This is a genomic window from Loktanella gaetbuli (genome assembly GCF_020531945.1).
Classification (GTDB): Bacteria; Pseudomonadota; Alphaproteobacteria; order Rhodobacterales; family Rhodobacteraceae; genus Loktanella; species Loktanella gaetbuli.
On the sequence record NZ_JAJATZ010000006.1, the window covers coordinates 114226 to 170344 of the forward strand.

Here is a 56119-nt window from a genome sequence, read left to right on the forward strand (position 1 = left end):
GCATAGACGTTGTCGAACCGAACAAGCGTCGTCCACAGCCGCCAGTCGGCCTCGGTTATGCGCTCGCCCATCAGGTAGCGCTGCTGCGACAGCCGATCTTCGAGCCAGTCGAGGCTGTCGAACAGGGGGGTAATCGCATCGTCATAGGCAGATTGCGTCGTGGCAAAGCCGGATTTGTAAACACCGTTGTTGACCGTGTCGTAGATGCGGTCGTTCACGGGGGCGATGGCGTCGCGCAGATCGGCTGGCCAGTAGTCGTCGGTATTGCCGGTGATCCCGTCAAAGGCGCTGTTGAACATTCGGATGATTTCCGACGATTCGTTGCTGACGATCATCCCTTGCGCCTTGTCCCAGAGGACGGGCACGGTCACGCGGCCGGTCATGTCGGGGGTGTCGCGCAAATAGACCTCGCGCATGTAATCGAGGCCGAACAATGCGTCCCCGGTTGCCCCCGGGTAGCTGTCATCCAGGGTCCAGCCGTCACCCAGCATGTGCGGGTGCACCACCGACACGTCGATATGCGCACTGAGCGATTTCAGCTGCCGGAACACCAATGTGCGATGCGCCCAAGGGCAGGCATAGGACACGTAGAGATGATAGCGTCCGCTTTCCGCCTTGAACCCGCCCTTGCCGGTCGGACCGGCGCTGCCATCGGCGGTTACCCAGTTGCGGAACGTGGATTCCTTACGCTCGAACTTGCCGCCCGTCTCTGACGTGTCGTACCATTTGTCTTGCCATTCTCCATCGACCAGCAGGCCCATGATGTCTCTCCCTTTTATGCTGGTACTACACCTAGGGCAGTCTGCCTGACTGCCAAACCCTGCCTCACGCGCAGGACCTGTGCATGGATTGCGGCAGTGGCTCATCCGGTCAGCCTGTCGCAGAGTGACGCAAGATGTCGGACGACGCATTGCAGCGCTGCGCGTGGCACCCTATACGCATTCCCGACGAAGCCCCAAACGGGGCCAGAGCGGTTGGTGGCCAAGCGGTCGACCCTGACGGGGACTGTGACGCTGCATCGTCATGCAAAAGCTCTGGTCCATGACACACGCCCGGAGACCGCCATGCGCCTTTTGACCGTCACACTGATCCTCACCGGCACGACGGCTGCCGCACATCCCGGACACATCGTGGATGCGGCGGGGCATAATCACTGGGTCGCGGGGATTGCGCTGGGCGCTGCCGGTCTGGCCGCCCTTCTGGGCGCGCTCAAGGGACGCAAGACCCGTGAAAAGAAGGCCACGCCAAAGTCCGAGGAACAGCCCGCATGAAAACTGGTGTGATGATCTGCGGGCATGGCTCGCGCAGTCAGTCGGCGGTGGATGAATTCGCGACACTGGCGCAAAAGCTGCCGGCCTATCTGCCTGACGACTGGCTGTGTGATTATGGCTATCTGGAATTTGCGAACCCCGTGATCCGTGACGGTCTGGACCGTCTGCGCGCGGCCGGGTGTGATCGCATTCTGGCCGTGCCGGGCATGCTGTTCGCCGCGATGCATGCGAAAAACGATATCCCGACGGTGCTGAACACCTATGCCGCCCAGCACGGTGTGACGGTGAACTACGGCCGCGAATTGGGCGTCGACCCCAAGATGATCGCCGCCGCGGCAGGGCGCGTCCAGGAGGCTGTGGATCGCGCCAATGCCAAACACGGTGCGCTGTCGCTGCATGATACCTGCCTCGTGGTGATCGGTCGCGGCGCATCCGACCCCGATGCCAACGGCAACGTGGCGAAAATCGCGCGTATGCTGGCCGAGGGCATGGGTTTCGGCTGGCACGAGGTCGGTTATTCCGGCGTGACCTTCCCGCTGGTGGAGCCCTGCCTGCAACACGTGGTGCGGCTACCCTACAAACGGGTCATCGTATTCCCGTATTTCCTGTTCTCGGGCATCCTGATCGATCGGATCTATGGCTTTACCGACCGCGTCGCTGCGGAACACCCCGACGTGCAATTCGTCAAGGCGGGTTATCTGGGTGATCATCCCAAGGTCCTCGAAACCTTTGCGGAACGCATCAGGGAACAGGCGGGTGCAAATCCGCCGCCCAATTGCGGCGTCTGCGGCTACCGCAACCAGGTGCTGGCCATGGCCAAGGGTGAAACCCGCCGTATCAGTGCGGCCGACCGCACCCATCCGGCCTTTGGCGACGTGCCGCCTGCGCTGTGCGTGCTGTGCAAGTACCGCACACAGGTGCTTGGCTTCGAGAGCGAGGTCGGTGCCGTGCAGGAAAGCCACCACCACCACGTCGAGGGACAAGGCGCATCCGCACCGGGATCGAACGTCGCCGATTGCAGCCTGTGCGACACGTTCTGCACTGGCCTGTGCAGGCTGGAGGCACAGCATGACCACAGCCACGATCACGACCACAAGCACGGACACGGGCATCATCACCATCACGACCACGATCACGCCCATCCGGTCTATCCGCATGCCCATCATCCCCACGGCCCCGAAAGCGCGCGCAAGACCCGTAAATCCTGATCCGCGCTTCATCTTGCCGAAAATACTCCCCCCGGAGGGTCCGCCCTCTCGTTCCCGCAAAGGCGTCTGCCCGTGAGACCCTACGAAAAAGACCCCAAGGCGATCTACGCGCAAAGCTTTGCCACCGTGCGTGCCGAGGCACGTCTGGATCGATTCCCGCCCGGCATGCTACCGGTGATGACGCGGCTGATCCATGCCTGCGGCATGGTCGAGATCGCGGATAGGCTGGCGTTTTCAGCCGATGCGGCAGAGGCGGGTGCTGCGGCGCTGGCGGCAGGTGCACCGATCCTGTGCGATTGCGAAATGGTCGGCGCGGGTATTATTCGCCGTTATCTGCCAGCCCGAAACCGGGTTATCGTGACATTGAACGACGATCGCGTGCCTGCGCTGGCACAAGAAATCGGCAATACACGCTCGGCGGCGGCCGTTGATTTGTGGGATGCGGATCTGGCGGGCGCTGTGGTCGCCATCGGCAATGCGCCCACGGCGCTGTTTCACCTGCTGGAACGGATCGACGCAGGTGGGCCGAAACCGGCTGTGATCCTCGGGTTTCCAGTCGGGTTCGTCGGTGCCGCGGAATCAAAGGCAGAGCTGGTCGCAAATCCACGGGGTTGCGCGTATATCGCGCTGCGCGGGCGACGGGGCGGATCTGCGATGGCATCAGCTGCGGTGAATGCCTTGGCCGCTGGTTTGCCGGAGGACGCAACATGAGCGACGCCAAATTTTCTGCGAAAATTTGGACCGGATTTTCGCAGAAAATCCGGGGCCCCCGATGAATACGCCTTGGCTGCATATCGTGGGGATCGGCGAGGACGGTCTCGATGGGCTGGTGCCTGCGACCCGTGCCGTCGTCGAGGCCGCAGAGGTGATCCTGGGCGGAGAGCGTCACCACGCGTTATCTGACGGGATTACCGCGGAACGACTGGGCTGGCCGTCCCCGTTCGATGCGATGATCGACACGATCCGGGGGCTGCGCGGACGGCGGGCGGTCGTGCTGGTGACCGGTGATCCGCTATGGTTTTCGGTGGGGGCGCGGATCGGGCGCGCGATCGACCCATCCGAGATCGTGTATCATCCGCAGCTGTCGGCCTTTCAGTTGGCTGCCGCCCGCATGGGATGGAGCCTCGCTGATGTCGAGACGCTGACCGTGCACGGGCGGCCCGTGAGCCAGATGGTGGCGTTCATCCAGCCTGACGTAAGGCTGCTGATCCTGACAACGGGCGCTGAGACGCCTGGGCAGATTGCGGAATTTCTGACGGCGCGTGGTTTCGGGCAGTCGCGGATGACCGTGCTGGCGGCCATGGGGGGCAAGGACGAGGCGCGGTTCGATGGTCTCGCCGCGCGTTGGGATCACGTGGTCCCGGCGTTCAACACGCTGGCCGTGGAATGCATCGCGGCCCCTGATGCGGCCCTCTTGCCGCGTGTGCCGGGGCTGGATGATGCACTGTTCCAATCCGACGGCACGATGACGAAACAAGAGGTACGTGCCGCGACGCTGGCCAAGTTGATGCCGATGCGCGGTGCGCTGCTGTGGGATATCGGCTGCGGGTCGGGATCGGTCGCGATCGAATGGATGCGCGCGGCCCGCTACGCCCGCGCCATCGGGATCGAGCCGCGCGACGACCGGCGTGCGATGGCCGGGGCGAACGCGCTTGCCCTGGGTGCGCCCCGGTTGGAATTGATCGAAGGCACTGCACCTGCTGCATTGGACGGATTGGCGCCACCCGATGCGATTTTCATCGGTGGTGGTTTGTCCGAGGACGTCTTTGCCGCTGCCTGGGACGCGTTGCGGCCGCTGGGCCGATTGGTCGCAAATGCGGTGACGCTGGAATCAGAAGCGGTTTTGATGGCGCTGCACGCGCGGCACGGTGGTGATCTGGTGCGGTTGTCGGTTTGCCGGGCAGAGCCCGTGGGCCGGCTGACCGGCTGGCGACCCGCGATGCCTGTCACGCAGTGGAGTCTGGTAAAGCGATGATCAGGCTGTGGTGTGGGGTCGGGTGCCTCCGGCGGGAGTATTTTCGGCAAGATGATATGGGGGGCGTCGCGTGAGCGGTGTCCTTTATGGTGTGGGATTGGGGCCTGGGGCACCGGATCTGATCACGCTGCGTGCAGCGCGGTTGATCGAGGGCGCGCGGGTTGTGGCCTATCCGACACTGGCGGGCGGTCAGAGTTTTGCGCGGTCGATTGCGGCGGACCTGATTGCACCGGCGGCGGTCGAGATCGTCATGGACGTGCCGATGAGTGTGGAGCGTGCCCCCGCGCAGGCGGCCTATGATGCGGGGGCCGCACGCATCGCGGCGGCGCTGGAGGCCGGTGATGACGTGGTGTGTCTGTGTGAGGGTGATCCGTTTTTCTACGGGTCCTTCATGTATTTGTTCGCGCGGTTGTCGGACCGGTTTCGGTGTGAGGTGGTGCCGGGTGTGACATCCATCGCGGCCTGTGCTGCGCGCGCGGGCCGGCCGCTGGTGGCGCGCAACGAGCGTCTGACGGTGTTGCCCGGCCCGCTGCCCGAGGACGAATTGCGCGACAGGATTGCGGGTGCGGAAAGTGTCGCGATCATGAAAGTCGGGCGGCATCTGGCCAAGATCCGCAACGTGATTGCCGGATTGGGGCTGTTGGACGCAGCGGTCTATGTGGAACGCGCTTCACTGCCCCAAGAGGTGGTTTGCCCGCTGTCAGAGGCACCGGAAACGGCCCCGTATTTTTCGATGATTTTGCTGACCAAAGGGGCCGATCCGTGGCTATAGAACCTGTTGTTTTGGCGCTGTCGCGCTCTGGTGAGGCGGTGGCGCACAGGGTGGCTGCCGTCCTGGGCGCGAAGTTGCATGGGCGTGTGGACCGTGTTGATGTGGCTGATGCATTTTTCGACAATGCGCTGGATCATGCACGCGACCTGTTCGCCGCCGGCGTGCCGGTGGTCGGCGTCTGTGCCAGCGGAATCCTGATCCGCGCGGTGGCACCTTTGCTGGCGGACAAGACCGCAGAGCCGCCGGTGGTGTCGGTCAGTGATGATGGCGCGGTGGTCGTGCCGCTGCTGGGTGGTCATCGCGGGGCGAACCGGCTGGCTGCGCGGATTGCGGATGCTTTGGGGGCCGTGTCGGCGGTCACGACGGCGGGCGATGTGGCATTGGGTGTGGCACTGGATGCGCCGCCTGCGGGGTGGCGTCTGGTCAATCCAGGTGATGCCAAGGACGCGATGGCGGCGTTGCTGTCGGGTGGTGGGGCGCGGATCAAGGGGCCGGATGCGGCAACGGCGACCTGGCTTGCCGATTTGCCAGTGGGTGACGGCGTGACGATCACCTGCGGGACAGCCCCGGCGAAAGACCTTGGCGGTCATCATCTGCATTTTGTCCCCCAGCGGTTTGCGCTGGGCGTGGGCTGCGCGCGCGATTGTGCAGTGTCGGAACTGGGTGATCTGGTCCGCGGTATCCTGGCGGACGCCGATATCGCGCCAGAGGCGGTGGCCTGTGTCAACACCATCGGGTTGAAGGCGGACGAGCCTGCGATCCTCGCGCTGGCGCGGGATCTGGGCGTGCCGCTGCGGTTGTTCGGTGCTGATGAACTGGAGGCGCAGACCCCGCGCCTGGCCAATCCGTCTGACGTGGTCTTTGCCGAGGTCGGCACGCATGGGGTCAGCGAGGCTGCGGCGCTGGCACAGGTCGGCGAGGCAGGTGCGCTGGTCGTGGAAAAGCGCAAGACGGCGATGGCAACCTGTGCGGTGGCGCAGGCGGATGTGCCGCTGGTTGCGTTGCAGGGGGCCGCGCGGGGGCGTTTGTCGATCGTGGGGATCGGGCCGGGACAGGCGACTTGGCGCACGCCAGAGGTCTCGCGCCTGGTGGCCGAGGCCGAGGAACTGGTCGGCTACGGTCTGTATATCGACTTGCTGGGGCCGCTGGCTGTCGGCAAGGCGCGGTCGGATTTCCCGCTGGGCGGTGAAGAGGACCGTTGCCGCTATGCGCTGGAACAGGCGGCCAAGGGCAAGAACGTGGCACTTGTCTGTTCGGGCGATGCGGGCATCTATGCGATGGGCGCGCTGGTGTTCGAGCTGCTGGACCGCGGGCCGGACCAGATGGGCGTGTCAGATGCGGCGCGGCGGGTCGAAGTGATATCCTCGCCCGGTGTGTCGGCATTGCAGGGGGCCGCAGCGCGTGCGGGTGCGCCATTGGGGCATGATTTCTGCGCGATTTCCTTGTCGGATTTGTTGACGCCGCGTGACGATATCCTGCAGCGGCTGCGTGCGGCGGCGGAGGGCGATTTCGTGATCGCGTTCTACAATCCGGTGTCGCGGACGCGGCGGACCCTGCTGGCCGAGGCGCGGGACATCCTGTTGCAGCACCGTCCGGCGGATACCCCGGTAATGCTGGCGACCTCATTGGGCCGGCCCGAGGAGCATGTGCGCTATCGGCGGCTGGACGCGCTGGAGGTCGACGAGGTGGACATGCTGACGGTCGTGCTGGTCGGGTCAAGCAATTCGCGGCTGGCGCAACTGGGTGAGGGGCCGCGGATGTACACGCCGCGCGGCTATGCCCGCAAGATCGACGGCGACCTGGCGTGACCGGATTTTCGCAGAAAATCCGGGCCTCCGGCGGGAGTATTTTGGGCAAGATGATGCGGGGACGTGCGGCATGACGGTTTATTTCATCGGGGCAGGGCCGGGAGATCCTGAATTGCTGACGCTGAAGGCGGCGCGGTTGATCGGGGCATGTCCGGTGTGTCTGTACGCGGGTTCGCTGGTGCCTGAAGAGGTCGTGGCGATTGCACCCGATGATGCGCGGGTGCTGGACACGGCACCAATGACGCTGGACGAGACCCATGCGGAAATCGTCGCGGCCCATGCGCGCGGCGCGGATGTGGCGCGGGTGCATTCGGGGGATCCGTCGCTATACGGTGCCATCGCGGAACAGATCCGCCGGCTGAAGGCGGATGGGATCGACTATGCCATCGTGCCGGGCGTGCCGGCCTATGCGGCCGCAGCAGCGGCGATGGGGACGGAACTGACCGTGCCGGAGGTCGGCCAATCCATTGTCCTGACCCGCATGAGCATGAAATCGACCGGCATGCCCGCAGGCGAGACCCTGGAAAATTTTGCACGGACCGGGACCACGCTTGCGATCCACCTCGGCATCAGGGCGTTGCGCGACATCGAGCGGGTACTGACCCCGCATTACGGTGCCGATTGTCCGGTGGCGGTTGTTTACCGCGCGTCATGGCCCGATCAACTGATTCTGCGCGGCACGCTGTCGGATATCCACGCACAGGTCCGCGCGGCCAAGATCACCCGCACGGCGCTGATCATGGTCGGCCCTGTGTTGGGCGCGCAACACGGATTTCCGGATTCGGCGCTTTATGATGCGGCCAAGCCCCATGTCCTGCGGCCCAGAGCGCGCAAGACGGTGTAATCGTGCCGCAGGTGCAGTGCCGCATTGCGGCGGTTTTTGTCACTTGAAATTTACCGGCAGCGCATAATCTTGTTTTGCAAGCAAGGGAGTGCGCCATGAACGACATCCTACAAGACGCGATCCGCAAAGGTTTGCAGGAGGCTCGCCGCGTGTCACTGGATCGCGGGGAACGGCTGTGTGTCCACGACGGTGATGATGTCTATCGCATCCTGCGGTTCTGGCAGGATGGCATGGCACTGGATGCCGGTGCCTGTGATAAGCTGCGCGGCCGGGTCGATATCTACGATGGTGCCCGGCATCTGTATCAGGCGCTGATCCTTGGCGCGGATGTGACCGACGGCGAATGCCATTTCCGGTTCAAATGGCTGCATCCGGTCCGCCAGACCGCGCCGCTGGATTTCGAAAGCGATGTGCGCGCCCCTGCGGGTCTGCTGACCCGCGCCTGATCTGCCGCCCTATTGTAGGTCGGCAAAGGCCTTTTGCAGGCGGCTGACCGCATCCTCGATCTGTGCGCGGGGTGCCCCGATGTTGAAGCGCAGGAACTGACCGCCGCCCTTGCCGAAGGTGGGGCCGTGATTTGCGGCGATCTGTGCGTCGTTCTGAACGCGGTCCGTAAAATCGGCGGCGGACATGCCTGTCCCCGAAAAATCGACCCAGGCGAGGTAGGTGGATTCCAGCTGCATGCTGTGCACACCGGGAATCGTGTTGACGCCTGCATCGAAGATCCGGCGATTTTCGTCGAGATAGAGGCGGAGCGCATCGACCCATGCCGCCCCTTCGGGCGAATAGGCAGCGGTGGTCATGAACAGTCCGAAACTGTTGGGCGACATGCCAAGCGCTGCCATGCGCGCGGCAAACCGCGCGCGCAGGTCGGGATCGGCAATGATGACGTTCCCGCCGTGACTGCCCGCGATGTTGAACGTCTTGGTCGCAGAGGTCATCATCACCAGCCGGTCCGCGATCCCGTCGATCTGCGTCATCGGAATATGGGTTTGACCCGGAAACGTCAGGTCGTGGTGGATTTCGTCCGACAGCAGGATCAGCTCGTGCCGTTTGGCGAATGCGGCGACCGCCTGCAGTTCGGCGCGGGTCCAGACGCGGCCGCCGGGGTTATGCGGCGAGCAAAGGATCAGCATCCGTTCGGACCCGTCCATCTGGGCATCCCAGGTGTCGAAATCCATCTCGTAGCGGCCGTCGATATTGGCCAGTTCGCATTCCACGACACGGCGCCCGGATGCGTTAATCACGCGGGCGAAGGCATGGTAGACGGGCGTCATCAGCACCACGCCGTCGCCCGGTTTCGTAAATGCGTCAAGGCACATGGCCGTGCCGTTCACCAGGCCATGGGTAGTGAAGATATGGGCGGGATCGACGGTCCAGCCATGGCGTTCGGCCATCCACCAGCAGATTGCGGCGCGGTAGTCGGATTCATCCCCGAAATAGCCAAATACACCATGATCGGCCATGTCGGTGACGGCCTTGCGAATACAGTCGGGGGCCTGAAATTCCATGTCGGCAACCCACATCGCGATCCCGTCCTCGCGCGAGACGCCGTAGATGTCCTCCATCGCGTCCCACTTGGCGCAGTGGGTGTTGCGGCGGTTGATCGGTGTGTCGAAATCCATGGGACTGCCTCTTGCTGTGGTGTTGACAGGTTCGGTGCAGGGCGCGCCGGGTGCAAGACGAAAATGGTGCAGGTCAACGGATGGGCGGGTGGGCGGCGATATTGCAAATCGCGCAGGCCCGCCCTAATTGGGGCGCATGACAATACGCCCCATTCTGATCCATCCCGACCCGCGCCTGAAAAAAGTGGCCGACGCCGTAGCCGAGGTCGACGATACCTTGCGCACATTGGCCGCAGACATGCTGGAAACCATGTATGATGCGCCCGGCATCGGCCTTGCGGCGCCGCAGGTCGGCGTGATGCAGCGCGTCATCACCATGGATTGCGTCAAGGAAGAGGGCGAGGATCCACGCCCCATGGTCCTGATCAATCCGCGCGTGACATGGGCGAGCGAGGAGACGAGCAGCTATGAGGAAGGCTGTCTGTCGATCCCCGAGCAATACGCCGATGTCGAACGCCCGGCAGAGGTCGAGGTCACATGGATGGACCTTGAGGGCGCCACGCAGTCCGAACGGTTCGGTGGCCTGTGGGCCACCTGTGTGCAGCACGAGATCGACCATCTGGATGGCAAGCTGTTCATCGACTACCTGGGGTCGATGAAACGCCAGATGATTACGCGCAAGATGCAGAAGCTGAAACGCGAACGGGCGCGGGCATGATGCCGATCTTGCAGGCCCCGCATCCGGGTCTGCGGGCGGTTTGCACGCCGGTTGCCGATTTCGATGACGGCCTGCGGGCCCTGACCGATGCGATGTTTGCCGCGATGTACGATGCGCCGGGGCGCGGGCTTGCGGCACCTCAGGTCGGTGTGCTGTCGCGGGTATTCGTGATGGACTCTACCTGGAAAGATGCAGAGCCGCGTCCGATGGTGTTCGTGAACCCGCAGATCGTGGATCGGTCCTCTGACAAGGCCGCGATCAGCGAGAGTTGTCTGTCGATCCCCGATCAGCCGGTTTCCGTGCCGCGCCCGGCCTGGGTGACGCTGCGCTGGCAAGGGCTGGACGGTGTGGAACAGACCGACACATTCGAGGGAGTGGAGGCAGTCATCGTGCAGCACGAACGCGATCATCTGGACGGCATCTTGATCACCGACTACGCGGTGCAGGCGTGACCCGGTCGGTCGTGCGCTGGCCGCACAAGGCGCTGCGGACACCCGCTGCCGATGTGTCCGACATCACCGACGACATTCGCAGCATCTGGGACGACATGATCGCCGTGATGGAGGCGATGCCCGGCGTCGGACTAGCCGCCGTGCAGCTGGGTATCCCGCTGCGGCTGGCGGTCGTGGACGCCAGCACCGCGCGCGGGCAGGCCGTGCGCATGGCCAACCCCGAGATCCTGCACGCCAGTGTGGAACTGCGGGACCACGAGGAGGCTTCGCCCTGCCTGCCGGGTGTGAGTGCCGTGGTCAAACGTCCGCGTGCGGTGACGGTGCGGTTCCTGAACGCGGATGGCGCGGTGGAAGAGCGCGATTTCGTCAGTCTCTGGGCCACGAGCGTGCAGCACCAGATCGATCACCTGGCGGGGCGCATGTATTTTGACCGGCTGGGTCGGGTCAAACGGGACATGCTGCTGAAACGTGTGGCCAAGCTGGGACGCTAGCGGTGGGGGCGCTGCCCCCGGCTGCGCCTCCCCCGGAGTATTTTTGGCAAGATGATGCGGATTAGCCGCGGTGACAGCCGTCGGCCAGGGATTTGACGAAGGCGAGCACGTCGGCGACGCTTTCTCCGGCACCGATTTTTTCAACGATGGCAGAGCCTACGACAGCGCCGTCCGCGATGCTGGCGATGGATTCCGCAGCCTCGGGCGTCTTGATGCCAAAGCCCACGATCACGGGCAGGTCAGTGTGCGATTTGATGCGTGCGACCTCGGGGGCGACATCGGCGGACTGGGCCTCGGCGGTGCCGGTGATGCCGGTGACCGACACGTAGTAGACAAAACCGGATGTGTTGGTCAGCACCTTTGGCAGGCGCTTGTCGTCTGTGGTGGGGGTGGCGAGCCGGATGAAATTCAGCCCGGCCTTTTGTGCAGGAATGCAGAGTTCGTCGTCTTCTTCCGGTGGCAGATCGACGATGATGAGGCCGTCGATCCCCGCCTCACGGGCCTGAGCGAGAAATGTATCCACGCCGCGCGAGTAGATCGGGTTGTAGTAGCCCATCATCACGATCGGGGTGGTGTCGTCGGTCTGCCGCAGGGTGCGGGCGATTTCTAGTGTCTTGTCCAGTGTCATGTGCTGGGCCAAAGCGCGCTGACCGGCCAGCTGGATCGTGGTGCCGTCAGCCATCGGGTCGGTGAATGGCAGCCCCAGTTCGATGATGTCGACGCCGGCACCGGGCAGACCCTGCACGATTTCGAGAGAGGTTTCGAAGGTCGGATCACCGGCCATCACATAGGCGACAAAGGCCTTGCGGTTCTGAGCGCGGAGCTGGGCGAATTTGGCGTCGATCCGGGACATGTGGCAGGCTCCTGTAGCGGGGTCGCGGATTACTGCCAGTGCAGGGCGCGGTTTGCAATGGGGCAGGGGGTGAAATGACGCGGGAGGGGCCTATGTGTGACCCATGAATTATTTGCTCGCCTTGTTGCTCCCGCCCCTCTCGATCCTGCTGGCCGGTCGGCCATTCATCGGGATCATCGTGTTTTTCATCTGGATCCCGGCACTGCTGTTTTCGGGCGGCCTGACCCACCCGATGTTCATCATCCTTGCCTGGTTGCTGATCTACGAGGGACGCAATCGCGCGGCCTGACCTCTTGAGTCTGCCACCGGGGACGACTAGACGCGCGGGTGCACTGTCACAGGAGATGCGTCATGGGCTTCAAGATGGGAATTGTCGGTCTGCCGAACGTCGGTAAATCGACCCTGTTCAATGCGCTGACGCGCACGGCGGCGGCGCAGGCCGCGAATTTTCCGTTCTGCACGATCGAACCGAATGTCGGTGATGTGGCAGTGCCTGACGCGCGGCTGGACACGCTGGCCCGGATCGCAGGGTCCAAGCAGATCATCCCGACGCGCATGACCTTTGTCGATATCGCGGGTCTGGTGAAGGGCGCGTCCAAGGGAGAGGGGCTGGGCAACCAGTTTCTGGCAAACATCCGTGAATGCGATGCCATTGCGCATGTGCTGCGGTGCTTTGAGGATGACGACATCACCCATGTCGAGGGACGTGTCGATCCCGTCGAAGATGCGGCCGTGATCGAGACCGAGCTGATGCTGGCCGATCTGGAGAGCATCGAAAAGCGTCTGGCCGGCCTTGTGCGCAAGGTGCGCGGTGGCGACAAGGAGGCGGTTCAGCAGGAGCGCCTGCTGAAGGCCGCGCAGGCAGTGCTGGAAGACGGACGGCCCGCACGGGTGGTCGCGGTTGATGCCGATGATGCCAAGGCGTGGCGGATGCTGCAGTTGCTGACGACGAAGCCTGTTCTGTATGTCTGCAATGTCGAAGAAGAGAGTGCCGGTGCCGGCAACAGCCAGTCCGCGCGTGTGGCCGAGATGGCGGCGGCGCAGGGCAACAGTCACGTCGTGATTTCGGCCCGGATCGAGGAAGAGATCAGCCAGCTGGAGGCCGAGGAAGCCGAGATGTTCCTGTCCGAGATGGGGTTGGACGAAGCGGGTCTGGACCGGTTGATCCGGGCGGGATATGCGCTGCTGCACCTTCAGACCTATTTCACGGTTGGCCCCAAGGAGGCGCGCGCCTGGACGATTCCGGAAGGCACCTCTGCGCCCAAGGCCGCTGGCGTCATCCATGGCGATTTCGAGCGCGGCTTCATTCGGGCCGAGACCATTGCCTATGACGATTTCGTGGCCCTTGGGGGCGAACAGCCCGCCAAGGAGGCAGGCAAGATGCGTGCCGAAGGCAAGTCATATGTCGTCAAGGACGGCGACGTGCTGCATTTTCTGTTCAACACCTGATGTCGGCGAGGTCAGGATTTTCGCGAAAATCCTGACGGGGCCGATTTTTCGCGAAAAATCGGGTGGGGGCGCTGCCCCCATGCCCCCGGGATATTTTCAACCAGAAGAAGACAGTGCGGCGAGGTGGTTTGTGGCCGCGCGCAGGTCTTGTGTAAACGCCGTTTCAGCGGCCGCGCTTTCGTGGTCGGGCAGGCGGAGCAGGTAGGATGGATGGACGGTCACAAAGATCGGTGTGCCGTCCGGGGCCGCCTCGATCTGGCCACGTCTTTTCAGCAGGCCGTTCCCGTCGCCTGTCAGGCTGGCAAGTGCGGTCGCACCCAGCGCGAGGATGAGTTTCGGTTTGACCAAGGCCCGTTCGGTATCGAGCCAGAATTTGCAATGCTGTACCTCTGACCTGTTCGGGTTCTGGTGGATGCGGCGTTTGGTGCCGTGTTTGAATTTGAAGTGTTTGACTGCGTTGGTCACGAAGGCCGCGTCGCGGTCGAGACCTGCCTGAGCTGCGAGGCGGTCGAACAATTGGCCTGCCGGGCCGACAAAGGGCTGGCCCAGGCTGTCCTCGGCGTCGCCGGGCTGTTCGCCGACGATCATCAATGCGGCATCGCGCGGTCCGGTTCCGGGGACAACCTGGGTTGCGGGGCCATGCAGTGGGCAGCGGGTGCATGTCTGCAAGCCAGCGTCGAGCAGGTTCCAGGACGCAGGCTGCGGTGTTTCGTTCAGCTGTTCGCGGATACGGGCGACGCGGGCGGGGGCCAGTGTCGGTGCCGCCTCGGCCATTTCGCGGACGCGGGCCTCGGCATTGGCGATCATGTCGGGGATGTGCTGCGCCTCTGGCATGTTTTTCCAGTATTTGCGCGGCATCTCTGACGTCATGGCTTTGACCTTCAACCGGGCGGGGTTGAAGATATTCTTGAAATAGGTGCCCCACAGCTCCTCTGCCGCGTCGTCGGGCAGGTCGGGTTTTTCCCGACCGGGATGAAAGGTGAGTTTGCCGTTGTTGAAGTCGGCAGTGACGTCTGGGGTCACGATCATCCAGTCCATGTCGGCAAAGCGGCGGGCGAAGAAGGGCGCGTTGGGTTCGAGCGTATGGTGTGTGGGTTCGAACCATGCGGCAAAGCTGCGGCGCGGCCCGCCGGTGCGCAGGTCGCGGAACCGGACAAACGCGCGCATCTTGTGTTTGCAGCGGTGCACGGCCTTTTCCATCTGGCGCAATTTCGCCAGATCGGCGTCGGCGCGGTCGGTCATCAGCCCCTTGTCGAGGCGTAGCCGCCAGAGCATGGCGTAGAGCCGCGCAAAACGTTGCGGATCATTGTGCCAGACAACCCATTTGGCCATTTCGACGAAATCGGCAGGCACCTTGACGGTGCCGCGCACGACGGGTGCGGGCAGGTCTGTGGCGAACAATTCACCCTCGCCGTTGTCGTAGTTCCACAGGATATCCTCGGGCGGGGTGCGGGCGGCCAGGCAGGCGCGGGCCGCATCGCGCCAGGCGTCCCAGGTGCCGATGCGGGGCAGGGGAATCGTCAGCATCAGAAGAGTGACAGCTGTTCCGGTGGCGGGGCAAAGCGGGCGCGCAGCGTGTCGCTGTCGGTCAGCCCGCCGGGGGTCCAGTCGGCGCAGGTGATGAACGCCTGCGCCTTTTTCAGCGAGGCACCGAGCCGCAGCAGGTCGTCATAGCGCAGCGTGCGATGGCGGCGGGTGGTCAGGATGCGGTGCACGGTTTTGGTGCCGAAGCCGGGGACGCGCAGCAGCATTTCGCGCGGGGCCGTGTTCACATCCAGCGGGAAATGATCGCGGTTGCGCAGGGCCCAGGCGAGTTTGGGATCAACCTCCAGGTCGAGATTGCCGTCCTTGGCGGTGGAGGTGATTTCGTTCACGCCAAAACCGTAGAACCGCATCAGCCAATCCGCCTGATAGAGGCGGTGTTCGCGCATCAGGGGTGGTTTGATCAGTGGCAGCTTTGCCGTGGCATCGGGGATCGGGGAAAAGGCGGAGTAGTAGACGCGGCGTAGTTTGTAATCGGCATAGAGTCCGGTGGACCGCGTCAGGATCGTCGCATCGGTGGCCCCGTCCGCGCCAACGATCATCTGCGTGCTTTGCCCGGCGGGGGCGAATTTCGGCGGTCGTTTGCCGGTGTGGCTGCGGTCCTTGGATGCGGCGTGGTGCTGGCGCACGCCGCCCATCGCGGCACGGATCGTGACCGGGTTCTTTTCGGGGGCAAAGGCCTGCACGGCACGGTCGGTCGGCAGTTCGACGTTGATCGACAAGCGGTCGGCGTGGCGGCCCGCCTCCTCGATCAGTTTGGGGTCGGCGTCGGGAATGGTTTTCAGGTGGATATAGCCGCGAAAGTTTTCGACCTCGCGCAGGCGCTGCGCGATGCGGACCATCTCGCCCATGGTGTCGTCGGGGTTGCGCACCACGCCGGACGACAAAAACAGCCCCTCGATATAGTTGCGACGGTAGAATTCGAGGGTCAACTGCACCACCTCGTCCACCGAGAACCGCGCGCGCGGGACGTTGGAGGACACGCGGTTCACGCAATAGGCGCAATCGTAGATGCAGAAATTCGTCATCAGGATTTTCAGCAGGCTGATGCAGCGGCCGTCCGGGGCATAGGCATGGCAGATGCCGGACCCTTCGGTGCTGCCCAGCCCCTTGCCGTCGCGGCTGTCGCGGCGGGTCGTGCCGGAGGATGCGCATGACGCGTCATAACGCGCCGCGTCCGAGAGAATCGCCAGTTTCTGATCCAGTGTCATAGCCATGTGTTCTTGATACGTTCTCATCACTGGTCGGGCAAGGGGCATTCCCTGCGACTGATCGCGCCGCTTGCAACTGTGGGGCGGGGTGGGGATGATACGGCATGGTAACGTTAAAAGACATTTCGCGTGATCTGGGGCTGTCGGTAACACAGGTCAGTCGCGCCCTGGGCGATCACACGGATGTGAACCCCCAGACAAAGCAGCGCGTGCGCGCGGCGGCGGACCGGCTGGGCTATCGACCCAATGCCGTTGCCCGTGGGCTCAAGACCGGTCGGTCCGGGATTGTCGCGATGGTGGTGTCCGGCACGCGCAGCCCCGAGGTCAGCGCCCATTTGCTGGAAATCGTGATGGGGTTGTCGGCCGAGTTTTCGCGAATCGGTTTGCGGTTCGTCCTGCATGTGGCGCAGCCCGACGAGGACACCGCGCAACTGCATGAGGATCTGTTTCTGGCAGGTGGTATCGACGGGTTCATCGTCATCAGCCCGCAGCGCCAGGATCCCCGCATCAAGGCCCTGCGACGGTTGGGGGCGGCATTCGTGGTGCATGGGCGTGATCCGGACCAGCGCCATGTGCACGTGGACATCGACAATTACGGCGTAGGCTACCGGCTGGCGGATCATCTGCTGGCGCGCGGACACCGGCGAATCGCGTTCCTGACCGCTGGGGACCATACGTTTTTCTCGCAGGAACGGGTGCGTGGATTGCGGCAGGCCTATGCTGACAGAGGGCTTGATTGTGCAGCGGCACAGGTGATCGGCATGCCGATGATCGCGCCTGAAGGATATCGCGCAACGCGGGACCTGTTGTCGCAAACACAACCACCGACGGCCATCATCGCGGGCAACACCATGCTGGCACGCGGGGTCTATGCCGCTGCGGCTGAGTGCAACGTCGCGATCCCTGACCGATTGTCCGTGATCACCCATGACGACGGGCTGGACCTGTTCGGCACCGATACATTTGATCCGCCCCTGGGAGGAACGATTTCACCTTTGTCTGATGCCTGGGTCAGTGTCGCGCGGACTTTGCAAAACATGATTGCTGCACAAAATGATGGGTTGATGGAATGCATATTACCGTTAGGGTTTAGGGAAGGCGGTTCGATTCAGTCAGTTTTAGATTGACGGCATACGCAGAATTTGCCCTAAATCCGAAACGTTTCGGAAAAGACAAACTGTTATCTGGGAGGATATCAATGACACGTACAACCACCGGCGTTAGCGCTATCGCGCTGATCACCGTTGCGGGCTCTGCCTTTGCGCAGGACCTGATCGTTCCGCAGGGCGAGGGCGATTTCGCCTGGGCCGCGCTGGAAGAGTTCGCAGCAAACAACGATTTCACGGGTGAAACGCTGAACGTGACAGGCGCCACCACGGGTGACGACGCACAGCGTTACCGCAACCTGTACGCCTATTTCGAACAGGCGACCGGTGCGACCGTCGAATATTCCGGTTCGGAATCCTTTGAGCAGGACATCGTGATCGCAGCACAGGCCGGTGGTCTGCCCGACGTGGCGTTGTTCCCGCAGCCCGGTCTGGCCAAGGATCTGGCCGCACAAGGCACGCTGGTTCCCGTCGCCGAAGGCATGACCAATTTCATGGTCGACAACTATGCAGCCGGCGAAAGCTGGAAGCAGCTGGCGACCTTCCCGGGGGCCGATGGCAACGAGGACGTGTTCGGTCTGTTCTTTGGTACGGACGTCAAATCGCTGGTCTGGTACGTGCCCGAGCAGTTCGAAGAGGCCGGTTATGACATTCCTGAAACCCAGGAAGAGCTGATGGCGCTGAGCCAGCAGATCGTCGAAGACGGTGGCACCCCGTGGTGCATCGGTCTGGGTTCCGGTGCAGCCACCGGCTGGCCCGCGACGGACTGGGTCGAGGACATGATGCTGCGCACTGCGTCTCTCGAAGACTATGACCGCTGGGTCAGCAACGACATGCCGTTCAACGATCCGATCGTCGTGAACGCCATCGAGCAGTATGGCATGTATGCCCTGACCGAAGGTTTCGCAGACGGCGGCCCAGAGGCCGCAGCGACGACCGACTTCCGCGACAGTCCCGATGGTCTGTTTGACTTCCCGCCCAAGTGCTACATGCACAAACAGGCATCGTTCATCCCGATCTTCTTTCCAGAGGGTGTCGAGGCCGGTACGGATGTAGAGTTCTTCTACTTCCCGCCGTTCGAGGCGAATTCCGATCTGGGTCGTCCGGTTCTGGGGTCCGGTGGTCTGGCGTCCGTGACCAACGATCGTCCTGTCACCACGGCGTTCATGGAATTCCTGGGCACGCCGATCGCACACGAGCTGATGATGACGCAGGGCCAGTTCCTGTCGCCCCACGTCGATGCGAACCTGGACATCTACACATCCGACGTGCAGCGCGCACTGGGTGAGATCCTGACCACGGCCACGTCGTTCCGTTTCGACGGTTCCGACCTGATGCCGGGCGAGATCGGCACGAACGCGTTCTGGACCGGCATGGTGGATTACACCACCGGTGCGGATGCACAGTCGGTTGCGGATGCGATCCAGAGCCGTTGGGACGAAATCAAGTAAACGCTTGATCTGACATGGCCGGGTCCCGCATCGGGGCCCGGCACCAATGCCGGTCATCCGGCGAAATGCCGCTTTGGGAGGGGACGCGCATGAACCCGGTTTTTCAGGGTCTGATCACAATTGGTATCGGCGTCGGGGGCATATTCCTGTACTTCGTCGCGTCCAATGCCTTGCTGGACAAGGTGCTGTTCCCGGCCAAAGGCAAGAACGCTTCTCGGAACATCAATCGCGCGAACACGGTCAGACCCTGGCTGTTTCTGGCACCCACCATCATCGCGCTGAGCCTGTATCTGGTCTATCCGGTGATCGGTTCGTTCTATCGGTCGTTGTTCAACCGGTCCGGGGACGAATTCGTCGCGTTCAGCAACTATACCACCATGTTCGCGTCGTCCGAATTCCGCACGGCATTCTGGAACAACGTCCTGTGGGCACTGGTCGTCCCGTCGGTATCGACCTTTTTGGGTTTGTTGATCGCGCAGCTGACCGACAAGCTGCGCTGGGGCAATATCGCCAAGTCGCTGATTTTCATGCCGATGGCGATTTCTTTCGTCGGCGCGTCGCTGATCTGGAAATTCGTCTACGCCATCGACCCCGAACTGGGCATCATCAACGCGATCCGCGTGAACATGTTCGGGCTGGACCCGCTGGACGTTCTGCAGGTCGCATTCTGGAACAACCTGTTCCTGATGGTCATCCTGATCTGGGTGCAGACCGGTTTCGCCATGGTGATCCTGTCGGCCGCCCTGCGTGGCATCCCCGAGGAAACCATCGAGGCCGCGATCATCGACGGTGCGAACCCGTTCCAGATCTTTTTCAAGATTCAGGTGCCGCAGATCACCAACACGATCATCGTCGTGTTCACGACGACGACGATCCTCGTGCTCAAGGTGTTCGACATCGTCTACGCCATGACGGGCGGCAACTTTAACACGCAGATTCTGCCCAGCTACATGATGCAATTCATGTTCCGCGATGACGGGCGCGCCACGGCCGTGGCCATCGTCATCATGCTGATCGTGACGCCCGTGATGATCCAGAACATCCGGCAAGCACGCGCCGAAATGCGCTGAGGGGGATACCATGGATAATATTGCAGGTAAAAAATCAGGTCTGACCATCGCGGTAAACATCACGGTGTTCCTGCTGGTGCTGATCTGGCTGATCCCGACCGTCGGTCTGTTCGTTTCGTCCTTTCGTGATCGCGATGCGATTTCATCGTCGGGCTGGTGGCTGGCGCCGTTTTCCACGGAACAGACGTTCCGTGGGCGGGGTGACGTGGAGTCCGTATCGCAGGATGGCGCGCTGTTTGTTTTGTCGGGCAATGTGTTTCAGGACCCCGAAATCGCGCCCGCATTTCCCAACGGTGAAGGCGACATCGTGGCGTTCGGTGATTCAGGCCGCGCGCCGGGTGAATACCCCGCAGGCGAGGTTGCTGATTTGGGCGACGGCGAAACACTGATCGTCGAGCCTAACGGCGACTATCTCTACACCGTCCCCGAGGACCCCGGAAACCGGGGGCCGCGCTACTATGTCGTGGCCTCGACGCCGCCCAACTTTACCCTCGACAATTACCGCACGGTGTTGAGCGCGGGCGGCATGGGACAGGCGTTCATCAACACGCTGACCGTGACCATCCCCACCACGATCATTCCGATCCTGATGGCGGCCTTTGCGGCCTATGCCCTGGCCTGGATGGATTTCAGGGGGCGGGCGTTCCTGATCGCGGCGATCATCGGCCTGCTGGTCGTGCCGTTGCAGCTCGCCCTCGTGCCGATGTTGCAGCTGCATTACAATCTGGGGATCGGGCAATCGTTCCTGGGGATCTGGCTGGCCCACTCGGCCTTTGGTCAACCGTTGGCGGTGTATCTGCTGCGCAACTACATGATCGGTCTGCCGCGCGACATCATCGAGAGTGCGCGTGTGGACGGCGGCACGGATTTCCAGATCTTCATGAAGATCATCCTGCCATTGTCGTTCCCCGCACTGGCGGCATTCGCGATTTTCCAGTTCCTGTGGACATGGAATGACCTGCTGATCGCCAAGGTGTTCCTGCCCAGTTCCGAAGAAGCCAAGGTCATGACCGTCAAGATCGCCGACGACCTGCTGGGATCGCGCGGCGGTGACTGGGGCATCCTTGCCGCTGCGGCCTTTGTTTCGATTTCGATCCCGCTCTTGGTGTTCTTTACCCTGCAACGCTACCTCGTCCGCGGCCTGTTGGCCGGTTCCGTGAAATAAGGAGACCTGTCATGGCTACTCTCAAACTGACCGACGTCGCCAAGACCTATGGTGGAACCGTCGACGTTCTGAAAAACATCAATCTCGACATCAAGAAGGGCGAGTTGATCGTTTTCGTCGGACCCTCTGGCTGCGGGAAATCCACGCTGCTGCGGATGATCGCCGGTCTGGAAAAGATTACGGGTGGTGAATTGCAGATCGACGGGCAGGTGGTGAACGATGTGCCACCGGCGCAGCGTGGCATCGCGATGGTGTTCCAATCCTACGCGCTGTACCCGCATATGACCGTGCGCGACAACATGACATTCGCGCTGAAACTCGCGAAAAAGTCCAAGGCCGAAATCGATGCGGCCGTTTCCAAGGCCGCCAAGATCCTGCAACTGGAACCCTATCTTGATCGTTTGCCCAAGGCCCTGTCGGGTGGTCAGCGCCAGCGCGTCGCCATCGGGCGGTCCATCGTGCGCGACCCCAAGGTCTATCTGTTCGACGAGCCACTCTCGAACCTCGATGCAGCACTGCGCGTGGCCACACGGATCGAGATTGCGCAGCTCAAGGAATCGATGCCCGACAGCACGATGATCTATGTGACGCACGATCAGGTGGAGGCGATGACGCTGGCCAGCCGCATCGTGGTTCTGGCGAACAAGGGAATCGCGCAGGTCGGCACGCCGCTGGAACTGTATGAGCGGCCCGAAAACGAGTTTGTCGCGCAATTCATCGGCTCACCCGCGATGAACCTGTTGTCGGGTGAGATCGTCGAGACCGGCGAACAGACCCGCGTGAAACTGGACGGCGGTGGCACCGTACTGGCCGCCGTGCCGACGCAGGCCGCCGACAAGGGCCTGAAAGTCAACGTGGGCGTCCGGCCAGAGGACCTGTATGAGGCGCAAGGTGGCGATTATATCTTCGATGCCAAGGTGAACATCACCGAAGCCCTGGGCGAGGTGACGTTGCTGTATTTCGAACCGCAGGGCGATCAGGATGCGCTGATCGGCAAGCTGCCGGGCATTCACGGTGATCTGCGCGGCAAGCCGGTCAAGATGACGGCCAAGCCCGAAAAGGTGCAGATTTTCCACAACGGTCATTCGCTGCACTACCGCTGATCCAGCGGCCACACTTTGCATCGGCGCGCCACATCGGCGCGCCTTTTGCGTTACATGGGGCGCGATTTGGGGCATGGTCCGGCCAAAGACCCAAGGAAACGCCATGCCAACCATTCTGATCCTGAACGGCCCGAACCTGAACCTGTTGGGCCAGCGCCAGCCCGAAATCTATGGGGCCGATACGCTGGATGACGTGGCCGACCAGTGCCGCGCGGTCGTAGGCGACGCCGCAGAGCTGCGGTTCGCACAGTCCAACCACGAAGGCGCGCTGGTCGATCTGATCCAAGAGGCACGTGGCACCACGGATGCCATCGTCATCAATCCGGGGGCCTATTCGCATACCTCGGTCGCGATCCTGGATGCGCTGAACGCCTATGACGGCGCAGTGATCGAGGTGCATATCTCGAACATCCACAAGCGCGAGGCGTTTCGTCATCATTCCTATGTCTCTGGTCGCGCCGATGCGGTGATTGCCGGACTGGGGGTTGAGGGATACGCCGCAGCGCTGCGGCGTTTGATGCAACTTTTGTCCTGACGGTTTCATTCCATCGCCGATGCCTTAGGTGAGGGGCAGACGCGAAGGAATGGATCATGGACTACGATATTTTTGTTATCGGCGGCGGCATCAACGGTGCGGGCATTGCGCGGGATGCGTCCGGGCGCGGGTTGCGCACGGGGCTGGCGGAAATGAACGATCTGGCCTCTGCCACGTCCAGCGCCTCGACCAAGCTGTTTCACGGCGGCCTGCGCTATCTGGAGTATTTCGAGATCAATCTGGTGCGTCATGCGCTGGCGGAACGCGAAACGCTGCTGCGTGCGATGCCGCATATTTCCTGGCCGATGCGGTTCGTGCTGCCCTACGCGCCCGAAATGCGGTTCGAGGGTGAGACGCCGACGTCAAAAATCCTCAACGTCGTGATGCCCTGGATGAAGGGCCGTCGCCCGATGTGGCTGATCCGACTGGGCCTGTTCTTGTACGACAACCTTGGCGGTCGCACGATCCTGCCGGGGACCAAAACGCTGGACCTGACCACCGGACCAGAGGGTGCCCCGCTGGAGGATCGGTTCAAGGTCGCCTACGAGTATTCGGATTGCTGGATCGAGGACAGCCGGTTGGTTGTGTTGAACGCCCGTGACGCCGAGGCGCGTGGCGCGGATATCATGACGCGCACCCGTGTGGTTGCCGCCCACCGGACGGGCGATCACTGGACCATTGATCTGGACGGCCCGGATGGCGCGCGCAGCGTCACCGCGCGGGCGCTGGTCAACGCAGGCGGCCCTTGGGTCGGCAACATCATCCACGATACCGTCCACGTCGACAGCACCGAGGGCGTGCGTCTGGTGCGCGGCAGCCATATCGTGACCCGCCGCCTGTTCGATCACGACAAGGCATATTTCTTTCAGGGTGAGGACGGGCGCATCATTTTCGCCATTCCCTACGAGACCGATTTCACGCTGATCGGAACGACGGACGCGGCCCACGAAAACCCCGACGAAAAACCGGTCTGCACCCCGGAAGAGGCGCAGTATCTGGTCGATTTCGCCAATGGTTATTTCAAGGACGACATCAGCACCGACGATATCGTCTGGACCTATTCCGGTGTGCGGCCGCTTTATGACGACGGTGCCAAATCCGCGACGGCCGCGACCCGCGATTATGTGCTCAAGGTCGAGGCTGACGGCGGCGCGCCGATCCTGAACATTTTTGGCGGCAAGATCACGACCTATCGCAAACTGGCCGAGGATGCGATGGACAAGCTGGCCCCATACTTTGACGATCTGCCGCCGAAATGGTCGGCGGGTGTGGCCATGCCCGGCGGTGATTTCCCGGTCGAGGACGTGGCCGCTATGATCGCAGGCTTGCAGTCCGACTATCCGTTTCTGACACCCTATTGGGCGGGCCGTCTGATCCGCGCCTACGGCACCGAGGCACGCGATATTCTGGGCGATGCGAAAACGGCCGGGGACCTTGGCCCCGATTTTGGTGCGACCCTGACCGGGGCAGAGGTGCGTTGGCTGATGACCCGCGAATTCGCGCGCACGGCAGAGGACGTGGTCTGGCGACGCACGAAACTGGGTCTGCGTCTGGATGCAGATCAGATTGCGGCCTTGGATCGCTGGATGGCAGAAGCGGACTTTTCGACCCTCGCCAAATAGGCGATGATGCACATCCGGCGTCAGGGAGGAACCGACATGAGCAAACATATTCTGGCCATTGATCAGGGCACCACGTCATCGCGGGCAATCCTGTTCGACGCAGAGATGGTACCCGTGGCGACGGCCCAAGAGGAATTTCCCCAGCATTTTCCGCAGTCGGGTTGGGTCGAACACGATCCGGCCGATCTGTGGACCTCGACGGCTGCGACCTGTCGGTCGGTGATCGAACGCGCGGGTCTGCGCGTCGGCGACATTGCCGCCATCGGCATCACAAACCAGCGCGAAACGACCGTGGTCTGGGACAAGACCACGGGCGAGGCGATCCACAATGCGATCGTCTGGCAGGACCGCCGCACCACCGCGATTTGCCGCGATCTGGCGGGTCACGCCGACACGGTGACAGCCAAGACAGGCCTGTTGCTTGACCCGTATTTTTCAGGGACCAAGCTGAAGTGGATCCTGGACAACGTCGAAGGGGCCCGCGAGCGCGCCCGCAACGGAGAGTTGCTGTTCGGCACCGTCGACAGCTGGCTGATCTGGAAACTGACGGGTGGTGCGTCGCATGTGACCGACGCCACGAATGCCTGCCGCACGATGCTGTATGACATTCACAACGGACGCTGGTCCTCGACCATCTGCGATCTGCTGGATATCCCGCAGCAGATGCTGCCGCAGGTGATGGATTGCGCCGCTGATTTCGGTGTCACGCGCCCCGATCTGTTCGGTGCTGAAATCCCGATTCTGGGTGTGGCTGGGGACCAGCAGGCGGCGACGCTAGGGCAGGCCTGTTTCCAGCCCGGCATGTTGAAATCCACCTACGGCACCGGGTGTTTCGCGCTGTTGAACACGGGCGATACGCCCGTCGCCAGCACCTCGCGGCTGTTGACGACCATCGCCTACCAGCTGGACGGCAAACCCACCTACGCGCTGGAGGGGTCTATTTTCATCGCGGGGGCCGTGGTGCAATGGCTGCGCGACGGGCTGAAGCTGATCCGCGAGGCAAAGGAAACACAGCCCCTCGCCGAAGCATCGGACCCCGCGCAGGACGTGGTCCTGGTCCCGGCCTTTACGGGGCTTGGCGCACCCTATTGGAACGCCGATTGCCGGGGTGCGATTTTCGGTATGTCGCGCAACACCGGACCCGAGGAATTTGCGCGTGCCGCGCTGGAATCCGTGGGCTACCAAACGCGTGACCTGCTGGACGCGATGCGCGCCGACTGGCAGGGGCAGGCGGGTGATGCCGCGCTGCGCGTCGACGGCGGCATGAGCGCGTCCGACTACGCCATGCAGTTCCTGTCGGACATCATCGGTGCGCGTGTTGACCGTCCGAAGGTGTTGGAAACGACCGCGATGGGGGCGGCCTGGCTGGCAGGCTACCGCGCGGGGCTGTATCCCGATCAGGACGGCTTTGCCGCGACATGGGCGCTGGACCGGACGTTCGATCCGCAGATGGACCCGGACAAGCGGGCGGAGAAATATGGCCGTTGGCAGCGGGCCGTGCAGGCGACGCTGACCTATACCGGCGACTGAGCGGCCTTCACCTTTGGTGCGCGGCTGACCCACATCCCGGCGAGGATCAGCGCCACCCCGATCGTGCGCGCCAGCGGTGACCCCGGCGCGCCCGTAATCAGGTCGATTACTACGCCCGACACCATCTGGCCTGCGATGATCAGCAGGGCGGTCTGCGCCGCCCCGATCCGCGTGACAAGCCAGCTGGAGGCCGCAATGAACACGACGCCGCCCGTGCCGCCCAGCCAGGCCCACCACGGGACCTGGGCCACTTGGGCATCGCGCAACCCGCCAAAGATCAACGCGGCGATGGTCAGGGCGACAGCACCCACGATGTGATTCCAGAACGACGATTCCAGCGCCGAGGTATTGAGGCTGAGACGCCCGTTGATCTGGCGGCTGAGGATCACCAGAACACCGGCGGCAAAGGCCACGAGGACGGGCAGGATCATGCTGCCCCCCCGAGGAAGATCAGAACCAGCGATCCGGTCACGATCAGCGCGAGTGCGGCCATGTCCCGCGCGCTTGGCATCCGTTGCCGCAGACCGAACAACCCGCGTGCGTCCGCGATCAGGCTGAACACCATCTGTCCCGCGAGCCCGATCGCCAACGTCCCGGACAGCGCCAGCGGCGTGTTCAAGGCATAGGACGTGGCCATCACGGTGACGGCCCCCGACAAACCACCTGCATAGGACCACAGCGGCGGGCGCACCCGGCTTGTGCGGCCGGGGCGCAGGATCGCCAGCGCGATCAGGGCCGCCACCGTGCCCGTGGCGTGTGGCACCCAACTGGAAAACAGCAATGACCCGTATTGCGCCAGCGTGCCGTTGAACAGCACCATCAGTGACAACAGCCCGCCCGCGCCGAAGGCTGCGAGAAAGGCGAGCGGATGGGTCGGGGATTGTGTCGGGTCTGTCATGGGCGCAGATGTGACTCCAATGCCCTGCAGGCACAAGCCCGCATGGTATTGACAGCGTCGCGCACATGACCTAAGCGCCCCGGACACTGGTGTTGGTGGCCCTCGCAAGGGGATGCCTGTCGGGGGTAACCCAAAGGACAACGCCCTTCGTAACGCAAATGAAGGAGATCAGCCGTGACCAAACGCACGTCTGCCAAGTACAAGATCGACCGCCGCATGGGCGAAAACATCTGGGGCCGTCCCAAGTCCCCGGTCAACCGTCGTGAATATGGCCCCGGCCAGCACGGCCAGCGCCGCAAGGGCAAGGTTTCCGACTTTGGTCTGCAGCTGCGCGCCAAGCAGAAGCTGAAAGGCTACTACGGCGACCTGACCGAAAAGCAGTTCCGCCGCATCTACGGTGAAGCCGAGCGCGTCAAGGGCGACACCGGTGAAAACCTGATCGGCCTGCTGGAGCGTCGTCTGGACGCCGTCGTTTACCGCGCCAAGTTCGTGGCAACCGTTTTTGCCGCACGCCAGTTCGTGAACCACGGCCACGTCACCGTGAACGGCAAGCGCGTCAACATCCCGTCCTACCGCGTCAAGGAAGGCGACATCATCGCCGTTCGTGACAAGTCCAAGCAGCTGGAAATGGTGCTGGTCGCCGCGCAACTGCCAGAGCGTGACGTGCCCGATTACATGGAAGTCGACCATTCCAAGATGACCGCGACCTTCGTCCGCACCCCCACGCTGGGTGATGTCCCTTATCCAGTGACGATGGAACCCAACCTGGTCGTCGAATTCTACGCCAAGAACTAATCGGTTCTGGCAAGCGATACGAAAGGCCGCCCCTCGGGGCGGCCTTTTGCGTTTGAATCAGCCGTTTTGTGTCGTGGCCACGAACCGGGTGAACGGATCATCTGACGCAAAAGGCAGCAGCGCCTCTGCCCTCGCTGGATAGACCGCGTTCAGGTGCGTTTGCGCCCAAGTTTTGGCCTGCACCGGATCGGGCCATGGGCGGTCGGGGGTGGCGCCGAAATCCTCTGCCGGGGTCAGCAAGAGGGTCGCGCGGTCCTCGATGCTGCGGTAGCCCATCGTGATGAGCGTGATGAAATCGGTGGCGTCCTTGGCGATGGTAAAGGCGTCCCCCTCTGATCCCAGAAACACGAATGACATCGCGTCTGCCCGCTGCCAGACCGCGATGTGACTCCCGTCAGCGCCGCAGCGGACCAGCGGGTGCAGGGTCTGATCTGGCAGGTCCTTGCCGAACCAGTGGCGGATCAGGTCGGTTTCGATCACGAATGCCAGATGCGACCAAAGCTGTTCGGACGGGTCGACGGGTAACGTAGGTAAAAACAACCTGTCACTGCGCGGATAGGACCGGGTCTGTTTTTCGCGTTCAAGCCAGCCGATGAAATCCCAAACCTCGGACGGCAGCGTGATCCCGGCGGGCAGGGACGCACGCAGGTCGCGGGCAAAGTCGATGCGTTTGATCTGGCCGAACAAGGCATCCTCCATCGGGTTTTGCGATTTTTGCAGTGGAGGGAGTCAAGCGCAAGGTGGCCGGGGGGCTGGCGGCGTGTTATCCAAGTTGCAGTTTTTCGCGGGAACCCGACCTTTGCAATGCGGATGCCCACCGTGGCGGTTGCGATCAGCTTTCCTTCATTGCGCCGAAACGTTTCTGCGGTCGAACCTGTGGGATTCAGACGTGCAGCAGGATCAAGGTGGTGTTCCATTGTTGATGAATATTAACCGCGACCAGACGAAGGGCGCGCCCGAGGATGCAGACCAACGGTCTGATGTCTGATGACAACGACGCCAAGGACCGCCCCGTAGGGCGGCCCGAGGGTTCTTCGATTTAGTTTGAGTTTTCGGTTTCCGTTTCCTCGGCCTCTGACTGCGACTCGTCGGTTGGGGCGTCATATGTCACGCGCCAGACGGTGTTGCCGGTGTCATCGGCGATGAACATCGCGCCATCGGGGGCGAATTCGACATCGACGGGACGTCCCCAGACCTCTGCCCGCTGGTCGTTTTCAACCCAGAAACCGGTGGCAAAGTTTTCATATGTCCCGGTTGGCATACCATTCTCGAACGGCGCGAACACGACCTTGTAGCCGGTGGGCTGGGTGCGGTTCCACGATCCCTTGAACGCGACAAAGGCACCGTTCTGATACGCCTCTGGCAGTTGCGTGCCGTCCTCGGGGAATTCGAGGTCCATCGCGGCGGAATGCGGCTGGAACAGCATGTCGGGTTCAAGCGCGGCTGCGACCTTGTCCGGGGCCTGTTCGGCGAAACCGGGCTGCGGGTTCTGACCGATGTAGGAATAGGGCCAGCCATAGAAGCCGTCCTGTTGCACGTTGATCAGGAAATCGGGCACGAGGTCATCGCCCGTGCCGTCGCGTTCCTGCACGACCGCGAACAGATCACCGCTGTCGGGATGGATCGCCAGACCTGCGGGGTTACGCACACCGGTGGCCACGGTGCCGATCAGTGATCCATCGGGGTTGAAGGCCTGAATGGACGCAGGCACGCCCGGTTCGACCGAGATATTCCCGTTCGATCCGATCCCGACATAAAGGGTGCCGTCGTCACCGATGGCGATGTCGCGGTTGACGTGACCAAAGGGGCCATCGCCGAACGCGCCCTCTGGCGTGATCATGGTCTGGCCGGAAAAATCATGCTGCGGCACGCGTTCGTCCTGCGGCACTTCATCGACGGTCTGGTTTTGCGATCCGACGATGCGGATGCGGCCCTCGGTATAGGGCATGGCCCAGATGCCCATCAGATCGGCGACAAGGATTTGCGGACCCTCTGCCCCGTCGCGGTAACTGACACCGTAGGGTGCGGTGAACGGCTCGGCGTAGCGCGAGATCGTTTCCGCCGATCCGTCGCCGTCACCGTCGCGCAGCAAGGCGATATAGCCTGCCGACTGGTGGGCCACCAGAACATCGCCATTGGGCAGCACTTCAACTTGGCGCGGGGCATCTTGCAATTGTGCGAACAGCGTCGCGGTAAAGCCCTCGGGCACGTTCAGTTGCGGGGGGGTGTCTGCCAGCCGCAGGGCGGTATTGTTGACGTTCGGCCCCGTGTAGGGTTCGGGTGCCTGGTCCATCGTGTAACGGAATGACAGCCCGACGGTGCGTTCCTGTTCGGGGGTCGCCTGACTGGACGGGATCGGTTCGTCCGTCGTTTCCTGTGCGAATACGGGTGCAGCAAGCGCGGCGGTGGCGGTGGTCATCAGAAGGGTTCTAAGCATCGGATCCAAATTTTCTGTTTGTTTGCAATCGTGGACCAACGATCTGTGCGCACATCAGTTCCAGCGCGGTTGAGAGCAGCCTTTCGTCTGCCACCTTTCGTCCGGATCGCAGGCGGGCTAGCACTGCTGCATGAACAAACCGAATATCGTGATGATCCTTGCCGATCACGTGGCGTTTCACGGACACTACGGGTCTGACCGTTATCCCTATCGCTGGCCGCACCTCGACCGGATTGCAGGGCAGGGGGTGTGGTGCGATCAGGCGCGCTGCATCACGCCCGTCTGCACGCCGTCGCGCGCCAGTTTCCTGACGGGCAAACGGCCTGACAAACACGGGCTGCGCTGGAACAGCGAATACCCCATTCCGCACAATCGCCGTGATTTCCGCGACGACGAGGTGCTGTATCCCGCCTACCTCGCGCAGGCGGGGTATCAGAACCATTACTACGGCAAATGGCACTGCGGCGTGAACAAGACCGCCGCCGATTACGGCCTGATCGGGTGGAGCCTGCCGGAATACGGCAACCTCTATGCCTCTGACAGGTACAAGGCCTATCTGGCCGACCGGGGGCTGGATCAGCCGCGCTGCCGGATCGACCACCACCTGCTGCGCCCGGAGCTCGACGGGACCACGGTCCTGATGGACCCCGAAGAGCCGTGGGATTTCATGGACGGGGCCGGTGTGCTGCTGGGCGATCCCGCGGCGCAGGAGCAGAATTTCGTCGCAAATATCGCCGCCGATGCGATCCGCGATCTGGCGCGGGGGAACGACCCGTTCAGCATGGTGATCAGCCTGTGGGGACCGCATCACCCCTATTACCCGTCAGAGGATTTCGCGGCGCTCATCAACCCCGCCGACATTCCGCCCTATCCCAGCTTTGCCGAGGATCTGTCGGACAAGCCCTGGCGCTATCGCGTGCAGCGTGATCTGCGATGTCAGCACAGGGCGGGTGAACGCTGGCCGGACTGGGGCATCTGGCAGACCGTGCTGGCGCGGGCCTATGCGGCAGGGTTGCAGACCGATGCGGCGATCGGACGGATCGCAGATGTGTTGGAGGCCGAAGGGATTGCCGACAACACGCTGTTCATCGTCACGGCCGATCACGGCGATGGGCTGGCCGCCCATGGTGCGGGCTGGGACAAATACAGCAGTTTCAGCGAAGAGGTCGCGCGTATTCCGCTGGTCATGCGCTGGCCTGACGGCCTGCCCGCCGGCGCCACGATCAGCGATCCGGTGACGTTGCTGGACGTGACCGCCACCATGATCGACGCGGCTGGCGCGCCGGATGATCTGCATCCGCTGGGGCTGGATGGTGACAGCCTGCTGCCGATGGCGCGGGGGATGTCGCGGCGCGAGGCGCTGATCTGCGATCACTTTGGCCATTCGGGCGACATCGCATTTCAGAAAATCCTGTATCTGGACGGATGGAAATACGTCTGCTGCTGGGGCGACGGGGATGAGTTGTACGATCTGACCGCCGATCCGTTCGAGATGGACAATCGGGTAAACGATCCCGCCACCATCGACCGCCAGCACGTGATGCGCGACCGGATCATCGCGCATCTGGAGGCACGCCGTGCTGCACGGTCCATGTGGAAGCCGGCCGCGTTCTGGGAGGACGGGATCGTGTTTTCCTCGCCCGAATGGCCACGCGAAGAAACGCTGCTGTTGTACAAGCTGCGCAGCCTTCAGGCCGATCCCGACTATCACCCCGGTTGATGACGGGTCCTGTTTTTCGCGAAAAACAGGACGGCCACCCATTTTCGCGAAAATGGGGTACGCCTGTCGTGACCTGCGCGCGCTTGTCACTGGTCAGTCTGCCCGCCGGGGGCTAGAACAGCGCAGACTAGAGGACGAATTCGATGACCACTGCCATTTCTCCCCGCCGTTCGATCATGGACATCTCGCTGTACAAGGGCGGTGACAGCACCGTCGCGGGTCAGTCCAACATCGTGAAACTGTCGTCCAACGAGAATCCCTTTGGCCCGCCCGACGCGGCCAAGGACGCCGTCGCCCGCGCGGTGCACGAGTTGCACCGCTATCCTTCGACCGATCACGCGTCCCTGCGCCAGGCGATTGCCGAGGTGCACGGCCTGGATGCTGCGCGGATCATTTGCGGCGTGGGTTCCGACGAGATCATCCATTTCCTGTGTCAGGCCTATATCGAGGAAGGTGGCGAGGTCATCCACACCGAACACGGGTTCGCCATGTACCGGATCAGCACGCTGGCCAATGGCGGCACCCCGGTCGAAGTCAAGGAACGCGAGCGCGTCACGGATGTCGATGCGATCCTTGCGGCCTGCACGGACAAGACCCGGCTGGTGTTCATTGCCAATCCCAACAACCCCACCGGCACCATGATCGGTCAAGCCGAGATCACGCGTCTGGCCGAGGGTATCCCGCCGCAGGCCATTCTGGTGCTGGATGGGGCCTATGCCGAATATGTCGATGGGTTCGATGCCGGTGCCGCCATGGTCGAGGCGCGCGAAAACGTGGTCATGACCCGCACCTTTTCCAAGATCTACGGGCTGGGCGGGTTGCGCGTGGGCTGGGGCTATGCGCCGACGGCCATCATCGATGTGCTGAACCGGGTGCGTGGTCCGTTCAACCTGTCGTCGCCTGCGCTGGCCGCGGCCGAGGCCGCCGTACGGGATGTGGATTTCGTGGCGCGTTGTCGTGCGGAAAACGCCCGCTGCCGCGACTGGATGGCCAATGCGCTGGCCGAACTGGGTATCCCGTCGGACACCTCGACCGCGAATTTCGTGCTGGCGCGTTTCGCCTCCGAGGCAGAGGCCAATGCCTGCGACGATCACCTGCGGTCCGAAGGCATCCTGGTGCGGCGCGTCGCGGGCTATAACCTGCCCAATTGCCTGCGCATCACGGTGGGTGACGAATCCGCCTGTCGTCGCACTGTCCACGCGATCGCGCAATTCAAGGCGGGCAACGTGTGAGCGTGATCTACGACAAGATCGCGCTGATCGGGCTGGGTCTAATCGCATCGTCCATGGCGCTGGCGATCAAGCGTGCGGGCCTCGCACGCGAGATCACCGGCTACGCCCGGTCGCAGCAGACCCGCGACATCGCCCGCGAGATCGACCTGTGCACGGTCTGCGATACGGCCACTGATGCGGTGCGCGATGCGGACCTTGTCGTGCTCTGCGTGCCGGTGGGGGCGATGGCCGCGGTGATGGCGGACATCGCGCCCGCACTGAAACCGGGTGCGACCCTGTCCGACGTGGGGTCCGTCAAGAAGGCCGTGATTGATGCGGTCGGTCCGCATGTGCCCGCAGGCGTGCATTTCGTTCCCGCCCATCCGCTGGCCGGGACCGAACATTCCGGCCCGCGTGCGGGTTTTGCCGAACTCTATGACAACCGCTGGTGTATCATCGTGCCTGCGGACGGCAGCGACCCTGCCGCCGTTGCGCGTCTGGCCGACCTGTGGCGGGGCATGGGGGCGAACGTCGACGAGATGGACGCCGAACATCACGATCTGGTGCTGGCCGTCACTAGCCACACACCGCACCTGATCGCCTATACCATGGTCGGCGTGGCGGACGATCTGAGCCGGGTGACCGACAGCGAGGTCATCAAGTATTCCGCCGCGGGTTTCCGGGATTTCACGCGGATCGCGGCCTCTGACCCCACCATGTGGCGGGACGTGTTCCTGTCGAACAAGGAGGCGACGCTGGAGATCCTGGGGCGGTTCACCGAAGAGCTCTTCGCCTTGCAGCGCGCGATTCGCACCGAGGACGGCGACCACCTGCACGATTATTTCACCCGGACGCGGGCGATCCGGCGCGGCATCATCGAGGCCGGGCAGGATACGGATGCGCCCAATTTTGGCCGTGCCGTCAAGCCGCGCTGATCTGGCGGGCCTGTTGGCGCTGTGTCTGGCGCTGGCGGGATCCGCGACCGCGCAGGGCGCGAGCGATCCAACGCGGCCCGTCGCGCGCAGTCTGGCGGAGGAGCCGCTGCCGCGGCCCGTGCCGCGGCCGCAGATCACGGGCCTGGCCGAGGATGTGGCCCGCAGCGCACCGCTTGTGCGCCCTGTGCTGCGCCCGCGCGTGGAACCCAGTCTGGTGATCGGATACGAGACGACGCCGCTGCGCCGGGCCGAACGGGAACTGTTTGCCTTCAACCCCTTTGCGCCGCGTGCGGTTGACCGTCCCGCGGCACGCCCCGCCAGTATCGTGTCCGCCGCAGCCGAGCGACGGCAAGAGCGGCTGCGCGGCCAGATTTGCGGCGATCCGGCCATTCAGGGCGAGGCGATCGGCAATATCGGCGGACCCGGTGCCTGCGGGGTGACCGATGCCGTGCGTGTCCGGTCGGTTTCCGGGGTCACGCTGCAACCGGCACCGACGGTTGATTGCACAACAGCCAGCGCGATGAAGGACTGGGTCGCCCAAGGTATCAAGCCCGCGGTGGGCACGACCGGCGGGGGTGTGACCCGCCTGCGCGTCATCGGGCATTATTCCTGCCGTAACCGCGTCGGCGGCAGCTCTGGCAGCAGTCGCTTGTCGGAACACAGCTATGGCCGGGCCGTCGACGTGGCGGGCATTGGGTTGGCATCGGGGCGTGAGATCACGCTTCTGACCGATTGGAACAAGCCGGCCGAGGGTGCGATCTTGCGGGAGGTCTGGCGCAGCGCCTGCGGGCCGTTCGGCACGGTTTTGAGTCCTGATGCCAATGCGGCGCACCGTGACCATTTCCATGTCGACACCGCACGATACCGGTCGGGCAGCTATTGCAGGTAAAGCAATGGAGCGCCCGTTCCGGGCGCACGGCATATTTTGACGCAGGGACGCGGCGTCGTGTACAATACCGCTGAATGTCTGCTGCCCGATATGTCACTGGGGGCGCTGCCCCAGCGCGTGCCGCGCCCCCCCGGGAATATTTGAGACCAGAAGAAGCATGGGCCGCTTGCCGCCGTAGGGTCGGGGTTCTATAAGCGCGATCGATGACGGGATTTCGGATCATACGAATTAGCCTCCCGGCGCGCTGAACCCTTGGCGCTGCCGGGTCATGCTATTTTCCATACCGACTGACCGAAAGGACGCCCATCATGTGCGCCGACACGCCCCAGACCCCTGACTACAAGAGCACGCTGAACCTGCCCCGCACGGATTTTCCGATGCGCGCGGGCCTGCCACAGCGCGAGCCTGACTGGCTTGCGCGCTGGGCGCGGATCGGCGTCTATGACCGCCTGCGCGAAAAGCAGGGCCGCACGCCCTTTACCCTGCATGACGGCCCGCCATATGCGAACGGCAACCTGCATATCGGTCACGCGCTGAACAAGACGCTCAAGGATATGGTGGTGCGCAGCCAGCAGATGATGGGCCGCGATGCGCGGTATATCCCCGGCTGGGACTGCCACGGCCTGCCGATCGAATGGAAGATCGAGGAGCAGTATCGCCAGAAAGGCCGCGATAAGGACGACGTCCCGATCAACGAATTCCGCAAGGAATGCCGTGATTTCGCCGCCAACTGGGTCGATATCCAGCGCGAAGAGTTCAAGCGGTTGGGTATCACCGGCAACTGGGCCGACCCTTACCTGACGATGGATTTCCATGCCGAGCGTGTGATCGCCGCCGAATTCCAGACCTTCTTGATGAACGGCACATTGTATCAGGGGTCCAAGCCCGTGATGTGGTCGCCCGTGGAAAAGACCGCGCTGGCCGAGGCCGAGGTCGAATATCAGGACAAGGAAAGCTTTACCGTCTGGGTGAAATTCCCCGTGCGCGACACGGACAATGATGCGCTGCGCGGCGCCTCTGTCGTGATCTGGACGACGACGCCCTGGACCATGCCGTCGAACAAGGCGGTCGTCTATTCGTCCGATATTTCCTATGGCGTCTACGAGGTCACGGACGCGCCAGAGGACAATTGGGTCACCAAGGGCGAGCGTTTCGTGCTGGCAGACAAGCTGGCCGAGGGTGTTTTCGCCAAGGCGCGGATCACTGAATTCACCCGTGTTTCGGACGCTGGCGATCTGTCGGGCACGTCGTTGTCGCATCCGCTGAATGGGGCCGAGGGTGGCGATGGCGAATGGGACCAGCCGCGCGATTTCCGTGCTGCCGATTTCGTCACCGACGACGAGGGCACCGGTTTCGTGCACTGCGCCCCATCCCACGGGATGGAGGAATTCGAGCTGTATCGTGATCTGGGGATGCTGGAACAGGTCATCACCTACAACGTGACCGAGGACGGCACCTATCGCGCCGATCTGCCGTTCTTTGGCGGCAAGGCGATCCTGCGGACCAAGGCCAACAAGAAGAACAAGGCGAACCCTTGGGAAGGTGATGCCAATACCGCCGTCATGGCCAAGCTGGCTGAGGTTGGCGGTCTGTTCGCGCGCGGTGTGATCAAGCACAGCTATCCGCATTCCTGGCGGTCCAAGGCACCGATCATCTATCGCAACACGCCGCAGTGGTTCGCCGCCATCGACCGCGCCGTGGGCGATGGTCAGGACGACATGGGCACCACGATCCGTGAACGCGCGTTGCGGTCCATCGACGAATTGGTGACATGGACTCCGCAGCGCGGACGTAACCGCCTGCACGCGATGGTCACGCAGCGTCCCGACTGGGTGCTGTCGCGCCAGCGTGCCTGGGGCGTGCCGCTGACCTGTTTCGTCAAACGTGGTGCGCTGCCCACGGACCCTGATTTTCTGCTGCGCAACGATGCAGTCAACGCGCGCATTCTAGAAGCCTTCGAGGCCGAGGGCGCTGACGCCTGGTACGCCGACGGGGCCAAGGCCCGGTTCTTGGGCGATGATGTAAACCCCGATGATTACGACCAGGTGTTCGACGTTCTGGACGTGTGGTTCGATTCCGGCTCCACCCATGCCTTTGTGCTGCGGGACCGCGCGGATGGGTCTGATGACGGGATGGCGGATCTCTACCTCGAGGGCACCGACCAGCACCGTGGCTGGTTCCAGTCGTCCCTGCTGCAAAGCTGCGGGACCAAGGGGCATGCCCCCTATCGCGGTGTGCTGACGCATGGGTTCACGCTGGACGAAAAGGGCATGAAGATGTCCAAATCGGTGGGCAATACCGTGGCCCCCGAACAGATCATCCAGCAGTACGGCGCGGATATCCTGCGCCTGTGGGTGGCGTCCTCTGACTATACCAACGACCTGCGGATCGGTGACCAGATCCTCAAGGGGGTCGCCGACAGCTATCGTCGTTTGCGCAACACGCTGCGGTTCATGCTGGGGTCGCTGGCCGATGTAACGGCGGCTGATCATGTGGATGTTGCCGACATGCCGGAACTGGAACGGTTGATCCTGCACAAGCTCGCCGTGCTGGACCAGAACGTGCGGGCAGGCTACGCCGCCTATGACTTTCAGGGCGTGCTGCGCGCGATCTTTGACTTCACGACATTGGACCTGTCGGCGTTCTACTTCGACGTGCGCAAGGACGCGCTCTATTGCGACGGCGACACGCTGGAACGGCGCGCGGCTCGCACGGTGCTGGGGCTGCTGCATGCACGGTTGACGACATGGCTGGCACCCATCCTGTGCTTCACCATGGAAGAAGTCTGGCTCGAGGCGCATCCGGGCGACGACAGTTCGGTGCACCTGCAGGATTTCCCTGCAACGCCGCAGGGGTGGCGTGACGATGCGCTGGCCGCGCGTTTCGACCAGATCCGCGCCGTGCGCCGTGTGGTGACGGGTGCACTGGAACAGAAGCGGATCGACAAGGAGATCGGATCGTCACTCGAGGCCGCGCCGATTGTCTATCTGTCGCCTGATTATGCTGACGTCATCCATGATGCGCAGGCCTTCGCGACACTCTGCATCACGTCGCATGTGCAGCTGACGACCGACCCGGCACCGGATGATGCATTCCGCTCAGAGGATGTAGCAGGCGTTGCCGTGCGGGTCCTGCGGGCAGAAGGATCGAAATGCCAGCGCTGCTGGAAGATCGAACCGGACGTTGGCCAGCACAGCCATGCGGATGTCTGCGGTCGCTGCGAAGACGCGCTGTCCTGACCCTTCTTCTGGTCGAAAATATCCCTGGGGGTCCGGGGGCAAAGCCCCCGGCGGATCGGCTGGCGCAGCCAGTCGATCTGTTCCGGGTTTTTCTTTGCGCATGTCGCGATAGGATGGTCCCGACGCATCAAAGGGACAGTCATGCCGGATCAGATACACCCCGACACCATCGCGCGCATGACTGCCGCATTCGCCAAACAAGGTATCATGCAGACCCTCGGCGTCACGATCGCCGAGGTGACGGCCGGACGGGTGACGCTGACCCTGCCGTTCCGGACCGATCTGACCCAGCATCACGGATTTCTGCACGCGGGTGTGGTCACGACGGTCATGGACAGTGCTGCGGGCTTTGCTGCCTTTACCCTGATGGATGATGCGGCAGAGGTGCTGACAGCGGAATTCAAGGCGAGTTTTCTCAACCCTGCACGCGGGGACCACTTCCGCATGGTTGGCGAGGTCGTGAAATCAGGACGAACGCTCAGCTTTGCCGAGGCGCGCGCCTATGCCGTGACAGCCGACAGTGAAGTCCTCATTGCCACCCTGACGGCGACCATGATGGCGGTGCGCAACCCGGCACTGCGACAGGGCGCGTGACTGCCGTTTTGTATCACAGTCCCTTGGGGCCGATTGGTGCCTGTGCTGCCAATGGGGGGATTACCCATTTGGTCTGGGGCGATGGTGCACTGGCGGTCGGTCCGCTGGCGGATCATTTGCGCGCGGAATTGGGGGCCTATTTCGCGGGACGTTTGCAGTGTTTCAGCGTGCCGCTCTCACCTGCGGGAACAGGGTTTCAGCAGGCTTTCCGGGCCGCTTTGCTGGCTATTCCGTTCGGACAGACCCGTACCTACGGGGAACTGGCGCGTGACCTTGGCGTGAGTGCGCAGGCCGTTGGCCAGGCTTGCGGTGCGAATCCTGTGCCGATCCTAATCCCTTGTCACCGGGTGCTGGGGGCCGGCGGATTGGGCGGATTTTCAGGCCCACGCGGGATCGAGGACAAGGTCGCGTTGCTGCGGCACGAGGGGGCGGCGGGCCTGCTGATCTGAACGCCGGCGCGTCAGCCTTCGGGGCCGTAGATGATCTGCTGCACGGCCCCGGCCAGCGTCAGGTAGACACTGGTGATCACGAGGCCCACGTCGACGAAGAATGGATCGTCGAAAGCGACCCAGGCGGCCCAACCGGCGAATACGACCCAGGCCAGCGACATCGGCAGCGTGATGCTGCGCCAGCGCATGGTCCGGGTGGGATGCACGAATTTCACCGGCACGAACATCGTGACGGCAAGCAGGAACACGATTGCAAGGCAGGCCCACCACGGCGGGGTCAGCGCGAACAGCACCAGCACCAGCATGTTCCAGCATCCCGGAAACCCGCGAAAACTGTAGTCCGTTGTTTTCATGCGCGTATCCGCGAAATACAGCGCCGAAGTATAGGTAATGACGATGATCGCCACCCAACCCGACCAGCCGTCCATCAGGCCCGACCCGTACAACGCATAGGCCGGGATAAAGACATAGGTCAGATAGTCGATGATCAGATCCAGCAACACGCCGTCGAACTGCGGTGCATGGGTGTGCACATCGTAGCGCCGCGCCAGTGGCCCGTCGATACCGTCCACGCCAAAGGCCACCACCAGCCAGACGAACATCATCGACCATTCCTGCTGCACGGCCTCTAGCATGGCAAGCATGGCCAGAACGGCCCCGGTCGCGGTCAAGAGATGGACGCTCAGCGCTTTGTTGGCAGCAGACATGAATGGCCTTTCGGATCGGGTTGTGGCCTATCATGTCCCCTTCGGTCGGGGAAGGCCAGTATGCAGCGCTGCAAAGCCCATGATGCTGGTGGCCAGTGATATTCAGGCTGACGCGATTGATGGCGTGGCAGCGGTGGACGTACGTTTGGTCGTGTCACGGGGCACGATCGCCAATGTCGCCAGCCCACCAACTGCGCCTGTCACCGTGAAATACGATCAGCGGATCACCCGGCTTGAAATCGCCGAACTTTGCTTTCGCGCGGCTCATGCTCTGTCCGGCACGACCCGTGCTTTCGGACCAGATTAATTGGACACGCCTGCTTAATATCGGAAGGCCCTTTCTGCGTACCTCAATCAGCGCGACCTCTTCTCTTGTACCGTGTTTTCTAGCTTGGATCGCATCCACTGCGCGCCTCGCGGCGACCCAGGTCATGCAAATCGCGAGGGCGAGGACGATTGCGAGGGCAACGCACAAGAGCATCGCGCGCTGCGCATTGATGCCGGGCGTGACCTCGATGATTTCGGGGGCGTCGCGAAGGTAGATGATGTCGATCGTGTCGCCGGTCTCAATCCGGTTGTACTCAAAAACGGTAACGGACTGCGTGATGGAAATGGCCTCTCCGGCTTGGGTCTCGTATCTCAGGTCAAGAAGGTAGAGCGTGAACATTTCGCCATCCACGGTCCGTTTGCTCTCATATTCTTTGCTGACAACTGTCGCGAGAGTCGTTTCACCACGTTCGGTGAATTGGCGGGCAGAATCGATGTGTTGCGCCGCAAATGAATAGACAAGCCACGCCCAGATCAACAAAATCGGGACCACCATCCCGCCGAGTTGAAAAAACAGTGCGAGGATCGATTTCGGAGGGGTTTGCGTATCGGTTTTCATGATGAGGTTTCTAGCCCTGCTGTGCAGAATGATCCATCCGCGCTGTGCTGATGCGGTCATGTCGGAAATCGCCAATCAGGTCGCAAGACGACTTGTTGGACGCCTGAAAAAGCTTATCAAGTGCGTGAGCCAGCCTGCGGAAGGACACGATCGTGAACGGAATTACAAAGCCTGCCAACCAACGCAAGCGCATCTGGCTGCTGCGTGGTTTGGGATTGCTTCTTGTGCCGCTGGTGCTGTTTACGACCTCGGCCTGGGGTGACGAAAGCATTATGGCCGAAGTGCTGGAACCGTTTGGCGCGCTGGTGGTGATCGCGGGCGTGCTAGGCCGGTTCTGGGCCATGCTGTATATCGGCGGCCGCAAGAACGGGATGGTGATGCAGGACGGCCCCTATTCGATGTGCCGCCATCCGCTGTATTTGTTTTCGACCATCGCGGCGACCGGTCTGGGCATCATGCTGGGGTCCATCGTGCTGGCCGTCGTGATCGGCGGGTTGACCTACGTTGTGTTGATGCAGACCGCCAAGAAGGAAGAAGAGTTTCTGCGCGCGGCATTCCCGGACACCTACGCGGCCTACGCTGAACGGGTGCCGCTGATCGTGCCTGATCTGTCGTTGTTTTCCACACCCGAAGAGGTGACGTTTTTTGTGTCCAACATGCGCACCAATATGGCGGATGCACTGGTTTTCCTGGCCTTCATCCCGCTGGCCGAAGCCATTGGCGGATTTCACGAGGTTTTGGGCTGGTCCGCGCTAGCGATCTACTGACGCGTCAGGCGCGCGGATGGGCTGCGTCGTAGACTTCCATCAGGCGCACGGAATCAACTGACGTATAGGCCTGTGTTGTTGACAGGCTGGCATGACCCAAGAGTTCCTGAATCGTGCGCAGATCGCCACCTGCGGTCAGCAGGTGGGTGGCAAAGCTGTGGCGCAACGCATGGGGCGTGGCGCTGGCGGGCAGGCCCAGTTGCAGGCGCGAGAGCTCCATCACCTTTTGCACGGCGCGCGGGTTCAGTGGACCGCCACGGATGCCACGAAACAGCGGCGCATTGCCGGTCAGGTCATGTGGGCACAGGCGGGCATAGGCATCGACGGCTGCGCGGGCGGCGGGGATCACGGGCACGATCCGTTCCTTGCCGCCCTTACCCTTGATCCGCAGGATGTCGGGCAGCGGCAGGGCACGTCCGGTGAGGCCCAGCGCCTCTGATATGCGTAACCCGCATCCATACAGGACGGTCACGACGGCTACGTCGCGGGCGGCGACCCAAGGTTCTGTCGCCTGACATTCGACCCTGTCGATCATCGCGCGGGCGGCGTCGATTTCCAGCGGACGTGGCAGCTTTTTCGTGAATTTCGGGGCGCGGATGGACAGGACGGCCGTGGGTTCGAACCCTTCGCGGTCAGATAGCCAGCGGTAGAATGTTTTCACCGCCGACAGGCTGCGGGCGAGGCTGCGCGCCCCGACACCGCGCCCGCGCTCGTGGGCCATCCAGGCGCGCATGTCGCCCGTCGTGATCCGGGCGATGGGGCCCAGACCCACCTGATCGCCGTGATGGGTCTGCATGAAGGCCAGAAACCCCATGACATCGCCACGGTAGGCCGTGATCGTATTCTCGGAGGCGCCGTTCAGCGCCCGGCAGTGGTCCAGCCATCCCGCAAGTGCGTGGGTCAGCTGGGGGGCGATCATGCTGCCCCCTGTTCCAGCCAGCGTTTCAGTGTCCTCTCGAACACCCCGCCAAAGAACGTCAGCAGGTCCGGCCCTTGTTGCGGCGTGAACAGATGCGGGTCCTCTGATCCCATGACCAGCATGCCGGGCAGGCGTCCGGTGCCAAGGTCCAGTTTCAGGCAGGCCTCTGACCGGATGTATTCGGCGGCTTCGCCATAGACGTCGGCCCCGTGGTCCTGCACCTGCCGCAAGGTGACCGTGCGCACGGGAATATCGCGGCCACGGGTGATATAGGCGTCGCAATAGCCCTGTTCGCCGACCGACAGAATGCCCGAGAGCGTCTTGATCGCGGGATCATCCGGGCTGGCCTGCGTTTCCAGCACCAACCGCATCGCATCCACACGCATCGTATCAGCGACATCACCTGCAAGGTCCGCAAGAAAGGTCTCGAACTTTGACGCTTCCATCAGGCGCAGCACGGCACGGTGCACCTGATTGGTCCCGGCAAGGTTGTCGTAGGCCGCAGCAATGACGGACCGGTGGGTGTCCTCTAACCGGTCAAGACGCGCCTCGAGCCTTTCCATCGCGATACCGCGCAGATCGACGATATTGCTGCCCATGGTTTTTTCGTTCGCGGCCACCAGGGCGCGCATGATGTCGTGATCCTCCAGCACAAGCTGTGGATCGGACAGGATTCGGTCCCGGATGGGACCGGAAATCTGGGGCTGACTGCTCATGTCACCTTCTTTTTGACGGTGTTATTTTTTACGACCCTAGCAGATCATGCGCTGCGACGGACAGGAAAAATGCGGCTACGTCGGCAGATGATGCGCCCGGGTGACAGGCCCGCCTCGTTTTTAGTCAAGGCCGCGATCCGTGCTGCATAAAGTGAAGGCGTTTTGCCACGGTCGGCAAATATCGCCGATCAAAGCAAGACTGGGATTGCGTTGGAGGCCGTCACGTTTCATGGAAAAGGAGAGTGGATGATCAACCCTCATGGCGCGTCCTGTGATCAGGGCGCGCCGCCCACTTCATCGGCACCCCCCGGTCGCAAAACCCATAAAGTCAGTTGTTTTGCGGTCTCTTGGGCAAGCCATTGCGTGTTTTTTGGTTTCGAATCACGGGTCGGTCACCTCTGATGCAGGTTGGCGCGGCACGGTTTAGGCATTAGCTAGGTCACTCTGACGGCAAAGGTCACCATGACACCCTCTCATTTCCACGAAGGCCAGTTGATCGGCGTGCTGACAGCACAGCCATTGGGCCGCGTGCTTGATTACAAGGCACCCGAGGGCGGCTGTTTTTTAGGCGCTTTCGTCGAAGTTCCCCTTGGCCCGCGCAAGGTGCTGGGCGTGGTGTGGCAGGTGGGCGCGGGTGATTACGACTATGCCAAGGTGCGGTCGGTGATCCGCGTGCTGGACGTGGCCCCGATGCGCGACGAGATGCGCAGTTTCCTGACGCGGGCGGCGGATTATACGCTGACACCGCTGGACCAGATGCTGCGACTGGCAACCCGTGCGCCGGGGCTGGGCGATGCACCGGGCATGCGCAAGGTCTACCGCCTGGGCGACGCGGAACCCACGCGACTGACCGATGCCCGCACCCGCGTGATCGAGGTGCTGCGTGACTATGGCGGGTTGTCGTTCACCGGCAAGGAGCTGGCCGACATGGCGGGCGTCGGTACGTCGGTCGTCAAGGGGTTGGCAAAGCAAGGCGTGGTACGTGAAGAGGACGCGCCGCGTGATGTGCCCTATCCGCTGCTGGACGCCGATTATGGCGGCAAGACGCTGACCGAGGATCAAGAGGCGGGTGCCGCCGTCCTGCGTGACGGGATCAAGGCGCAGACCTATGGCACGACCCTGCTGAAGGGTGTCACCGGATCGGGCAAGACCGAAGTCTATCTGGAGGCCGTCGCCGAATGTCTGCGGCAGGGGCGACAGGCGCTGGTGCTGCTACCCGAAATCGCGCTGACGGGTGAATTCCTAGATCGGGTCGAGGCGCGGTTCGGGGCGCGTCCGGCGGAATGGCATTCGGGTGTGACGCAGACGGAGCGTCGCCGGGTCTGGCGGATGATCGGGCAGGGCGATGCGCAGATGGTCGTGGGGGCGCGGTCGGCGCTGTTTTTGCCTTATCAGAACCTTGGGCTGATCGTCGTCGATGAGGAACACGACACGTCCTACAAACAAGAGGACGGCGTGCTGTACAATGCCCGCGACATGGCGGTGCTGCGGGCCGCCGGGGTGGGCGCGCAGGTTGTGCTGGCCTCTGCCACGCCAAGCCTTGAGAGTTGGGCCAATGTCGAGGCGGGCAAATACCGGCGGCTGAACCTGACGTCGCGATTCGGTGATGCGGTGATGCCGACCATGCGCGCCATCGACATGCGGGCCGAGGATCTGCCGGGCGGCAAATGGGTCTCGCCCAGCCTGCGGGTGGCCATTCAGGACCGCATCGACAAGGGCGAACAATCGCTGATTTTCCTCAACCGGCGTGGCTATGCGCCGGTGACGCTGTGCCGGGCCTGCGGGCATCAGATCGGCTGTGACCATTGCGATGCGCGCATGGTCGAACATCGGTTTTTGAAACGCCTGATGTGCCACCAATGCGGTGAGACGAAACCGATGCCGACCGTTTGCCCCCATTGCGAGGCCGAGGATCGTCTGTCCGCCGTCGGGCCCGGTGTCGAACGCATGGGCGAAGAGGTGACAGAACTGTTTCCGGACGCGCGTGTGGTGGTGCTGTCATCCGACCTTTACGGGTCGGCGCGCGCGATGAAGGCGCATATCGCGGAAATCGCGGCGGGTGGGGCCGACATCATCATCGGCACGCAGCTGGTGGCCAAGGGGCATAATTTTCCCAACCTCACGCTGGTGGGTGTGATCGACGCGGATCTGGGGCTGCAGGGGTCCGATTTGCGCGCGGCGGAACGCACGTTCCAGCTGATGCGGCAGGTGGCAGGCCGGGCGGGCCGCGCCGAAAAACCCGGTGAGGCGCTGTTGCAGACCTATCAGCCGGAACATGCGGTCATTCAGGCCACGATTGCGGGCGACGAAGAGGCGTTCTGGTCCGCCGAGGCGGCAGAGCGCAAGGCGGCGGGGGTGCCGCCCTATGGTCGCATGGCGGGCATCGTGCTGTCGTCCACCAACGTGCAAGAGGTGTTTGATCTTGGCACGGCGATGGCGCGGCAGGATGCACCATTGCGCCGGATCGGGGCGCAGGTCTTTGGCCCCGCGCCTGCGCCGATTGCCCGGATCAGAGGGCGACACCGGGTGCGCCTGCTGGTCAAGGCGGAAAAGGGCGCGCCGTTGCAGCAGGCGCTGGCCGACTGGGCTGCGCAATTCAAACTGCGTGGCGAGCTGCGCATGGCCATCGATATCGACCCGCAAAGTTTCTACTGACCCGCCGCCGGTCGCCGCTGTTTGCCCCGCGGGCGGGGCAAAGGCGCCCCGCCCGCCGGCCCGTATCAGATCAGCGCCTCGGCCAGGGCGACAAACAGCGGGATGCTGAGGATTGCGACGGGTGTGCCCAGTCCCGTTGACGTGCCGAGGTAGGCCGATGCGTTCGCCTCTGGCAGGGCGGCCCGGATCGTGGGCGGGCCCGAAATGTCCGAACTGGATGCTGCCATGACGGACAAAAGCACCACGCCGCCTCCGCTGAAACCCGTAAGTTCGTGTGCAATAAGGCCAACCCCGAACCCGATGAGGCCGTGGATGAAGGGGGCGGTCACGCCGTAGAGGATGTAGGTATGGGCGACCTTGCGCAGTTCCGACAGCCGTGACCATGCCTCCATCCCCATGATGAGCATCAGGATCGACAACAGGCCTTTGAACAGAGGCTCGTAGAAGCTGTGATAGACGGTTTCAGGCTGTGCAAATGCCCCCAGCACAAGGCCCGCGATCAAGGCCGAGATGGCAGGGCTTTGAAAGGTATCGACGAGGATGTCGCGGACCATGCCGCCGTTGGTGCCCGCGTTGCCCGGCTTGGCGGTTGGTCCGCCCGCGATCACACCTGCGCCGCCGCTGACGGTGACAGCCCGCCGCGCGGCCGCGAGTTTCGCCATGGTGATCGCGGTCACAAGGGCTGCGATGTCCATGAACGGATAGAGCGCCCCGATGAAGCCTTCGTAGGCCATCCCGTTGTCGTCGAGGATCGCCATGCCCGCCGCCAGCGTCGAGGCAGAGACTGCGCCGAACAGGCCCGCTGTTGCCAACCCGTCGACCTGCGATACGCCCCGGTGACGCGCCAGTGTGACGCTGCCGATCAGTACGATGACGATGCCGACCGCCGTGGCCCCGAGGGCAGGCACGATCAGGTCGATCAGGTTCGCGCTGCGGACCGAAATGCCCGCACCCATCCCGACCTTGAGCAGCAGCAAGATCACGATGAACTTGTACACCGGTTCGGGGATTTCAAAGCGGCTGCCAAGGGCCGCGAGCATCATGCCCGCGATCAGAAACGAGAGGGTCGGTTGTTGAAATTGGTCGAGGATCGTCGTGCCGATCATGATGATGGTGTCCATGGCGCTCTCCTTGTTTGGCTGCAGGGGAATTACGGCGCTGAAACGATAAATAAAAATATAGATTTCCGACCTATTCATTCTGTAAAGAAGAACGATGGAGCGTTTGAACTATCATCACCTGCGATATTTCCACGAGGTCGCTGTCACCGGGCATCTGGGACGGGCCGCGGACCGTCTGAATGTGGCGCAATCGGCGCTGTCATCGCAGATCAGGCAGCTGGAGGACCGTCTGGGACTGGCCCTGTTCGACAGGGTGGGGCGCACGCTTGTGCTGACCGAGGCAGGGCGCATCGCGTTGGACCATGCTGACCGGATCTTTGGCGCGGGGGATGAATTACTGGCGGTACTGCGGCAGACCAGTGACGCGCGGCCACCGCTGCGGGTGGGGGCGCAATCTACGTTGTCGCGCAATTTCCAGCTGCAATTCCTGGCCCCGTTGCTGGGGGATGCCGGACGATCGTTTACCCTGAAATCAGGTGGTCATGGCACCTTGCTGGATGATCTTGCGGGGTTGGCGCTGGACGTGGTGTTGACCACCCAGGTGCCGGGTGAGGCGGGATTCGCAGCGCAACGCATCGCCGAACAACCGGTCTTGCTGCATGGCCAGCCTGCGTGGATGGATCATCGGTCGTTGGCCGCCCTGCTGGCACATGCACCCATGATCCTGCCCACGGAAAGCGTGATCCGCGCGGGTTTCGAAAACCTGTGCGCGCGTCTGGGGGTCACGCCGCAGATCGCCGCACTGGTGGACGACATGGCCATGGTGCGCCTGCTGGCGCGCGAAGGCGTGGGTGTCGCCGTTGCCCCCTCGGTCGTCGTGGCGGACGAAATCGCGGGTGGCACGCTGATGACTGCGCCCTTTGACCTCGGCATCATCGAGCCGTTTTTCGCCGTGACGTTGCCGCGCAAGTTTCCGCATCCCGATCTGGCGGATTTGTTGGCGGTGCATCACGCGGGTTGATACCTCTCGCCAATCCGTTCAGGCGGGGTTAAATCTGCGGCATGCGTATTGTCAAACTGACCGATGCCCGCACGTTGCCGTTCTGGCGCAGGCCCTTTTTCCTCTTGTTTCTGATGGCCATGGCCATGCCTGTCGCGTTTTCGACGTGGTCGGCGCTGCTGAACAATTTCGTGGTCGAGGTCGCGGGGTTCGATGGCGCGGATATCGGGCTGCTGCATACGGTACGTGAAATACCGGGATTTTTCGCCATTGGTGTGATTGCGCTGATCATGGTCATGCGCGAACAGGTGCTGGGGCTGGTCGCATTGTTGTTGCTGGGGGTGTCGACGGCGGTGACGGCGTGGTTCCCGCAGATGGGTGGGATCCTGACGATCACGATGTTGTCCAGCATCGGGTTCCATTACTTTGAGACGGTGAACCAGTCACTGCAACTGCAATGGATCGACAAGGCACGTGCGCCGCAGATGCTGGGCTGGATCATGGCGGCGGGGTCGGGGGCGACGCTGGTGGCCTATGTGGCGATCGTGATGACTTGGCAGACGCTGGGGCTGTCCTACAATTTCGTCTATCTGGTGTCGGGTGGGTTCTGTGCGGCGGTCGCGGTGTTCGCGCTGATCGCCTATCCACAGTTCGAGGCCCCGCATCCGCAGTTGAAAACCTTTGTCCTGCGCAAACGCTACTGGCTGTATTACGCGTTGCAGTTCATGGCCGGTGCGCGGCGGCAGATCTTTGTCGTTTTTGCGGGTTTCATGATGGTCGAACGTTTCGGGTTCGACGTGCATCAGGTCACGTCGCTGTTTCTGATCACGCTGGTGGTCAACATGCTGATCGCACCGCTGTTGGGGCGGATCGTGGCGGTGTTCGGTGAACAGCGCGCGTTGTTGTTCGAATACATTGGCCTTGTTTGCGTGTTCCTAGCCTACGGCGGGGTCTATTTCTTTGGCTGGGGCGTGGCTGTCGCCGCGTCGCTCTATGTCATCGACCACATCTTTTTTGGGTTGGCGCTGGCGCTGAAGACCTATTTTCAGAAAATCGCGGACCCGGCGGATATCGCGCCGACGGCCGCCGTGGCGTTCACGATCAACCATATTGCGGCCGTATTCCTGCCGGTGCTGCTGGGGCTGTTGTGGCTGGTGTCACCGGGTGCGGTGTTCGGTCTGGCGGCGGGCATGGCGGGGGTGTCGGTCTGTCTGGCCCTGCTGATCCCGCGCCATCCCGTGCCGGGCCACGAGACGCGGCTGGTGGGATATGCCGCGCCGCAAGCCAGCTGAGACATCTGGAAAAGCAGCCGATCCCACCTATATTGAAGCCATCCAGAACAGGAGAGTTCCCCCATGTTTTTCATGTCCCGCGCCAAGTCCGAAATGGTTAGCCCCGAAAACGCCCTACCGGGGCGCGATCAGCCGATCCCGACCGAAACGACCCATCACGTGCTGGGCACCGACATCAAGGATGTGCCCGCTGGCATGGACATTGCCGTGTTCGGCATGGGGTGTTTCTGGGGAGTGGAGCGCATGTTCTGGAAGTTGGACGGCGTCTATTCCACCTCCGTCGGCTATGCCGGGGGGTACACGCCGAATGCCACCTACGAAGAAGTTTGCAGTGGCAAGACCGGCCACAACGAGGTCGTGCGCGTGGTCTACGACCCCAGCAAGATCAGCTATGACGACTTGTTGCAGGTGTTCTGGGAAGGCCATGATCCGACCCAAGGCATGCGGCAGGGGAATGATGCTGGCACGCAATACCGGTCGGGCATTTATGTTGCGAATGCCGATCAGCGTGCCGCGGCTGAACGGACCAAGGCGGATTTCCAGCCGCGTCTGACGCAGGCGGGTTACGGTGAGATCACGACCGAAGTCGTGGACATGCCGGAATTCTATTTTGCCGAAGGTTACCACCAGCAGTATCTGTCCAAGAACCCCAATGGCTATTGCGGGATCGGCGGCACAGGGGTGACCTGCCCGATCGGCACCGCTGCCTGACACTGGTAAATTCTGACGGTCGCTTTGACACCGGGCCCTTGGGTCCGGTGTTTTTGTTTGGTCGGTGGGCGCGGAGCGCTTTACTTGATCCAATGCGCTGCCACTGGCGATTTTTCGTGAACCGCGCTAGCGGTGGCGCAAAGGAGAGACACGATGACAACCTGGACCGCATTGACGACGACGACCGGACGGGCACCGGCCGAGGACTTGGCAGAACGGCTGGAACACCTTGACCCGGAAGCCACGGGCATCGGTGTGTTCGAGGTCGAGGATGGATCGGGCCTGTTCGAGGTGGCCGCCTATTTCACGGACCCTCCGGACGCGGTGCAACTGGCCGTGCTGGCGAAAATCGCAGGGGCTGCAGATTTCAACATCTCTGAGGTGCCGGACGAAGATTGGGTGGCCAAGGTGCGCCGCGATCTGCCGCCCGTCGCTGCGGGCCGGTTTTTCGTCTACGGTAGTCACGATGCCGACAAGGTGCCCGATGACAAGATCGCGCTGCTGATCGAGGCGGCGATGGCGTTCGGCACAGGGCATCACGGCACGACACTGGGGTGTTTGCTGGCCTTTGACAGATTGGTCGACCAAGGCTTTGTGCCGCAGAATGCGGTGGATATCGGCGCGGGCACGGCCGTGCTGGCGATGGCTGCGGCCCACATCAGCCCCAACCGGGTGATCGCAACGGATATTGACCCGACAGCCGTCGAAGTAAGCATCGCCAACACGGTCGCCAATGGTCTGGAAGGGCGGATCGACAGCATCGTCGCCGCTGGTTTCGATGCGGCCGCGCTGGATGAGGCTGCCCCGTTTGACCTGGTCTTTGCCAACATTCTGAAGGGGCCGCTGGTGGCAATGGCCCCTGCGATGTTCCGCGCCACAGCGCCGGGTGGCTATGCCATATTGTCGGGCATTCTGAATGAACAGGCCGACAGTGTCGCGGCTGTTTATGTCGGCGCTGGATACAATGAGGTGCAAAGGGACAGCATTGGTGACTGGACGACGATAACGCTCTGCAAATAAGGCGGAAAAACGGCTTATTTGGGCGTTTCTCTTGCCCGTATCATGGCGCGGGGGCTAATGTGCCTGCGACCGGGTGGGGATCTGGGGAATAGTGCAATGAGTCTGTCAAAAGGCGGCCTTGGCCGCAGCCAAAGTGTTTTATACACCAACCGTCGCCGGTTGAGCCACGGCAAGACGTTTACCATCGACGGCAACAATCTGATTGTCGCGCAACCTGTTGGGTACAGGCCGGCGTTCCCGTGGCGTGGTGTGATGCTGATCCTTGTCTGCTGTTTCAGCATGAAGGCATTTGTCATGGGGATCATGAGCGATGCCGACTATGCCGCGCGGCTGGAACAGTTGAACGAGGGTGTTCAGATCGAACGGGTTGCGGCGTGGATGATGCAACCTGATCCGGTGTCCAGCGCGATTGCCGGACTCTGGGCACCGTCCCGGCACTGAGGGGCAAGGGCCTGTCAGGCGGCAAGATGTGACGCGACCGTGCCGGGACATGGTCGCGTCGTTTTTATTTCGGCTTAGCGGTAGGTGCCACGGGCAACAGCGTCGATGTCGGCGCGGGTCAGGCCCAGGTCGTCCAGCTCTCTTGCGGTCAGGCCGGACAGGGCCTTGCGGGTGACGCGGGCGTCATTCCACGCAACGATTGCGGAAAATAACGTGCCGGCAAAGCGTAGTGATCGGGGCAGGTTGAAGGTGCGGGAGTTTGAAATTACGGCCATTGGATCGTCCTGTGAGGTTTTTGCGCTGCACACATGGGCAGCGGTGAATATCATGATTGCCACGTAGTTGGGCGGTCTATGAATCAGAACCCCCGATTTTCGCATGGCCCATATGCAAAAAACGCGTGGTTCACGGGGCAGGACATGCGTGGACATACAGGTGCGGCGCTGATCTTGCTTGGTGTTTGTTCCCGCTTTGTGCTAGCCCTGTGGCCAAAGAAAACAAAAGGGGCGTGGGCATGCGGGTTTTGGGCGTCGATCCGGGATTGCGAAACATGGGCTGGGGCATCGTCGATGTCGCCGGCAGTCGCATCACGCATGTGGCCAACGGGGTCTGTCACGGCACCGGCACCGATCTGGCAGACCGTCTGCTGGCGCTGCATCTGGCGCTGACGCAGGTAATCGTGGATTACGCCCCCGATCAGGCCGCCATCGAACAGACATTCGTGAACAAGGACGCGGTCGGCACCCTGAAACTGGGGCAGGCGCGGGGGATCGCGTTACTGGTCGTCGCACAGGCGGGGATCAAGGCGGGGGAATACGCGCCCAATGCCGTGAAAAAGGCTGTTGTCGGTGTCGGTCACGCGGCCAAGGCGCAGATCGACCACATGGTCCGGCTGCAACTGCCCGGCGTGCAACTGGCCGGGCCCGACGCGGCAGACGCGCTGGCCATCGCCATTACCCATGCCCATCATCTGCAATCGGCGGGGCATCTGTCCCGCGCCATCGCAAAGGCGGCGTCATGATTGGAAAAATTTCGGGTCGGATCGATTATCGTGGGGCGGATCACGTGCTGATCGACGTGCGTGGCGTGGGCTATGTGGTCTATGTCAGCGACCGCGTCATGGCGAGCTTGCCCGGCAACGGCGAGGCGGTGGCGCTGTATACCGACCTGCTGGTGCGCGAGGATATCCTGCAACTGTTTGGGTTCACCACCTTGGTAGAAAAGGAATGGCACCGGCTGTTGACGTCAGTGCAGGGGATCGGGGCCAAGGCGTCGCTGTCGATCCTGGGTGCGCTGGGCGCAGAGGGGGTCAGCAAGGCCATCGCACTGGGCGACTGGAACGCGCTGGCCAAGGCCAAGGGCGTGGGTCCCAAAACCGCGCAGCGCGTCGCAAACGAGCTGAAGGACAAGGCCCCCGCCGTGATGGCGATGGGCGGCGGTGACGTGGCCGTGCCCGACGACGACACGGTGATCGAGCCGGACACCTCAGCGCGTGCGCCGCGCAAAGTGACGCCGCCGCAGAACCCCGCACAGGCAGAAGCGCTGTCGGCGCTGGTGAACCTGGGCTATGCGCCCGGTGATGCGGCAGGCGCGGTGATGGAGGTCATCACACCCGAGATGTCGACCGGCGATGTGATCCGCGCCGCCTTGAAGCTGTTGGCCCCGAAGGGATAGGGGTAGACCATGGAAAATCCCGACCCACTCGTCCGGCCAGAGCCGCTGCCCGAAGACGGCGACCGCGCGCTGCGCCCGCAGACGCTGGATGCCTTTATCGGTCAGGCCGAGGCGCGGTCGAACCTGAAGGTATTCATCGAAAGCGCGCGGATGCGTGGCGAAGCGATGGACCATGTGCTGTTTCACGGCCCGCCGGGGCTGGGCAAGACGACGCTGGCGCAGATCATGGCACGCGAACTGGGCGTGGGGTTTCGCATGACCTCTGGCCCGGTGCTGGCCAAGGCCGGTGATCTGGCGGCGATTCTGACGAACCTCGAACCCAAGGACGTGTTGTTCATCGACGAAATTCACCGTCTGAACCCGGCTGTAGAAGAGGTGCTGTATCCGGCACTGGAAGATTTCGCGCTGGATCTGGTGATCGGCGAGGGGCCTGCCGCGCGGACGGTACGGATTGATCTGCAACCTTTCACGTTGGTGGGGGCCACGACCCGGATGGGCTTGCTGACGACCCCGCTGCGCGACCGGTTCGGCATTCCGGTGCGGTTGGAATTCTATTCAGTGGCGGAGTTGGACGAGATCGTCACCCGCGGCGCGCGCCTGATGGGCGCACCTGCTACGCCGGATGGCGCACGCGAGATTGCACGCCGGGCGCGCGGCACGCCCCGGATCGCGGGACGGCTGCTGCGCCGGGTCGTGGATTTTGCGCTGGTCGAAGGCGATGGGACCGTGGAAAAGGGGATCGCGGATCGTGCGCTGACCCGCATGGGCGTCGATGATCTGGGATTGGACAACGCCGACCGTCGTTACCTGCGGCTGATCGCGGAAAGCTATGGCGGTGGGCCGGTGGGTGTAGAGACACTATCGGCGGCTCTGTCGGAAAGCCGCGACAGCCTGGAGGATGTGATCGAACCCTACCTGTTGCAGCAGGGACTGATCCAGCGCACCCCGCGCGGGCGGATGCTGGCGCAGGCGGCGTGGCGGCACCTTGGTCTGGACGCGCCCAGGGGGCAGGTGGATTTGTTCGGTTGAACGGGTGGGCGCCTCCGGCGGGAGTATTTTGGGCAAGATGATACGAGGCGTGCGATGAACGATCTGGCTGGCTATTTTACGCGCAGCGACGGGACCTATCTGTGTGCGCGCTGGGGGCGACCCATCGTGCCGGTTGTGTTCGGTGTCGATGACGCCACGCTGTCGGTGTTCAAGGGAGCGATCGAGGCGATCGTGGCATTGGCCGGTCACAAGATGGCGGAGACGGACGGCGAGCTGGGCGCGAACCTGATGGTGTTTTTCTGCCGCGACTGGCACGAACTTTCGGACGTCCCGCATCTGGACCGTCTGGTGCCGGAGCTGGACGCGCTGGTTGCGCGGTTGCAGGCGGCTCAGGCCAATCAATACCGGATTTTCCGCTTTGATCCCGACGGCGCGGTCAAGGCGGCCTTTGTTTTCCTGCGGATGGACCAGCATCTGGAGGCGGTGCCAGCGGATACGCTGGCGCTGAGCCAGGCGGTGCAGACGATCCTGTTGTGGTCGGACACCGCATTCATGGATGCGTCGCCCTTGGCCATTCTGGACGGTGCGGCGGTGGTCCGGCCCGTGGTGGCGCAGGTGATCCGGGCGGCCTATGATCCGGTGATGCCCGTGGTGGCCCATGATCCGGCCCATGCGCTGCGGTTGGCGGCACGCGTGGGAAAGATGCAATGACCCATCAGTTACCTGTCCGCGTCTATTACGAAGACACCGATATGGGCGGCATCGTCTATTACGCCAATTACCTCAAATACATCGAGCGTGCGCGGTCCGAGATGGTCGAGGAGTTGGGCATGAACCAGATCGCGATGCGCGATGCGGGGATCGTGTTCGTGGTCACCCGCGTGGTGGCGGATTACGTCAGCCCGGCGCGGCTTGATGATCGTCTGACGGTGGTTACGACGCATCATGCGCAAAGCCCGGTCCGCTGGGTGTTCGACCAAGAGGTGCGGCGCGGCGACGATCTGTTGTTTCGCGCCGAGGTCACGGCGGTCTGCATGACGCTGGACGGCAAACCGACCCGGTTGCCACAGGCGTTGCGTGGTCAGGTCTCGGCCAAGCGGTGACTGCGGTCGTAGCCGCGTCGAAACAGAACCGTGGCCAGTGGCAGGGTCCAGAGATACGTGCTGGCGAATGCGATTTTTTCAAAGATCCCGTCGATATTGTCGGGGGTCAGCTTGAACAGTGCTGCAAAGACGAACCAGACGACCCCGGCCGCGACGAAAGACCACCGCAGTCCGCGATGCAGCTCACCGATGGCTGTCGCCATGAACAGTGGCCCCACCAGAAAGAGGGGGGCCAGTATGAAGCTGAGCTGGGTGTGCACGGCCATGCCGTCACCCTCGGCGGTGCGGCCAAAGGCATCCCACAACCCCAGCATGACCACGACCAGTGCTGCCAGTGACAGGGCCAGGATGCCCAGTGACCAACCGGTCCGCCCCAGGTGGGCGTGGGCCGCACCGATGGCCAGCGCCATCAGGCCCGCTGCGGCAGCATAGAACCCGAAATCCATGATGAAGCGGTCTGGCCCGCGCGCGAGATCGGAAATGGAATCGGCGATGAAATCATGATTGCCAGCCGCGATGTCCGCCCAGACGATGGTGAAGAGTGGGACGATGCTGCCAATGAGGCCGACAAATCCGCAAACCATCAGCAGTTCGGGGCGTTCACGGGCGACGATCTGCCCGCTGGCGTCGTGGTCGCCGTCAGTCCGGTCCATCATCGCTGTATCCCCCTTGCGGGGATAACGGTCGCGTGAGGCAATGGTTCCCGAGACGCACGTGAATGGCCCCGCCGGATGATGCCGGCGGGGCCTGTCGTATCAGCCGATGATCGCGTTCAGCGCCGCAGAGGGACGCATTACGGCCGCCGTCTTGGCCGGATCTGTGTGGTAATAGCCGCCGATGTCGGCGGGCTGCCCTTGGGCTGCGGCCAGATCTGAGGTGATCTGTGCCTCGGCATCAGACAGTGCCTGCGCGATGGGGGCAAAGGAGGCTGCCAGTTCCACGTCGTCGGTCTGTGCTGCCAGCGCCTGCGCCCAATACAGCGCAAAGTAATAGTGGCTGTCGCGGTTGTCGGGCTGGCCGACCTTGCGACCTGGCGATTTGTCGTGGTCCAGAATGCCCTGGGTTGCGGCATCGACGGCACGGCCCAGCACCATGGCCTTGGGGTTGTTCTTGACCTGTGCCAGGAATTTCAGGCTTTCGCCAAGGGCGCAGAATTCACCTAGGCTGTCCCAGCGCAGGTGATTTTCCTCGACCAGTTGCTGGACGTGTTTGGGTGCGGAACCACCGGCACCGGTTTCAAACAGGCCGCCGCCCTGCATCAGTTTGACG

Annotated in this window: 58 protein-coding genes (2 of these 58 running past the window's edge); 41 read left to right on the forward strand and 17 right to left on the reverse strand. The window is 62.8% G+C overall.

Annotated features, from left to right (window positions below):
• A protein-coding gene (locus tag LGQ03_RS12985; protein ID WP_226748748.1) for a glutathione S-transferase family protein crosses the window boundary here: on the reverse strand, positions 1 to 761 show its 5' portion. The gene continues 226 nt to the left of window position 1, outside the view; only the first 761 of its 987 coding nucleotides appear in the window; it begins with the start codon at positions 759 to 761; its stop codon lies off the left edge, out of view.
• Between the two features lie 303 nt (positions 762 to 1064).
• On the opposite strand from LGQ03_RS12985, the gene LGQ03_RS12990 reads away from it, so the two are divergent.
• From LGQ03_RS12990 to LGQ03_RS13025, 8 genes are all read left to right on the forward strand, one after another.
• Positions 1065 to 1271, forward strand: coding sequence for a DUF6732 family protein (locus LGQ03_RS12990; RefSeq protein WP_090158750.1), 207 nt, complete (start codon positions 1065 to 1067; stop codon positions 1269 to 1271).
• Positions 1268 to 2479 (forward strand): sirohydrochlorin chelatase, encoded by a 1212-nt coding sequence (locus LGQ03_RS12995; RefSeq protein WP_226748749.1) that lies wholly within the window; start codon positions 1268 to 1270, stop codon positions 2477 to 2479. The genes LGQ03_RS12990 and LGQ03_RS12995 overlap by 4 nt, the downstream gene beginning before the upstream one ends.
• A 72-nt stretch (positions 2480 to 2551) precedes the next feature.
• Entirely contained in the window at positions 2552 to 3190 is a 639-nt protein-coding gene (locus tag LGQ03_RS13000; RefSeq protein WP_226748750.1) for a precorrin-8X methylmutase, read from the forward strand.
• Between the two features lie 61 nt (positions 3191 to 3251).
• On the forward strand, positions 3252 to 4454 hold the full coding sequence (gene cbiE, locus LGQ03_RS13005; protein ID WP_090158751.1) for a precorrin-6y C5,15-methyltransferase (decarboxylating) subunit CbiE: 1203 nt from the start codon (positions 3252 to 3254) through the stop codon (positions 4452 to 4454).
• A gap of 70 nt (positions 4455 to 4524) precedes the next feature.
• The gene (gene cobI, locus LGQ03_RS13010; RefSeq protein ID WP_226748751.1) at positions 4525 to 5226 is read left to right on the forward strand and encodes a precorrin-2 C(20)-methyltransferase; all 702 of its coding nucleotides are present in this window, start codon (positions 4525 to 4527) and stop codon (positions 5224 to 5226) included.
• On the forward strand, positions 5217 to 7034 hold the full coding sequence (gene cobJ, locus LGQ03_RS13015; RefSeq protein WP_226748752.1) for a precorrin-3B C(17)-methyltransferase: 1818 nt from the start codon (positions 5217 to 5219) through the stop codon (positions 7032 to 7034). The genes cobI and cobJ overlap by 10 nt, the downstream gene beginning before the upstream one ends.
• Positions 7035 to 7104: 70 nt before the next feature.
• Complete coding sequence (cobM, locus tag LGQ03_RS13020; protein WP_226748753.1) at positions 7105 to 7878, forward strand: precorrin-4 C(11)-methyltransferase; 774 nt, start codon at positions 7105 to 7107, stop codon at positions 7876 to 7878.
• Between the two features lie 95 nt (positions 7879 to 7973).
• A complete protein-coding gene (locus LGQ03_RS13025; RefSeq protein ID WP_090158603.1) occupies positions 7974 to 8324 on the forward strand; it encodes a hypothetical protein in 351 nt (116 codons plus the stop codon).
• A gap of 9 nt (positions 8325 to 8333) precedes the next feature.
• Here LGQ03_RS13025 and LGQ03_RS13030 read toward each other — a convergent pair whose 3' ends face one another.
• Positions 8334 to 9503, reverse strand: coding sequence for a MalY/PatB family protein (locus LGQ03_RS13030; RefSeq protein ID WP_226748754.1), 1170 nt, complete (start codon positions 9501 to 9503; stop codon positions 8334 to 8336).
• A 136-nt stretch (positions 9504 to 9639) separates the two neighbouring features.
• Here LGQ03_RS13030 and def (LGQ03_RS13035) point away from each other — a divergent pair, with 136 nt between their 5' ends.
• Genes def (LGQ03_RS13035) through def (LGQ03_RS13045) form a run of 3 tightly spaced genes read left to right on the forward strand, consistent with a single transcriptional unit; the run spans position 9640 to position 11104 of the window.
• Positions 9640 to 10161, forward strand: coding sequence for a peptide deformylase (gene def / locus LGQ03_RS13035; RefSeq protein WP_226748755.1), 522 nt, complete (start codon positions 9640 to 9642; stop codon positions 10159 to 10161).
• Positions 10158 to 10613, forward strand: coding sequence for a peptide deformylase (def, locus tag LGQ03_RS13040; RefSeq protein WP_226748756.1), 456 nt, complete (start codon positions 10158 to 10160; stop codon positions 10611 to 10613). The genes def (LGQ03_RS13035) and def (LGQ03_RS13040) overlap by 4 nt, the downstream gene beginning before the upstream one ends.
• Positions 10610 to 11104: a peptide deformylase gene (def, locus tag LGQ03_RS13045; protein WP_226748757.1), complete on the forward strand. Its 495-nt coding sequence runs from the start codon at positions 10610 to 10612 to the stop codon at positions 11102 to 11104. Before def (LGQ03_RS13040) ends, def (LGQ03_RS13045) begins: the two co-directional genes overlap by 4 nt.
• Positions 11105 to 11165: 61 nt before the next feature.
• Here def (LGQ03_RS13045) and trpA read toward each other — a convergent pair whose 3' ends face one another.
• Complete coding sequence (trpA, locus tag LGQ03_RS13050; protein WP_090158608.1) at positions 11166 to 11957, reverse strand: tryptophan synthase subunit alpha; 792 nt, start codon at positions 11955 to 11957, stop codon at positions 11166 to 11168.
• Between the two features lie 103 nt (positions 11958 to 12060).
• Here trpA and LGQ03_RS13055 point away from each other — a divergent pair, with 103 nt between their 5' ends.
• A complete protein-coding gene (locus LGQ03_RS13055) occupies positions 12061 to 12246 on the forward strand; it encodes a hypothetical protein (protein ID WP_056033070.1) in 186 nt (61 codons plus the stop codon).
• Between the two features lie 62 nt (positions 12247 to 12308).
• Positions 12309 to 13406, forward strand: a complete 1098-nt coding sequence (gene ychF / locus LGQ03_RS13060) for a redox-regulated ATPase YchF (protein ID WP_226748758.1) — start codon at positions 12309 to 12311, stop codon at positions 13404 to 13406.
• A gap of 96 nt (positions 13407 to 13502) precedes the next feature.
• Here ychF and LGQ03_RS13065 read toward each other — a convergent pair whose 3' ends face one another.
• Together LGQ03_RS13065 and LGQ03_RS13070 are read right to left on the reverse strand one after the other, a co-directional pair.
• The gene (locus LGQ03_RS13065; protein ID WP_226748759.1) at positions 13503 to 14933 is read right to left on the reverse strand and encodes a UdgX family uracil-DNA binding protein; all 1431 of its coding nucleotides are present in this window, start codon (positions 14931 to 14933) and stop codon (positions 13503 to 13505) included.
• On the reverse strand, positions 14933 to 16165 hold the full coding sequence (locus LGQ03_RS13070; protein WP_226748760.1) for a putative DNA modification/repair radical SAM protein: 1233 nt from the start codon (positions 16163 to 16165) through the stop codon (positions 14933 to 14935). The genes LGQ03_RS13065 and LGQ03_RS13070 overlap by 1 nt, the downstream gene beginning before the upstream one ends.
• 98 nt (positions 16166 to 16263) lie before the next feature.
• Between LGQ03_RS13070 and LGQ03_RS13075 the strand changes: the two genes are divergently transcribed.
• The 8 genes from LGQ03_RS13075 to glpK all read left to right on the forward strand — a co-directional run bounded on the left by LGQ03_RS13075 (position 16264) and on the right by glpK (position 25741).
• Positions 16264 to 17286, forward strand: a complete 1023-nt coding sequence (locus tag LGQ03_RS13075) for a LacI family DNA-binding transcriptional regulator (RefSeq protein WP_226748761.1) — start codon at positions 16264 to 16266, stop codon at positions 17284 to 17286.
• A gap of 71 nt (positions 17287 to 17357) precedes the next feature.
• Positions 17358 to 18716, forward strand: coding sequence for an ABC transporter substrate-binding protein (locus LGQ03_RS13080; RefSeq protein WP_226748762.1), 1359 nt, complete (start codon positions 17358 to 17360; stop codon positions 18714 to 18716).
• A gap of 89 nt (positions 18717 to 18805) precedes the next feature.
• Positions 18806 to 19786, forward strand: a complete 981-nt coding sequence (locus LGQ03_RS13085; protein ID WP_090158614.1) for a carbohydrate ABC transporter permease — start codon at positions 18806 to 18808, stop codon at positions 19784 to 19786.
• A gap of 10 nt (positions 19787 to 19796) precedes the next feature.
• A complete protein-coding gene (locus LGQ03_RS13090; RefSeq protein WP_226748763.1) occupies positions 19797 to 20951 on the forward strand; it encodes a carbohydrate ABC transporter permease in 1155 nt (384 codons plus the stop codon).
• 11 nt (positions 20952 to 20962) lie between these two features.
• Positions 20963 to 22054 carry an ABC transporter ATP-binding protein gene (locus LGQ03_RS13095; protein ID WP_090158616.1) on the forward strand — a complete coding sequence of 364 codons (1092 nt, stop codon included), beginning with the start codon at positions 20963 to 20965 and terminating at the stop codon, positions 22052 to 22054.
• Between the two features lie 103 nt (positions 22055 to 22157).
• Positions 22158 to 22589 carry a type II 3-dehydroquinate dehydratase gene (aroQ, locus tag LGQ03_RS13100; protein ID WP_090158617.1) on the forward strand — a complete coding sequence of 144 codons (432 nt, stop codon included), beginning with the start codon at positions 22158 to 22160 and terminating at the stop codon, positions 22587 to 22589.
• A gap of 56 nt (positions 22590 to 22645) precedes the next feature.
• The gene (gene glpD / locus LGQ03_RS13105) at positions 22646 to 24211 is read left to right on the forward strand and encodes a glycerol-3-phosphate dehydrogenase (protein ID WP_226748764.1); all 1566 of its coding nucleotides are present in this window, start codon (positions 22646 to 22648) and stop codon (positions 24209 to 24211) included.
• 36 nt (positions 24212 to 24247) lie between these two features.
• The gene (glpK, locus tag LGQ03_RS13110; protein ID WP_090158619.1) at positions 24248 to 25741 is read left to right on the forward strand and encodes a glycerol kinase GlpK; all 1494 of its coding nucleotides are present in this window, start codon (positions 24248 to 24250) and stop codon (positions 25739 to 25741) included.
• On the opposite strand, the gene LGQ03_RS13115 is transcribed toward glpK, so the two are convergent.
• Both LGQ03_RS13115 and LGQ03_RS13120 read right to left on the reverse strand, forming a co-directional pair.
• On the reverse strand, positions 25726 to 26172 hold the full coding sequence (locus LGQ03_RS13115; RefSeq protein ID WP_226748765.1) for a DMT family transporter: 447 nt from the start codon (positions 26170 to 26172) through the stop codon (positions 25726 to 25728). The genes glpK and LGQ03_RS13115 overlap by 16 nt on opposite strands.
• On the reverse strand, positions 26169 to 26639 hold the full coding sequence (locus LGQ03_RS13120; RefSeq protein WP_090158621.1) for a DMT family transporter: 471 nt from the start codon (positions 26637 to 26639) through the stop codon (positions 26169 to 26171). Before LGQ03_RS13120 ends, LGQ03_RS13115 begins: the two co-directional genes overlap by 4 nt.
• A gap of 174 nt (positions 26640 to 26813) precedes the next feature.
• Between LGQ03_RS13120 and rpsD the strand changes: the two genes are divergently transcribed.
• A complete protein-coding gene (gene rpsD, locus LGQ03_RS13125; protein ID WP_090158622.1) occupies positions 26814 to 27434 on the forward strand; it encodes a 30S ribosomal protein S4 in 621 nt (206 codons plus the stop codon).
• 57 nt (positions 27435 to 27491) lie between these two features.
• On the opposite strand, the gene LGQ03_RS13130 is transcribed toward rpsD, so the two are convergent.
• Both LGQ03_RS13130 and LGQ03_RS13135 read right to left on the reverse strand, forming a co-directional pair.
• On the reverse strand, positions 27492 to 28133 hold the full coding sequence (locus LGQ03_RS13130) for a hypothetical protein (protein WP_226748766.1): 642 nt from the start codon (positions 28131 to 28133) through the stop codon (positions 27492 to 27494).
• Between the two features lie 340 nt (positions 28134 to 28473).
• On the reverse strand, positions 28474 to 29853 hold the full coding sequence (locus LGQ03_RS13135) for a PQQ-dependent sugar dehydrogenase (RefSeq protein WP_226748767.1): 1380 nt from the start codon (positions 29851 to 29853) through the stop codon (positions 28474 to 28476).
• Positions 29854 to 30001: 148 nt separating this feature from the next.
• Between LGQ03_RS13135 and LGQ03_RS13140 the strand changes: the two genes are divergently transcribed.
• From LGQ03_RS13140 to LGQ03_RS13170, 7 genes are all read left to right on the forward strand, one after another.
• Complete coding sequence (locus tag LGQ03_RS13140; RefSeq protein ID WP_226748768.1) at positions 30002 to 31591, forward strand: sulfatase-like hydrolase/transferase; 1590 nt, start codon at positions 30002 to 30004, stop codon at positions 31589 to 31591.
• Positions 31592 to 31734: 143 nt separating this feature from the next.
• Positions 31735 to 32823 carry a histidinol-phosphate transaminase gene (hisC, locus tag LGQ03_RS13145; RefSeq protein ID WP_226748769.1) on the forward strand — a complete coding sequence of 363 codons (1089 nt, stop codon included), beginning with the start codon at positions 31735 to 31737 and terminating at the stop codon, positions 32821 to 32823.
• Complete coding sequence (locus tag LGQ03_RS13150; RefSeq protein ID WP_226748770.1) at positions 32820 to 33737, forward strand: prephenate/arogenate dehydrogenase family protein; 918 nt, start codon at positions 32820 to 32822, stop codon at positions 33735 to 33737. Before hisC ends, LGQ03_RS13150 begins: the two co-directional genes overlap by 4 nt.
• Entirely contained in the window at positions 33700 to 34626 is a 927-nt protein-coding gene (locus LGQ03_RS13155) for an extensin-like domain-containing protein (protein WP_226748771.1), read from the forward strand. Before LGQ03_RS13150 ends, LGQ03_RS13155 begins: the two co-directional genes overlap by 38 nt.
• A gap of 308 nt (positions 34627 to 34934) precedes the next feature.
• Complete coding sequence (gene ileS / locus LGQ03_RS13160; RefSeq protein WP_226748772.1) at positions 34935 to 37865, forward strand: isoleucine--tRNA ligase; 2931 nt, start codon at positions 34935 to 34937, stop codon at positions 37863 to 37865.
• A 141-nt stretch (positions 37866 to 38006) separates the two neighbouring features.
• Positions 38007 to 38459, forward strand: a complete 453-nt coding sequence (locus tag LGQ03_RS13165) for a PaaI family thioesterase (RefSeq protein WP_226748773.1) — start codon at positions 38007 to 38009, stop codon at positions 38457 to 38459.
• Positions 38456 to 38908 carry a methylated-DNA--[protein]-cysteine S-methyltransferase gene (locus LGQ03_RS13170; RefSeq protein WP_226748774.1) on the forward strand — a complete coding sequence of 151 codons (453 nt, stop codon included), beginning with the start codon at positions 38456 to 38458 and terminating at the stop codon, positions 38906 to 38908. Before LGQ03_RS13165 ends, LGQ03_RS13170 begins: the two co-directional genes overlap by 4 nt.
• A gap of 11 nt (positions 38909 to 38919) precedes the next feature.
• Here the strand turns inward: LGQ03_RS13170 and LGQ03_RS13175 are convergent, their stop codons facing one another.
• Together LGQ03_RS13175 and LGQ03_RS13180 are read right to left on the reverse strand one after the other, a co-directional pair.
• Positions 38920 to 39615 carry a CDP-alcohol phosphatidyltransferase family protein gene (locus LGQ03_RS13175; RefSeq protein ID WP_090158631.1) on the reverse strand — a complete coding sequence of 232 codons (696 nt, stop codon included), beginning with the start codon at positions 39613 to 39615 and terminating at the stop codon, positions 38920 to 38922.
• 154 nt (positions 39616 to 39769) lie between these two features.
• Positions 39770 to 40501 (reverse strand): DUF3592 domain-containing protein, encoded by a 732-nt coding sequence (locus LGQ03_RS13180; protein ID WP_226748775.1) that lies wholly within the window; start codon positions 40499 to 40501, stop codon positions 39770 to 39772.
• A gap of 152 nt (positions 40502 to 40653) precedes the next feature.
• Here LGQ03_RS13180 and LGQ03_RS13185 point away from each other — a divergent pair, with 152 nt between their 5' ends.
• Complete coding sequence (locus LGQ03_RS13185; protein WP_226748776.1) at positions 40654 to 41268, forward strand: methyltransferase family protein; 615 nt, start codon at positions 40654 to 40656, stop codon at positions 41266 to 41268.
• A gap of 4 nt (positions 41269 to 41272) precedes the next feature.
• Here LGQ03_RS13185 and LGQ03_RS13190 read toward each other — a convergent pair whose 3' ends face one another.
• Together LGQ03_RS13190 and LGQ03_RS13195 are read right to left on the reverse strand one after the other, a co-directional pair.
• A complete protein-coding gene (locus tag LGQ03_RS13190) occupies positions 41273 to 42187 on the reverse strand; it encodes a tyrosine recombinase XerC (RefSeq protein WP_226748777.1) in 915 nt (304 codons plus the stop codon).
• Positions 42184 to 42903, reverse strand: a complete 720-nt coding sequence (locus LGQ03_RS13195; RefSeq protein WP_056033136.1) for a DUF484 family protein — start codon at positions 42901 to 42903, stop codon at positions 42184 to 42186. Before LGQ03_RS13195 ends, LGQ03_RS13190 begins: the two co-directional genes overlap by 4 nt.
• Positions 42904 to 43365: 462 nt before the next feature.
• On the opposite strand from LGQ03_RS13195, the gene LGQ03_RS13200 reads away from it, so the two are divergent.
• Positions 43366 to 45558 carry a primosomal protein N' gene (locus tag LGQ03_RS13200; protein ID WP_226748778.1) on the forward strand — a complete coding sequence of 731 codons (2193 nt, stop codon included), beginning with the start codon at positions 43366 to 43368 and terminating at the stop codon, positions 45556 to 45558.
• Between the two features lie 65 nt (positions 45559 to 45623).
• On the opposite strand, the gene LGQ03_RS13205 is transcribed toward LGQ03_RS13200, so the two are convergent.
• Positions 45624 to 46679, reverse strand: coding sequence for a sodium-dependent bicarbonate transport family permease (locus LGQ03_RS13205; RefSeq protein WP_226748779.1), 1056 nt, complete (start codon positions 46677 to 46679; stop codon positions 45624 to 45626).
• 94 nt (positions 46680 to 46773) lie between these two features.
• On the opposite strand from LGQ03_RS13205, the gene LGQ03_RS13210 reads away from it, so the two are divergent.
• From LGQ03_RS13210 to LGQ03_RS13230, 5 genes are all read left to right on the forward strand, one after another.
• The gene (locus tag LGQ03_RS13210; RefSeq protein WP_226748780.1) at positions 46774 to 47640 is read left to right on the forward strand and encodes a LysR family transcriptional regulator; all 867 of its coding nucleotides are present in this window, start codon (positions 46774 to 46776) and stop codon (positions 47638 to 47640) included.
• A gap of 41 nt (positions 47641 to 47681) precedes the next feature.
• Positions 47682 to 48911 carry an MFS transporter gene (locus LGQ03_RS13215; RefSeq protein WP_226748781.1) on the forward strand — a complete coding sequence of 410 codons (1230 nt, stop codon included), beginning with the start codon at positions 47682 to 47684 and terminating at the stop codon, positions 48909 to 48911.
• Positions 48912 to 48974: 63 nt separating this feature from the next.
• Positions 48975 to 49622, forward strand: coding sequence for a peptide-methionine (S)-S-oxide reductase MsrA (msrA, locus tag LGQ03_RS13220; protein WP_226748782.1), 648 nt, complete (start codon positions 48975 to 48977; stop codon positions 49620 to 49622).
• Positions 49623 to 49775: 153 nt separating this feature from the next.
• Positions 49776 to 50642, forward strand: a complete 867-nt coding sequence (locus tag LGQ03_RS13225; protein ID WP_226748783.1) for a 50S ribosomal protein L11 methyltransferase — start codon at positions 49776 to 49778, stop codon at positions 50640 to 50642.
• A gap of 96 nt (positions 50643 to 50738) precedes the next feature.
• Positions 50739 to 51083 (forward strand): hypothetical protein, encoded by a 345-nt coding sequence (locus LGQ03_RS13230; protein WP_090158641.1) that lies wholly within the window; start codon positions 50739 to 50741, stop codon positions 51081 to 51083.
• Positions 51084 to 51157: 74 nt separating this feature from the next.
• Here the strand turns inward: LGQ03_RS13230 and LGQ03_RS13235 are convergent, their stop codons facing one another.
• Positions 51158 to 51358 (reverse strand): DUF1127 domain-containing protein, encoded by a 201-nt coding sequence (locus tag LGQ03_RS13235; RefSeq protein ID WP_090158642.1) that lies wholly within the window; start codon positions 51356 to 51358, stop codon positions 51158 to 51160.
• A gap of 239 nt (positions 51359 to 51597) precedes the next feature.
• Here LGQ03_RS13235 and ruvC point away from each other — a divergent pair, with 239 nt between their 5' ends.
• Genes ruvC through ybgC form a run of 5 tightly spaced genes read left to right on the forward strand, consistent with a single transcriptional unit; the run spans position 51598 to position 54850 of the window.
• Entirely contained in the window at positions 51598 to 52104 is a 507-nt protein-coding gene (ruvC, locus tag LGQ03_RS13240) for a crossover junction endodeoxyribonuclease RuvC (RefSeq protein ID WP_090158643.1), read from the forward strand.
• A complete protein-coding gene (gene ruvA, locus LGQ03_RS13245) occupies positions 52101 to 52757 on the forward strand; it encodes a Holliday junction branch migration protein RuvA (RefSeq protein ID WP_226748784.1) in 657 nt (218 codons plus the stop codon). Before ruvC ends, ruvA begins: the two co-directional genes overlap by 4 nt.
• A 9-nt stretch (positions 52758 to 52766) precedes the next feature.
• A complete protein-coding gene (gene ruvB / locus LGQ03_RS13250) occupies positions 52767 to 53786 on the forward strand; it encodes a Holliday junction branch migration DNA helicase RuvB (RefSeq protein ID WP_226748785.1) in 1020 nt (339 codons plus the stop codon).
• 54 nt (positions 53787 to 53840) lie between these two features.
• Positions 53841 to 54458, forward strand: a complete 618-nt coding sequence (locus LGQ03_RS13255) for a hypothetical protein (protein ID WP_226748786.1) — start codon at positions 53841 to 53843, stop codon at positions 54456 to 54458.
• Complete coding sequence (ybgC, locus tag LGQ03_RS13260) at positions 54455 to 54850, forward strand: tol-pal system-associated acyl-CoA thioesterase (protein ID WP_226748787.1); 396 nt, start codon at positions 54455 to 54457, stop codon at positions 54848 to 54850. The genes LGQ03_RS13255 and ybgC overlap by 4 nt, the downstream gene beginning before the upstream one ends.
• Here ybgC and LGQ03_RS13265 read toward each other — a convergent pair.
• Both LGQ03_RS13265 and LGQ03_RS13270 read right to left on the reverse strand, forming a co-directional pair.
• The gene (locus LGQ03_RS13265) at positions 54829 to 55506 is read right to left on the reverse strand and encodes a DUF998 domain-containing protein (RefSeq protein ID WP_226748788.1); all 678 of its coding nucleotides are present in this window, start codon (positions 55504 to 55506) and stop codon (positions 54829 to 54831) included. The two genes, ybgC and LGQ03_RS13265, sit on opposite strands and share 22 nt — an antisense overlap.
• A 99-nt stretch (positions 55507 to 55605) precedes the next feature.
• Positions 55606 to 56119, reverse strand: partial view of an NADP-dependent isocitrate dehydrogenase gene (locus tag LGQ03_RS13270; protein ID WP_226748789.1) — the end only. Its footprint extends 1694 nt past the window's final position; the window shows 514 of its 2208 coding nt (coding positions 1695–2208); its start codon lies off the right edge, out of view; it ends in the stop codon at positions 55606 to 55608.

Coding starts and splice junctions, on each gene's coding strand:
- LGQ03_RS13165 (WP_226748773.1), top strand. CDS start 38,007: ATGCCGGATCAGATACACCCCGACACCATCGCGCGCATGACTGCCGCA.
- ileS (WP_226748772.1), top strand. CDS start 34,935: ATGTGCGCCGACACGCCCCAGACCCCTGACTACAAGAGCACGCTGAAC.
- LGQ03_RS13200 (WP_226748778.1), top strand. CDS start 43,366: ATGACACCCTCTCATTTCCACGAAGGCCAGTTGATCGGCGTGCTGACA.
- trpA (WP_090158608.1), bottom strand. CDS start 11,957: ATGTCCCGGATCGACGCCAAATTCGCCCAGCTCCGCGCTCAGAACCGC.
- LGQ03_RS12990 (WP_090158750.1), top strand. CDS start 1,065: ATGCGCCTTTTGACCGTCACACTGATCCTCACCGGCACGACGGCTGCC.
- LGQ03_RS13230 (WP_090158641.1), top strand. CDS start 50,739: ATGAGTCTGTCAAAAGGCGGCCTTGGCCGCAGCCAAAGTGTTTTATAC.
- LGQ03_RS13120 (WP_090158621.1), bottom strand. CDS start 26,639: ATGACAGACCCGACACAATCCCCGACCCATCCGCTCGCCTTTCTCGCA.
- LGQ03_RS13235 (WP_090158642.1), bottom strand. CDS start 51,358: ATGGCCGTAATTTCAAACTCCCGCACCTTCAACCTGCCCCGATCACTA.
- ruvC (WP_090158643.1), top strand. CDS start 51,598: ATGCGGGTTTTGGGCGTCGATCCGGGATTGCGAAACATGGGCTGGGGC.
- LGQ03_RS13210 (WP_226748780.1), top strand. CDS start 46,774: ATGGAGCGTTTGAACTATCATCACCTGCGATATTTCCACGAGGTCGCT.
- ruvB (WP_226748785.1), top strand. CDS start 52,767: ATGGAAAATCCCGACCCACTCGTCCGGCCAGAGCCGCTGCCCGAAGAC.
- msrA (WP_226748782.1), top strand. CDS start 48,975: ATGTTTTTCATGTCCCGCGCCAAGTCCGAAATGGTTAGCCCCGAAAAC.
- LGQ03_RS13075 (WP_226748761.1), top strand. CDS start 16,264: ATGGTAACGTTAAAAGACATTTCGCGTGATCTGGGGCTGTCGGTAACA.
- def (WP_226748756.1), top strand. CDS start 10,158: ATGATGCCGATCTTGCAGGCCCCGCATCCGGGTCTGCGGGCGGTTTGC.
- LGQ03_RS13090 (WP_226748763.1), top strand. CDS start 19,797: ATGGATAATATTGCAGGTAAAAAATCAGGTCTGACCATCGCGGTAAAC.
- glpK (WP_090158619.1), top strand. CDS start 24,248: ATGAGCAAACATATTCTGGCCATTGATCAGGGCACCACGTCATCGCGG.
- LGQ03_RS13195 (WP_056033136.1), bottom strand. CDS start 42,903: ATGAGCAGTCAGCCCCAGATTTCCGGTCCCATCCGGGACCGAATCCTG.
- ychF (WP_226748758.1), top strand. CDS start 12,309: ATGGGCTTCAAGATGGGAATTGTCGGTCTGCCGAACGTCGGTAAATCG.
- LGQ03_RS13140 (WP_226748768.1), top strand. CDS start 30,002: ATGAACAAACCGAATATCGTGATGATCCTTGCCGATCACGTGGCGTTT.
- cbiE (WP_090158751.1), top strand. CDS start 3,252: ATGAATACGCCTTGGCTGCATATCGTGGGGATCGGCGAGGACGGTCTC.
- LGQ03_RS13215 (WP_226748781.1), top strand. CDS start 47,682: ATGCGTATTGTCAAACTGACCGATGCCCGCACGTTGCCGTTCTGGCGC.
- LGQ03_RS13205 (WP_226748779.1), bottom strand. CDS start 46,679: ATGGACACCATCATCATGATCGGCACGACGATCCTCGACCAATTTCAA.
- LGQ03_RS13135 (WP_226748767.1), bottom strand. CDS start 29,853: ATGACCACCGCCACCGCCGCGCTTGCTGCACCCGTATTCGCACAGGAA.
- def (WP_226748755.1), top strand. CDS start 9,640: ATGACAATACGCCCCATTCTGATCCATCCCGACCCGCGCCTGAAAAAA.
- LGQ03_RS13255 (WP_226748786.1), top strand. CDS start 53,841: ATGAACGATCTGGCTGGCTATTTTACGCGCAGCGACGGGACCTATCTG.
- LGQ03_RS13190 (WP_226748777.1), bottom strand. CDS start 42,187: ATGATCGCCCCCCAGCTGACCCACGCACTTGCGGGATGGCTGGACCAC.
- LGQ03_RS13080 (WP_226748762.1), top strand. CDS start 17,358: ATGACACGTACAACCACCGGCGTTAGCGCTATCGCGCTGATCACCGTT.
- LGQ03_RS13055 (WP_056033070.1), top strand. CDS start 12,061: ATGAATTATTTGCTCGCCTTGTTGCTCCCGCCCCTCTCGATCCTGCTG.
- LGQ03_RS13265 (WP_226748788.1), bottom strand. CDS start 55,506: ATGATGGACCGGACTGACGGCGACCACGACGCCAGCGGGCAGATCGTC.
- LGQ03_RS13065 (WP_226748759.1), bottom strand. CDS start 14,933: ATGCTGACGATTCCCCTGCCCCGCATCGGCACCTGGGACGCCTGGCGC.
- ruvA (WP_226748784.1), top strand. CDS start 52,101: ATGATTGGAAAAATTTCGGGTCGGATCGATTATCGTGGGGCGGATCAC.
- LGQ03_RS13130 (WP_226748766.1), bottom strand. CDS start 28,133: ATGGAGGATGCCTTGTTCGGCCAGATCAAACGCATCGACTTTGCCCGC.
- LGQ03_RS13095 (WP_090158616.1), top strand. CDS start 20,963: ATGGCTACTCTCAAACTGACCGACGTCGCCAAGACCTATGGTGGAACC.
- hisC (WP_226748769.1), top strand. CDS start 31,735: ATGACCACTGCCATTTCTCCCCGCCGTTCGATCATGGACATCTCGCTG.
- LGQ03_RS13115 (WP_226748765.1), bottom strand. CDS start 26,172: ATGATCCTGCCCGTCCTCGTGGCCTTTGCCGCCGGTGTTCTGGTGATC.
- LGQ03_RS12995 (WP_226748749.1), top strand. CDS start 1,268: ATGAAAACTGGTGTGATGATCTGCGGGCATGGCTCGCGCAGTCAGTCG.
- LGQ03_RS13025 (WP_090158603.1), top strand. CDS start 7,974: ATGAACGACATCCTACAAGACGCGATCCGCAAAGGTTTGCAGGAGGCT.
- LGQ03_RS13225 (WP_226748783.1), top strand. CDS start 49,776: ATGACAACCTGGACCGCATTGACGACGACGACCGGACGGGCACCGGCC.
- ybgC (WP_226748787.1), top strand. CDS start 54,455: ATGACCCATCAGTTACCTGTCCGCGTCTATTACGAAGACACCGATATG.
- LGQ03_RS13155 (WP_226748771.1), top strand. CDS start 33,700: ATGCGCCCAATTTTGGCCGTGCCGTCAAGCCGCGCTGATCTGGCGGGC.
- aroQ (WP_090158617.1), top strand. CDS start 22,158: ATGCCAACCATTCTGATCCTGAACGGCCCGAACCTGAACCTGTTGGGC.
- cobM (WP_226748753.1), top strand. CDS start 7,105: ATGACGGTTTATTTCATCGGGGCAGGGCCGGGAGATCCTGAATTGCTG.
- LGQ03_RS13175 (WP_090158631.1), bottom strand. CDS start 39,615: ATGTCTGCTGCCAACAAAGCGCTGAGCGTCCATCTCTTGACCGCGACC.
- LGQ03_RS13070 (WP_226748760.1), bottom strand. CDS start 16,165: ATGGCTATGACACTGGATCAGAAACTGGCGATTCTCTCGGACGCGGCG.
- LGQ03_RS13030 (WP_226748754.1), bottom strand. CDS start 9,503: ATGGATTTCGACACACCGATCAACCGCCGCAACACCCACTGCGCCAAG.
- LGQ03_RS13085 (WP_090158614.1), top strand. CDS start 18,806: ATGAACCCGGTTTTTCAGGGTCTGATCACAATTGGTATCGGCGTCGGG.
- LGQ03_RS13180 (WP_226748775.1), bottom strand. CDS start 40,501: ATGAAAACCGATACGCAAACCCCTCCGAAATCGATCCTCGCACTGTTT.
- glpD (WP_226748764.1), top strand. CDS start 22,646: ATGGACTACGATATTTTTGTTATCGGCGGCGGCATCAACGGTGCGGGC.